The organism is Thauera sp. (assembly GCF_034003485.1).
Taxonomy (GTDB): Bacteria; Pseudomonadota; Gammaproteobacteria; order Burkholderiales; family Rhodocyclaceae; genus Thauera.
Genome location: NZ_JAVEYL010000004.1, coordinates 114,550 through 156,939 on the forward strand (window position 1 = coordinate 114,550; position 42,390 = coordinate 156,939).

At 68.8% G+C, this 42,390-nt stretch carries 35 protein-coding genes and 3 pseudogenes (1 of these 38 only partly in view); 17 read left to right on the forward strand and 21 right to left on the reverse strand.

The window, feature by feature from the left end; all coding sequences use genetic code 11:
• The 3 genes in view from RBT54_RS03440 to RBT54_RS03450 are tightly spaced (at most 15 nt apart) and all read right to left on the reverse strand, a layout consistent with a single transcriptional unit that may run on beyond the window.
• Positions 1 to 104: the 5' portion of a hypothetical protein gene (locus RBT54_RS03440; protein WP_320364126.1), read on the reverse strand. The gene continues 64 nt to the left of window position 1, outside the view; only the first 104 of its 168 coding nucleotides appear in the window; the start codon lies at positions 102 to 104; its stop codon lies off the left edge, out of view.
• A gap of 10 nt (positions 105 to 114) precedes the next feature.
• Positions 115 to 1,305: a YeeE/YedE family protein gene (locus RBT54_RS03445; protein WP_320364128.1), complete on the reverse strand. Its 1,191-nt coding sequence runs from the start codon at positions 1,303 to 1,305 to the stop codon at positions 115 to 117.
• A 15-nt stretch (positions 1,306 to 1,320) separates the two neighbouring features.
• Positions 1,321 to 2,340 carry a sulfurtransferase gene (locus RBT54_RS03450; protein ID WP_320364130.1) on the reverse strand — a complete coding sequence of 340 codons (1,020 nt, stop codon included), beginning with the start codon at positions 2,338 to 2,340 and terminating at the stop codon, positions 1,321 to 1,323.
• Between the two features lie 257 nt (positions 2,341 to 2,597).
• Between RBT54_RS03450 and RBT54_RS03455 the strand changes: the two genes are divergently transcribed.
• On the forward strand, positions 2,598 to 3,398 hold the full coding sequence (locus RBT54_RS03455) for a DUF3750 domain-containing protein (protein ID WP_320364196.1): 801 nt from the start codon (positions 2,598 to 2,600) through the stop codon (positions 3,396 to 3,398).
• Between the two features lie 45 nt (positions 3,399 to 3,443).
• On the opposite strand, the gene RBT54_RS03460 is transcribed toward RBT54_RS03455, so the two are convergent.
• The 4 genes from RBT54_RS03460 to RBT54_RS03475 form a co-directional block, all read right to left on the reverse strand.
• Complete coding sequence (locus RBT54_RS03460) at positions 3,444 to 4,421, reverse strand: aldo/keto reductase (protein WP_320364132.1); 978 nt, start codon at positions 4,419 to 4,421, stop codon at positions 3,444 to 3,446.
• Positions 4,422 to 4,491: 70 nt separating this feature from the next.
• On the reverse strand, positions 4,492 to 5,577 hold the full coding sequence (locus RBT54_RS03465; RefSeq protein WP_320364133.1) for a two-component system response regulator: 1,086 nt from the start codon (positions 5,575 to 5,577) through the stop codon (positions 4,492 to 4,494).
• Positions 5,578 to 5,603: 26 nt separating this feature from the next.
• Entirely contained in the window at positions 5,604 to 8,924 is a 3,321-nt protein-coding gene (locus RBT54_RS03470) for a response regulator (protein WP_320364134.1), read from the reverse strand.
• Positions 8,925 to 8,931: 7 nt separating this feature from the next.
• On the reverse strand, positions 8,932 to 11,076 hold the full coding sequence (locus tag RBT54_RS03475; protein WP_320364135.1) for a DctP family TRAP transporter solute-binding subunit: 2,145 nt from the start codon (positions 11,074 to 11,076) through the stop codon (positions 8,932 to 8,934).
• A gap of 236 nt (positions 11,077 to 11,312) precedes the next feature.
• On the opposite strand from RBT54_RS03475, the gene RBT54_RS03480 reads away from it, so the two are divergent.
• Complete coding sequence (locus RBT54_RS03480) at positions 11,313 to 11,945, forward strand: arylesterase (protein WP_320364137.1); 633 nt, start codon at positions 11,313 to 11,315, stop codon at positions 11,943 to 11,945.
• A gap of 51 nt (positions 11,946 to 11,996) precedes the next feature.
• Here RBT54_RS03480 and RBT54_RS03485 read toward each other — a convergent pair whose 3' ends face one another.
• From RBT54_RS03485 to putA, 7 genes are all read right to left on the reverse strand, one after another.
• Entirely contained in the window at positions 11,997 to 12,899 is a 903-nt protein-coding gene (locus RBT54_RS03485; RefSeq protein ID WP_320364139.1) for a DMT family transporter, read from the reverse strand.
• A gap of 166 nt (positions 12,900 to 13,065) precedes the next feature.
• Positions 13,066 to 13,779, reverse strand: coding sequence for an ABC transporter ATP-binding protein (locus RBT54_RS03490; protein WP_320364197.1), 714 nt, complete (start codon positions 13,777 to 13,779; stop codon positions 13,066 to 13,068).
• Positions 13,779 to 14,654 carry an ABC transporter ATP-binding protein gene (locus RBT54_RS03495; protein ID WP_413788419.1) on the reverse strand — a complete coding sequence of 292 codons (876 nt, stop codon included), beginning with the start codon at positions 14,652 to 14,654 and terminating at the stop codon, positions 13,779 to 13,781. Before RBT54_RS03495 ends, RBT54_RS03490 begins: the two co-directional genes overlap by 1 nt.
• Before the next feature lie 2 nt (positions 14,655 to 14,656).
• Positions 14,657 to 15,988, reverse strand: coding sequence for a high-affinity branched-chain amino acid ABC transporter permease LivM (livM, locus tag RBT54_RS03500; RefSeq protein WP_320364143.1), 1,332 nt, complete (start codon positions 15,986 to 15,988; stop codon positions 14,657 to 14,659).
• On the reverse strand, positions 15,988 to 16,902 hold the full coding sequence (locus RBT54_RS03505; protein ID WP_320364145.1) for an ABC transporter permease subunit: 915 nt from the start codon (positions 16,900 to 16,902) through the stop codon (positions 15,988 to 15,990). The genes livM and RBT54_RS03505 overlap by 1 nt, the downstream gene beginning before the upstream one ends.
• 214 nt (positions 16,903 to 17,116) lie before the next feature.
• The gene (locus tag RBT54_RS03510) at positions 17,117 to 18,211 is read right to left on the reverse strand and encodes a branched-chain amino acid ABC transporter substrate-binding protein (protein ID WP_320364147.1); all 1,095 of its coding nucleotides are present in this window, start codon (positions 18,209 to 18,211) and stop codon (positions 17,117 to 17,119) included.
• A 239-nt stretch (positions 18,212 to 18,450) separates the two neighbouring features.
• Positions 18,451 to 22,173 carry a trifunctional transcriptional regulator/proline dehydrogenase/L-glutamate gamma-semialdehyde dehydrogenase gene (gene putA / locus RBT54_RS03515; protein WP_320364149.1) on the reverse strand — a complete coding sequence of 1,241 codons (3,723 nt, stop codon included), beginning with the start codon at positions 22,171 to 22,173 and terminating at the stop codon, positions 18,451 to 18,453.
• 196 nt (positions 22,174 to 22,369) lie between these two features.
• Between putA and RBT54_RS03520 the strand changes: the two genes are divergently transcribed.
• From RBT54_RS03520 to RBT54_RS03555, 8 genes are all read left to right on the forward strand, one after another.
• Positions 22,370 to 22,834, forward strand: a complete 465-nt coding sequence (locus tag RBT54_RS03520; protein WP_320364151.1) for an Lrp/AsnC ligand binding domain-containing protein — start codon at positions 22,370 to 22,372, stop codon at positions 22,832 to 22,834.
• Between the two features lie 99 nt (positions 22,835 to 22,933).
• Positions 22,934 to 24,232, forward strand: coding sequence for a glutamate--cysteine ligase (gene gshA / locus RBT54_RS03525; protein WP_320364153.1), 1,299 nt, complete (start codon positions 22,934 to 22,936; stop codon positions 24,230 to 24,232).
• Complete coding sequence (gene gshB, locus RBT54_RS03530) at positions 24,229 to 25,185, forward strand: glutathione synthase (RefSeq protein ID WP_320364155.1); 957 nt, start codon at positions 24,229 to 24,231, stop codon at positions 25,183 to 25,185. Before gshA ends, gshB begins: the two co-directional genes overlap by 4 nt.
• Positions 25,176 to 26,210, forward strand: a complete 1,035-nt coding sequence (locus RBT54_RS03535) for an FAD:protein FMN transferase (RefSeq protein WP_320364157.1) — start codon at positions 25,176 to 25,178, stop codon at positions 26,208 to 26,210. The genes gshB and RBT54_RS03535 overlap by 10 nt, the downstream gene beginning before the upstream one ends.
• A gap of 25 nt (positions 26,211 to 26,235) precedes the next feature.
• Positions 26,236 to 26,976 carry a YhcB family protein gene (locus RBT54_RS03540; protein ID WP_320364159.1) on the forward strand — a complete coding sequence of 247 codons (741 nt, stop codon included), beginning with the start codon at positions 26,236 to 26,238 and terminating at the stop codon, positions 26,974 to 26,976.
• Positions 26,977 to 27,070: 94 nt separating this feature from the next.
• The gene (locus tag RBT54_RS03545; RefSeq protein ID WP_320364162.1) at positions 27,071 to 27,979 is read left to right on the forward strand and encodes a DUF6279 family lipoprotein; all 909 of its coding nucleotides are present in this window, start codon (positions 27,071 to 27,073) and stop codon (positions 27,977 to 27,979) included.
• A gap of 73 nt (positions 27,980 to 28,052) precedes the next feature.
• Positions 28,053 to 28,937 (forward strand): DMT family transporter, encoded by an 885-nt coding sequence (locus tag RBT54_RS03550; protein ID WP_320364164.1) that lies wholly within the window; start codon positions 28,053 to 28,055, stop codon positions 28,935 to 28,937.
• 99 nt (positions 28,938 to 29,036) lie between these two features.
• Positions 29,037 to 29,648, forward strand: coding sequence for a 2-hydroxychromene-2-carboxylate isomerase (locus tag RBT54_RS03555; protein ID WP_320364166.1), 612 nt, complete (start codon positions 29,037 to 29,039; stop codon positions 29,646 to 29,648).
• Positions 29,649 to 29,720: 72 nt separating this feature from the next.
• On the opposite strand, the gene RBT54_RS03560 is transcribed toward RBT54_RS03555, so the two are convergent.
• Positions 29,721 to 30,410 carry a hypothetical protein gene (locus RBT54_RS03560; protein ID WP_320364169.1) on the reverse strand — a complete coding sequence of 230 codons (690 nt, stop codon included), beginning with the start codon at positions 30,408 to 30,410 and terminating at the stop codon, positions 29,721 to 29,723.
• A gap of 100 nt (positions 30,411 to 30,510) precedes the next feature.
• Between RBT54_RS03560 and RBT54_RS03565 the strand changes: the two genes are divergently transcribed.
• The 5 genes from RBT54_RS03565 to RBT54_RS03585 all read left to right on the forward strand — a co-directional run bounded on the left by RBT54_RS03565 (position 30,511) and on the right by RBT54_RS03585 (position 35,131).
• Positions 30,511 to 32,451 carry an ATP-binding cassette domain-containing protein gene (locus RBT54_RS03565; RefSeq protein ID WP_320364171.1) on the forward strand — a complete coding sequence of 647 codons (1,941 nt, stop codon included), beginning with the start codon at positions 30,511 to 30,513 and terminating at the stop codon, positions 32,449 to 32,451.
• 130 nt (positions 32,452 to 32,581) lie between these two features.
• Positions 32,582 to 33,193 carry a bifunctional phosphoserine phosphatase/homoserine phosphotransferase ThrH gene (thrH, locus tag RBT54_RS03570; protein WP_320364173.1) on the forward strand — a complete coding sequence of 204 codons (612 nt, stop codon included), beginning with the start codon at positions 32,582 to 32,584 and terminating at the stop codon, positions 33,191 to 33,193.
• 102 nt (positions 33,194 to 33,295) lie between these two features.
• The gene (gene purU / locus RBT54_RS03575) at positions 33,296 to 34,171 is read left to right on the forward strand and encodes a formyltetrahydrofolate deformylase (RefSeq protein WP_320364176.1); all 876 of its coding nucleotides are present in this window, start codon (positions 33,296 to 33,298) and stop codon (positions 34,169 to 34,171) included.
• Between the two features lie 24 nt (positions 34,172 to 34,195).
• On the forward strand, positions 34,196 to 34,543 hold the full coding sequence (locus tag RBT54_RS03580; RefSeq protein ID WP_320364179.1) for a phosphoribosylaminoimidazole carboxylase: 348 nt from the start codon (positions 34,196 to 34,198) through the stop codon (positions 34,541 to 34,543).
• Between the two features lie 96 nt (positions 34,544 to 34,639).
• Positions 34,640 to 35,131, forward strand: a complete 492-nt coding sequence (locus tag RBT54_RS03585) for a thioesterase family protein (protein WP_320364180.1) — start codon at positions 34,640 to 34,642, stop codon at positions 35,129 to 35,131.
• Positions 35,132 to 35,218: 87 nt separating this feature from the next.
• On the opposite strand, the gene RBT54_RS03590 is transcribed toward RBT54_RS03585, so the two are convergent.
• The 3 genes from RBT54_RS03590 to RBT54_RS03600 are packed head-to-tail and all read right to left on the reverse strand — an operon-like array spanning position 35,219 to position 37,632.
• Complete coding sequence (locus RBT54_RS03590; RefSeq protein ID WP_320364182.1) at positions 35,219 to 36,541, reverse strand: ammonium transporter; 1,323 nt, start codon at positions 36,539 to 36,541, stop codon at positions 35,219 to 35,221.
• A 14-nt stretch (positions 36,542 to 36,555) separates the two neighbouring features.
• Positions 36,556 to 36,894 carry a P-II family nitrogen regulator gene (gene glnK, locus RBT54_RS03595; RefSeq protein WP_320364184.1) on the reverse strand — a complete coding sequence of 113 codons (339 nt, stop codon included), beginning with the start codon at positions 36,892 to 36,894 and terminating at the stop codon, positions 36,556 to 36,558.
• Between the two features lie 30 nt (positions 36,895 to 36,924).
• On the reverse strand, positions 36,925 to 37,632 hold the full coding sequence (locus RBT54_RS03600; RefSeq protein WP_320364185.1) for a TorF family putative porin: 708 nt from the start codon (positions 37,630 to 37,632) through the stop codon (positions 36,925 to 36,927).
• A gap of 263 nt (positions 37,633 to 37,895) precedes the next feature.
• Here RBT54_RS03600 and RBT54_RS03605 point away from each other — a divergent pair, with 263 nt between their 5' ends.
• Both RBT54_RS03605 and RBT54_RS03610 read left to right on the forward strand, forming a co-directional pair.
• Positions 37,896 to 38,147, forward strand: coding sequence for an accessory factor UbiK family protein (locus RBT54_RS03605; RefSeq protein WP_320364187.1), 252 nt, complete (start codon positions 37,896 to 37,898; stop codon positions 38,145 to 38,147).
• Between the two features lie 108 nt (positions 38,148 to 38,255).
• Positions 38,256 to 39,305, forward strand: a pseudogene (locus RBT54_RS03610) (YifB family Mg chelatase-like AAA ATPase); the annotation flags it as partial.
• An 86-nt stretch (positions 39,306 to 39,391) separates the two neighbouring features.
• Here RBT54_RS03610 and RBT54_RS03615 read toward each other — a convergent pair.
• The 3 genes and pseudogenes from RBT54_RS03615 to istA all read right to left on the reverse strand — a co-directional run.
• Positions 39,392 to 39,853 (reverse strand): annotated as a pseudogene (locus RBT54_RS03615) (IS3 family transposase); the annotation flags it as partial.
• A 62-nt stretch (positions 39,854 to 39,915) separates the two neighbouring features.
• Positions 39,916 to 40,703 (reverse strand): annotated as a pseudogene (gene istB, locus RBT54_RS18435) (IS21-like element helper ATPase IstB).
• Positions 40,703 to 41,923: an IS21 family transposase gene (gene istA, locus RBT54_RS03630; protein ID WP_320364199.1), complete on the reverse strand. Its 1,221-nt coding sequence runs from the start codon at positions 41,921 to 41,923 to the stop codon at positions 40,703 to 40,705. The pseudogene istB and the gene istA overlap by 1 nt, the downstream one beginning before the upstream one ends.
• Between the last annotated feature and the right edge of the window lie 467 nt (positions 41,924 to 42,390).

A 42,390-nucleotide genomic window follows, 5' to 3' on the forward strand; every position in this document is an offset into this window, starting at 1 on the left:
TCGACGCGCACGCTGCCGCTGCTGGCGGTGTCGAGGGCGAGCAGGGCCAGCGCTGCCAGCCAGAACAGCGCAAAGCCGACGCGGAAGACTTTCTTGTTGTCCATGTCGTCCTCCTTATGCGTCGACACGGCGACGGATGCGCACGCCGACGATCGAGCCGGCAAACGCGAGCGCGAACCACACCCAGCCGTGCACGCTGGCCGAGGCGATGCCGCCCAGATAGGCGCCGACGTTGCAGCCGAAGGCCATGCGCGCGCTGTAACCCATCACCAGGCCGGCGATCGCGGCGGCGAACAGGCGCTTGCCCGAGGGCAGGCTGAAATCGGCCGGTCCGTTCCAGCGCGAGGCGGCGATGGCACCGTAGATGAGGCCGATATTGGTCACCGAGGTGACGTCGGCGAGGATCGGGTCGACCAGGCGCTGCGCATGCGGCGCCACGCCCCAGAAGGCATCGCCCGACAGGTCCCAGCCGAGCGCGGCGACCGCCTTCGCACCCCACACGCCCATGCCGTAGACGATGCCCCAGGGCTGGCCGGCGACGACCAGGTGGAACAGGTAGAGCACCGCCAGCAGCAGGGCACCGAGCCACCAGCGCCGGGCAAAGCGCGTGCCTTTGACCGGTGCTGCAGTGGCGACGAAGCTCGCAGTGCCGGCGCGCACGAGCTGTTGCGCCAACGCCTGGGGCGAAGCCGGCGCGGCCGCGTCGATCGTGCCGCGCCCTGTCTTGCGCGCAGCGCGCCCGGCCAGCCAGGCGACCAGGCCGCAAGCGGCCACCGTGATGGCGAGCGCGGTCGGCCAGCCAAAGGCGAGCAGATCGACCGCCGGCAGGCCGCCGACCTCGATCCATGCCGGCTGGTGCGAGGCGCCGAGGAAGCTGCCGAAGGCGAAGGTTGGCAGCACCACGAAGGACAAGGGCGAGCCGGCGCCAGCCTTGTACAGTGTGCCCGAGCCGCAACCGTCGGCGAGCTGCATGGCGGCGCCGAACAGGAAGGCGCCGAGCACCAGGCTGATCGTCAGCGGCGCCACCGCGCCCACCAGTTCGCCACCACTACCGGCGATCAGCGGCAGCGTGAGCGCGGCCGCGAGCACCATCAGCAGCATCTGGGCCCACAGGCCCTGCGGGTCACGGCGCTCGATGAAGTCGCGCCAGCCGGTGGTGAAGCCGAAGCGCGCACCCTGCAGCACCGCGCCGAAGGCGATGCCCAGCAGCGCCAGCAGCCCCTGGCGCAGGCCGGCGGCGAGCGTGACCGCGAGCACGCCGGCGAGGCCGCCGGTGATGAGGAAGGTTCGGTTGAGCCAGCGCATCGTCCTGTTCCCGCCTTACTTGTCGAACGCGCGCTTGACGTCCTGCACCAGCGCGGTGACGCGCGAGGGCTGGTTCTGCATCGGGCGCTCGGCCTGGCTCCACTCCACCACCGACGCCGGGTAGAGCTTGACCGCCTTGTTGCCGGCGATCTCGGACATCACGAACCAGTTGGTCGCCGCCCAGTGGCCGGTGTTGCAGAACGACACCGCCGGCGCAGCGTCGGCGCCGGACAGCGCCACCAGCGCCTTGAGCTCGCTCGCGGGCTTGAGCGTGGTGCCATCCTTGGGGAAGAACTGTGCGTTGTCGAAGGACTTGGCCCCCGGCAGCGTGCCGTAGCGCGCGGCAGCGTCGGTGCGCGCCTCGCCGGAGAAGAACTTCGGCGGGCGGGCATCGACCAGCAGCGGCGTGCTGCTCGACTGCAGGGCGGCGGCGAGTTCCTCGCTGGTCACGATCTGCTCCTGGTCGTAGCGGTAGGCGAACTGGCTGGGCGCCACCTGCGGCACGGTGGTTTCGAGCGCGCCGCCGGCGCCCTTCCACGTCTTGGTGCCACCGTCGAGGATCGACAGGCGGGTGAGGCCGCCGACCTTCAGCGTCCAGTACACGCGCGCCGCAGCGCCGAAATCGGTGTGGTCGGTGCCGGCATGCACCACGATCACGTGGGTGTCGCGATCGATACCGGCCGCCTGCAGCACCTGGGTCAGCGCGGCCTCTGCAGGCAACTGGCCGGGGTTCTCCTTCGGGCCGCGGTACTTGCCGTAGGGCGTGCTCACCGCGCCGGGGATGTGGCCGGCGGCGTAGTCCTTGTCGGCGCGGATGTCGAGCACGCGTACGCCGGGCTGGCCGAGCACGGCCTTGAGTTCGGCGGCGTTCAACAGCGGCGCGGGTGCGGCAAGCGGCGCGGGCGCGGAGACGGCTTGTGCCGCCTGTGCGGCCTGATTGGCGATCGCGGGCGCGGACAGCGCCACCCCGCCGGTGGCGAGGGCAAGGGCGAGGGACAGCGGGGCGAGGGCGCGCAGGGTGGTTTGCTTCAGCATGGCGTATTCCTCCACAGGAATTTTCGGTTCGGGGGCGGTGAGCACGCACGCGCCTGAGGGGCACGGGTACCGCAATGGATGCGAAGGATACGAGAGGGACGTTATTCTCCGAAGGGCTTTCGGAGAAATTGCATAGAACAAGGAGTTATTAAGTGAATCCCCGAGCGCATCGCATTTCAGCCGCCGGCTGAACTTGCGCGCCCGGGCGGGCTCTGATTTCCATCGACAATTCTGCGGCGCACCAGCGCCCCGTGCCTGTGAAACCCGCTTCCCTTGCCGCCCTCGGCGTGAGTGCCGTGCTGCTGCTGTCCGTCGGCCTGAGCCTCGCCAACAACCCGCGACCGGTCGAGGCTGCGGGTGCGAGTGAAGTACGCACCTGGCGAACGGCTGCGCGCCATTCGGCGGGGCTCGCCCCCGATCCTGCGCGCCTGGCCGACACCGCGATCGTGCAGGTCTATGCCGCCGCCACCTTCGGCTGGCGCGGCTATTTCGCCGTGCATCCGTGGATCATCTTCAAGCGTGCCGGCGAGACGGCCTACACCCGCTACGACGTGATCGGCTGGGGGCGCGGCACGGTGGTGCGGCGCAACTACGCGCTGCCCGACGGGCTGTGGTTCGGCGCCACGCCGAGCGTACTTGTTGACCATCGCGGCGAGGGCGTCGAGGCCATGATCGACGACATCGAAGCCGCGATCGATCGCTACCCGCACGCCGAGGAATACCGCAGCTATCCCGGCCCCAACAGCAACACCTTCCTCGCTCACATCGGGCGCGAGGTGCCTGCGCTGCGCCTGGACCTGCCGGCGAACGCAATCGGCAAGGACTACCGCCCGGTCACGCGTCCGCTCGGCGTGTCGTCGTCGGGTTCGGGGCTGCAGTTCTCGTTGCTTGGCCTGCTGGGGCTGAGTGTGGGTGTGCAGGAGGGCATCGAGCTGAACCTGCTCGGACTCAACTTCGGCGTGGACTTCAACCGTCCGGCCCTGCGCCTGCCTGCGATCGGCCGCCTGGGGGCGAGCGACGCCGTCAACGCTGGCGAGCGGGCCGACGACGTGCATTGAGCGCCGGGCGGCGGGTGCTGTCGCGGTGAGGCGCGCCGCCTGCGATCAGCTCGCGTCGACGGAATGGCGCGCCCAGAAAGTGGGTTCGGGGATCTCGCCGGTGCCGGCGAGTGCGTTGTCGGCCATGTGCTCGGGGCGGCTGGTGCCGGGGATGGCGCAGGTGACCGCCGGGTGCGAGAGCACGAACTTCAGCAGCACCTGTGCCCAGCTCGTGGCGCCGATCTCGGCGGCCCACGGCGGGAGCGGGCGCGCGCGCAGGCGGCGCAGCAGGCCGCCGCCGCCGAAGGGGCGGTTGATGATCACCGCCATGCCGCGCTCGGCCGCCAGCGGCAGGATGCGGCGCTCGGCCTCGCGCTCGTCCGCCGAGTAGTTGATCTGCACGAAGTCCAGCGCCTCGGCGCGCATGACGGCCTCGAGCGCGTCGTAGGCGCCGGCGGTGTAGTGGGTCACGCCGAGGTAGCGCACCCGCCCGGCGGCCTTCCAGTCGCGCAGGGTGGCGAGGTGGGTCTGCCAGTCGACCAGGTTGTGGATCTGCATCAGATCGAGGCGCTCGACCTGCAGGCGGCGCAGGGATTCCTCCATCTGGCGAATACCTTCGGCACGCCCGCGCGTCCACACCTTGGTGGCGAGGAAGGCCTTGCCGTGGCTGCCGGCGGCGGCGAGCAGTTCGCCGGTCACCGCCTCGGCGCGGCCGTACATCGGCGAGCTGTCGATCACCGAGCCACCGGCGTCGAACAAGGCCTGCAGCACGCCGGGCAGGCGCTGGTGCTCGGCGCTGTCGCGGGCGACGTCGAAGCCGATGTAGGTGCCGCAGCCGATCACCGGCAGGGGTTCGCCGGTGGCGGGGATGGGCCGGGTGAGCAAAGCTGCGGACGGCGCCGATCCGACGCGCGCGGCAGCAGTCGGCGTGCCGAGGGCGAATCCTGCCATCGTGGCAGCCGTTAGGCGCAGGAAGCGGGCGCGGCTCATGGGCGGATTGCAGGGCAGGGGGAAGGGCGCAGGGTGCTTGGGGTCGGGACGCATGGGAACCTCCTGACCACTCCGACGTGAAATGCGCGGCCAACGTTCCCCAGGCGGGTCGCCGAGGGGGCGCTCAGGCCGGGGTCAGGAGGTGATCCGAATAGGTGCGGGCGATCGCCTGGAACTGGTCGGCGAGCTCGGCGAAGGCGTCGACGATGACGGGGTCGAAGTGCGCGCCACGTTCCGCGATGATGAGGCTGGCGGCCTCGGCGTGGGTCAGGGCGTCCTTGTACACCCGCATGCAGATGAGTGCGTCGTACACATCGGCCAGCGCCATCAGCCTGCCGGCGAGCGGAATGTCCTCGCCCGCGAGTCCACCCGGATAGCCGCGGCCATCCCAGCGTTCGTGGTGGCCGAGGATCAGCTCGCGCGCCAGGCGCAGGAAGTGGCTGCTGCCGAGAGGGCCCTTGGCGACGTCGAGGGCGTTGGCGCCGTACTCGACGTGGCGCTTCATGTGCTCGAACTCTTCCGCGGTGAGCTTGCCGGGTTTGAGCAGGATGCGGTCCGGGATCGCGACCTTGCCGATGTCGTGCAGGGGGGCGCAGCGGAACAGCAGCTCGACGGTCCGGGGGTCGAGCTGGGCGCGGTAGGGGCCGTGCTCGCCGAGGTGGGTGGCGAGCGCCAGCATGTAGTGCTGGGTGCGCTTGATGTGGCCGCCGGTCTCGCTGTCGCGGTACTCGGCGAGCGAGGCTAGGGCCTCGATGGTGACCTGCTGGGTCAGGGCGAGCTCGGCGGTGCGTTCCTGCACCAGGTCCTCGAGCCCCTGTTCGTAGCGCTTTAGCCGCAGGTGGTTGTTTACCCGCGCCCTCACCACCAGCGGCTCGAAGGGCTTGCGGATGTAGTCGACCGCGCCGAGCTCGAGGCCGGTGGTCTCATGGCCGGTCTGGTCGAGCGCGGTGATGAACACCACCGGGATGTGCTCGGTTGCGGGTTCGCTCTTGAGCCGGCGGCAAACCTCGTAGCCATCCATGCCCGGCATCATGATGTCGAGCAGGATGATGTCGGGCTGCGGCAGGTTGCGCGCGATCTCGAGGCCCTTTGCGCCGTTGATCGCGGCCTGCACGGCATAGTCCGCGCGCAGCAGCTGGCGCAGGATCTCGATGTTCTCGGGGGTGTCGTCGATGATGAGGACGCGCTGTCGGGTGTCTGGCGTGGCCATGTGTCCGTGAACCGGAAGGGGGTTGATCAGGCGGGCCCGCCCGCGTCGATCCGGAGTGTCTCGGCGAGGTCCTGCAGGTCGCCGAGCGCCTGGCCGAAGTCGTAGCCGTTGATCGCTTGCTCCAGTCGTGCGATTTTGTCCGCAGGGAGCGCGCCGTGCAATGACTCCCGCACGCTGGCGAACAGTTCGATGGCCTCGGTGTCGCTGTCCTGGAGGAGGGTGCGCAGGCTGGCGAGCGCCTCGGCCAGCGCGCCGGCATCGATCGGGGAAGTGGGGTGCGGGCTCGCCGGCGCGGGTGCGGGCCCCTCTGCGAGTCCATCCGCGAGCCCGTCGAGGACCGGCGCCAGGGCCGTGGTCACGGCACCGAGCGCGACCTCGAGCTCGGCATCCGGGGCGGACGCGCGGCAGGCTGCCTCGAGCTGCCCCGCCGCCTCGGACAGGAGCAGGGCGCCGATGCTCGCGGCCACGCTCTTGAGGGTGTGGGCGAGGCGGGTCGCGGTGTCGTGCTCGCCCGCCTGGCGGGCGCGGGTGAAGCGCTCGGCGAAGCCGGTCTGGCCATGCGCGAACAGGCGCAGCAGCTTGAGGTAGGTGTGTGGCTTGCCGTCGCAGCCGTGCAGGCCACGCTGCAGGTCGATGCCGGGCAGGCTGGCGGGCAGGGCCGCCGCTGCCGGCGCGGGCAGCGCGGTTTCCGCGTCCGGGGGGGCGGCCGGTGCAGCGCTGGGCTGCGCGCCCACGCGCGGCTTGATCCAGTGCGCCAGGGTCTGGAACATGCGGGCGACGTCGAGCGGCTTGCCGATCTGGTCGTCGAGCCCGGCGGCGAGGGCCTTCTCGCGATCGCCGGCCATCACGTTCGCCGTCATCGCGATCACCGGCAGTGCGTGCCAGCGCGGGTCGAGGCGGATCGCACGGGTGGCGGCGTAGCCGTCCATGACCGGCATCTGCAGGTCCATCAGCACGCCGTCGAAGCGCTCGCGCTCGAGCCAGTCCAGGGCCTCGCGGCCGTTGCCGGCCACCCGCAGGCTGATGCCCGCGTTGTGGAGGAGGTCGCGGGCGAGCTCCTGGTTGAGCTCGTTGTCCTCGACCAGCAGCAGGTGGGCGCCGCGCAGCTGGTCGCTGACCGTGCGGCTTTCCTCGGCACGCAACGCGCGCCGGCTGCGCGCCGGGCGGTCGTGGCCGAGGGCGCGCAGGATCGCGTCGAGCAGCGAGGACGGCGTCACCGGCTTGGCGATGGCGGCGAACACGGCCGCATCGGGCGGCAGCTCGCCGGGATCGCGCGCGGTCACCACGATGACCCTGGGCCGGCGCGCTGCCGGCAGGCGGCGGGCGAGCTCACGTGCGCAGCTCAGGCCGTCCATGTCGGGCATCATCCAGTCCATCAGCACGAGATCGTAGGCCTCGCCGGCGCGCTCGGCACGCTCGAGCTCGGCCAGCGCCTCCGCGCCGCTGGCCACGCAGCGGCAGGCAAGCTGAAGGGCATCGAGCATGCACTCGAAGACCTTGCGCGCGCTCTCGTTGTCGTCGACCACCAGGATGCGCAGTGCGGTCAGCGCCGGCTCCGCCAACGCGGTCAGGCCGCGGGCGCCGGGCTGGTCGCAGCAGCGCGCGGGCAGGGTGAAGTGGAAGGCGCTGCCCACGCCCGGCGTGCTCTCGGCCCAGATCTTGCCGCCCATCATCTCGACCAGGTGGCGCGAGATCGCCAGGCCGAGCCCGGTGCCGCCGTAGCGCCGGGTGGTCGAGCTGTCGGCCTGGCTGAACTGCTGGAACAGGCGTGCCATCTGCTCGGCGGAGATGCCGATGCCGGTGTCGCGCACGGTGAATTGCAGGGTGACGCGGTCGGCCTCGCGGTCGATCTCGCGCACCGCGACCACGACCTCGCCGCGCGCGGTGAACTTCACCGCGTTGTAGCCCAGGTTGGTCAGCACCTGCCCGACGCGCAGCGGGTCGCCGATGAGGTGGCGCGGCAGCGCGGGCGGCAGGTCGAAGAGCAGCTCGAGCCGCTTCTCCTCTGCCTTGAGCCCGACCACGTTGCTGAAGTCGTCGAGGACGTCGTGGAGGTCGAACTCGACCGCGTCGAGCGCCAGCTTGCGCGCCTCGATCTTCGAGAAGTCGAGGATGTCGTTGATGAGCGCGAGCAGGGCCTCGGCGGAGCGGTGCACCTTCACCAGGTAGTTGCGCTGGCGCTCGCCGAGCTCGGTGCCCAGGGTCAGGTGCACCATGCCGATGATGACGTTGAGCGGGGTGCGGATCTCATGGCTCATGTTGGCGAGGAAGTCGGACTTCGCCCGGTTCGCCTCCTCCGCCTCATGGCGCGCGGCCGACAGCTCGGCGGTGCGCTGCGCCACGCGCTGCTCGAGCTCGCCCTGCATCTGGCGCAGCTCGGTGGTGCGGCGGGCGAAGGCGGCGGCGAGGTCCTCGAGCTCGTCGCCGGTGCCCAGCGGGCGTGCGAGGGCGGCGTCGTCCTCGTCGATGACGCGGCGGTACAGGGTCAGCAAGGGCGTGGCGATGGTGTTGCCGATCCAGGCGCTGAGGAAGACCGCCACCACGGTCAGCGCCAGGCCGACGAGCAGGAAGCTGAACAAGGCCTCCCACACCGGGTCACGATAGACGGTCTCGGGCAGGCCGATCTCGAGCTGCAGACCGAGGGCGGCGAGCAGCGGCTCGGAGGCACCCGGGGCGAGGCGCTGGGTGATGTAGGCCTCGCCGGCCTTGAAGTTGTGGGCGAAAAGGGGCTCGCCGTCCTTGAAGAAGCGCAGGTAGGCCTGGGGGTGGTGCAGCGGGTTGCGCGCGGTGATGGCGTCGAGGTCGAAGGCGACGACGACCGCGCCCTGGGTGGTGTTGTAGAAGCTGATCGGCGCCCCGACCACCAGATGCCGTTCGGGCTGGCGGATGAAGAGGGTGCGCTGGCCCATCGCCAGCGCGCCGCGCAGTGCCTGCGAGGCGTTGTAGTCGATGCTGCCAGCCTCGGTGTGGAACACCGGCCGGCCATCGAAGTCGACCAGGGCGAAGCGCACCACGTCGCGTTCGGCGGCGAAGTTCTCGGCGAGCTTGGGGAGGTAGGACTGCCGCCCCTGCTCGTCGACCAGGCCGTTGATCACCAGCTCGTTTACCGCCAGGCGCTCGGTGTTCTCCACCAGGGCGGTGATGCGCTGCTCGAGCAGGGCCTGGTTGGCGCGGCCGACCTCGAGCAGCGAGGCCTGCATCAACCGGCTCAGGTAGTTGTCCATCTGCACCGCCACCAGCACGGTGATCAGCACCATCACCGCGGCAACGAAGGCCGAGACCTGCAGGGTGAGCCTGCGCTTCAGGCTGCGGCGGCGGATGGGCGGCGGGGTGCGGGTCGCGGGCATGGGAGCGTCAGCGCGGCTGCAGGATCAGGGCGCCGTGCTCATCGAAGCGTGCGATGCGGTAGTCGCTCGCGTCGAGGGCGTCATGGCGTTCGGCGGTGAAGGCCGGCGCGTAGCGCCTGACCGCGCCCTCGACCGGCGGCAGCGCCTGCAGGGCGGCACGCACAGCCTGACGCTCGCTCGTGCCCGCCTGGCGCAAGGCGGTAGCGAGCAGGTGCACGAGGTCGTAGGCCTGGGCCACGCCCTGCGGGGCGATGATTTGACCCAGCTCGCCGAAGTCGTAGCGCTGCACGTAGCGCTGGGCCAGCGCCCTGGCCTGCGGGCGCGGGTTGTCGATCAGGCTCACGGTCTGGAACACGTCGAGCTCGAGCTTGCCGAGCACGTCGCGGTTGGCGGCCCACAGGTCGCTGCCGGTGATCCCCCAGTGCGCCACGATCGGCAGTGGCTGCTGCTGCGTCGCCATCTCGCGCACGATTTGCTGGCCCTCGAGGGGGCTGGCGACCATCACCAGCACGTCGGCGCCCTTGGCCCTGATGCGCGCCAGCTCGCTGCGGAAATCGCTCGCGCCGCGATTCAACACGGCCTCGTCCGCCACCTGCAGCCCGGCCAGCGCGAAGTGCCGGCCGAGCTCGCGCTGCATGCCCCGTCCCCACTCCGAGTTCTCGACCAGCAGGGCGGGCTGGCCGAAGCGCTTGCCCACGTGCTCGACGAGGAAGGGGGCGACCAGGGCGTCGTTGGCGGAGGCACGGAAGATGTGATTGGGTCGGAAGCCATGCTCCACCACCGCGGCCGAGGCGCTCCACGGCGCGAGCAGCGGCAGGCCGAGGCGATGCAGGCTTTCCTGTTCGGCGATGATCACATGCGAGTGCATGCCGCCGAGCACCGCGACCACGTCGGAATTGGCGGCGAAGGTCTCGATGTTGGCGATGCCCAGGCTGGCCTGGCCCTTGTGGTCGCGGGCGATGAGCTTGAGGGGCTTGCCGAGGACGCCGCCGCCGGCGTTGATTTCCTCGATCGCGAGCTGGGCGCCGCGCTTGATGGCGAGGGCGGCGAGGCGTCCGTCGTTGGAGAGGTCGGCGTCCACGCCGATCAGGAGCTGGCTGCCGGGTGCGCCGTACTTGCGCTCGAGCAGTTCGTCGGAGCGCGATAGCAGGTCGGGGCCGATCACGGCCTCGAAGTGCCCCGGGATGTGGGCGGTCGCGGCGGCGAAGCGGCGGCGCTCGTCCTCGCTCAGGACGTGCACCTTGACGCCGGCGGCACGGATGGTCGCGAGCAGCTCCGTCTCGCGGCGCAGGGTTTCCGCGCGCTCCCAAGGGGTGAGGGCGCGCGCGGTGTCGATCAGCAGGCTGCGCTGCTCCGCGCTCAAGGTCTCGAAGACGCGGCTGCTGATCACGAACACGTAGCCGAGATAGCCGTGGTTGCTCAGCGTCAGGTGCGGCTGTACCTCGTGGATGCCCATGCTGACGATGGCGATCAGCGGGTTCTCCTGCGTATCGACCACACCGTCGGCGAGCGCCTGCCGGGTGGCGTGGAAGTCGATCGGGATGGAGTGGGCGCCGAAGGCGCGGAACTGCTCCATCAACATCCGGCTCTTCATGATGCGCGCCCGGGTGCCGGCGAAGTCCTCCGGGGTGCGCAGCGGCCGATCGCCGGTGAACTGCTTGAAGCCGTTCTCCCAGAAGGTGACGCCGATGAGGTCGATGCTGCGCAGCTTGTCGAGCAGCATCTGCCCCGGCTCGCCGTCGAGCATCTCGTAGAGGTCCTCGCGCGTCGGGAAGTAGAACGGCAGGTCGGCGTACTGCATGGCGGGGACCGACACGCTGAGCTTGGCGGTGGGGATCAGCAGCAGGTCGAGGCTGCCCTGGCGCGTCATCTCCAGCATCTGGTCGTCGTTGCCCAGCGCCTGGCCGGGATGGACCTCGATCCGGAGCGCGCCACCGCTCCGGCTGCCGACCTCGGCGGCGAAGCGCGCGGCGGCCTCGAACAGGGCACCATCGGGGATGTTGTGGCCGAAGCGCAGGGTGCGCACCGTCTGCTGCGCAGGCTCGAGGGCAGGCGCCGGTGCGGAGGGGGCGTTATCCAGCAGCGAGACCAACAGGCCCAGTGCGATCAGCAGGAGGGCACCGATCACGATGAAGACGGGGTTCCTGCACATGGCGCGGTTCCGGAAGCGATGAAAGGCACCGTGCGATCGCCGCGATCGCCTCAGCGCGTAAGGGCATTTAGCATCGGCCCCGCCTCGCCGGCAATGACATAGCGCACACAAAGGCGATTTTGTGCGGCATGGCGCGCCGGCCCGGCATCGGGCGCCCGGGCATGGACGACGTTTCCGTCCCGGGCCATCGGGGTTTCCCGCCGGCATCAGCGAACAAGCGAAATCAGGAACGAAACATGAAACGAAGGGTTTTTCTCGGCGGCGTGCTGGCGGCGGCGCTGTTTGCCGCCTGTGGCCGTGATCTGCCGCGCCTGCCTGCGCTGGCGCCCGAGGCGGTCGTGCTCGCCTTCGGCGACAGCGTGACCTACGGCACCGGCGCCGCAGAGGGCGAGGACTGGCCGACGCAGCTCGCAGCGCTGACGGGGTGGGTCATCGTCAATGCCGGCATCCCGGGCGACACGGCCCAGGCGGGACCGGCCAGGTTGCCGGCCCTGCTCGAGGAGTACAGCCCCGACCTGGTGGTGGTCGAGATCGGCGGCAACGACTTCCTGCGCCGTCGCGCGCGGGCCGAGGTCAAGGAAGACCTGCGCAGGATCGTGCGCATGGTCCGCGACAGTGGGGCGCAGGTGGTGCTGGTGGGCGTGCCCGAGCTGTCGCTGTTGAGCGTCGTGGCGGGCAGGCCCTCCGATGCGCCGATCTATGCCGAACTCGCCGAGGAGGAGGGCGTGCCGCTGGTGCCGGACGTGTTCTCCGACATCCTCGGCCGGCCGGAGTTGTGCGCCGACCGGATCCATCCGAACGCGGCGGGGTACGAGCGCATGGCGGCCGGCATCCATGCGCGCCTGCGCGAGCTGGGCCTGGCACGCTGAGCGCGTGCAGTCTGCATCGGCCAGGGTGGGGACGCTGGGGCAGCCCAGCTGTCAGCTTCTCTCGCCCTTCGCCGCCAGGTAGATCCCCACCAGCAGCAGGCTGAAGCCCACGAACTGCAGCGGCGCGAAGCCCTCGCCGAAGATGATGAAGGCCATCAGCGCGCTGCCCACCGGCTCGCCGAGCGTGACCACCGCGACGAAGGTGGCCGACACGTAGCGCAGCGACCAGTTGTAGGCGGTGTGGCCGAGCAGTTGCGGGCCGAGCGCCATGGCGAGCAGTACCAGCCAGGCGGTGTTCGACAGGGTGAAGAGTTCGACCCCACCTGCGCCGCTGGCCGCGAACAGGAACAGCGCCGCGGCGCCGTAGGCGAGCCAGATGTAGGCCGGCAGCCCCAGCCCGGCGCGCAGCCGGCGGCCGATGAGCAGGTAGGCCGAGAAGCACCAGCTTCCAATCAGGGCCAGCAGGTTGCCCAGCATCGGGTTGCTGCCGGCGCTGGCGGTCTGGCTGTCGCTCCAGAAGATGAACAGGCTGCCGGCGAAGGACAGCGCGATGCCGCCGATCATCATGCGTGTCGGCGTCTCGCGGAAGATGAGGAAGGAGGCGAGCCCGATCCACAGCGGGTTGGTGGTGACGAGCGCGGTGCTGGAGGCGACCGAGGTGTATTCGAGCGAGCTGATCCAGGTCGCGAAGTGCAGCGCAAGGAAGAAGCCCGCCGCCAGCGTCATCCCGATCTGCTGGCGGGTGAGGCGGGCGAGTTCGTGGCGCGATTGCAGGATGGCGATCGGGGTGATGATGAGTGCAGCGAAGCCGAGCCGCCAGGTGGCGACGGCGAGCGAGCTGACGCCTTCGGCCTGGGCGAAGCGGGCAAAGATGGCGCCGAAGGAGATCGCGGTGAGGCCGATGCCGAGGACGACGAAGGGGAGCCAACGGGCGGGTTGAGGGGTGTGGGGCATCGAGTGGGGGGCGTTGCTGGAGTTGTTTCAAGTGCGGAATCGGGGGGTGCGGCTTCGATCGGGCGTGGGGCGGGGCGGGTGGCGCCGCCTGCATTCGCGACCTGCGGCTGCCCTCGGCGAAAGGCCTTGGGCAGGGGGTGTTTTGATGGCTGTGTCTTGTTGGTGCTCAGGCGTGGCCGCCCTCCAGATACGCCGCCCGCACCTCCGGGCTCGCCAGCAACTCCGCGCCCGTCCCGGCGAGCGTGATCTCGCCGTGCTGCAGCACGTAGCCGCGGTCGGCGACGCGCAGGGCCTGGTTGGCGTTCTGCTCCACCAGCAGGATCGTCATGCCGTGGTCGCGGTTGAGCTCCTTGACGATCTGGAAGATCTTGCGGATGTAGATCGGCGCCAGGCCGAGCGAAGGCTCGTCGAGCAGCAGCAGCTTGGGGCGGCTCATCAGCGCGCGGCCGATCGCCAGCATCTGCTGTTCGCCGCCCGAGAGGGTGCCGGCGCGCTGCGACTGGCGCTCCTCGAGGATCGGGAACATCGCGAACACGCGCGCGATGTCGGCGGCGTAGTTGGCCGGGTCGGCGTGGGCGGTGCCCATCTGCAGGTTCTCGATCACCGTCATGCGCGGGAAGATGCGCCGGCCTTCGGGCACCAGGGCGATGCCGCGGCGGGCGATCTCGTGCGTGTGCACGCGGGTGATGTCCTCGCCGTCGAAGACGATGCGCCCGGCGCTGGCCTTGGGACTGCCGAACAGGCTCATCATCAGCGTCGATTTGCCGGCGCCGTTGGCGCCGATCAGGGTGACGATCTCGCCGACCTGGACCTCGACGTCGATGCCGCGCAGCGCATGGATGTGGCCGTAATGGGCGTGCACGCCCTCCATTGTGAGCATCATGCCGGCTGACTCCCCGTGCTTGCCTCAACCATGCCTTCTTCCGCCAGTTTGGCGGCGATGGCCGCCTCGGCTTCTTCCTCGTCCTCGCCCAGGTAGGCCTTGATCACCTGCGGGTCGTGCTTGACCTGGTCCGGCGTGCCTTCGGCGATCTTGCGCCCGTAGCTGATCACGCCGATATGGTCGGATACGTTCATCACCACGCTCATGTCGTGCTCGATGAGCAGGATCGCGATCCCCATCTCGCCGCACAGGTAGAGCAGCAACTCGTTGAGCTCGGCCGATTCGCGCGGGTTGAGGCCGGCGGCGGGCTCGTCCAGGCACAGCAGCACCGGGTCGACGCACAGCGCGCGTGCGATCTCGATGCGGCGCTGGATGCCGTAGGGCAGGTCGCCTGCTGCGTGGTCGGCGAGGTGGGTGAGCTTGAGGCGCTCGAGCCACATCGCCGCGCGCTCGACGGCCTCGCGTTCGGCCTGGCGGTAGCCGGGCAGCTTGAAGAGGCCTGCGATCGAGAACTTCGAGGCGCGCTGCAGCACGTTGTGCTGGGCGACGATGAGGTTCTCCAGCACCGTCATCTTGGGAAACAGGCGGATGTTCTGGAAGGTGCGCACGACCTGGGCGTCGCGCGCGACGCGGTGGCTGGGCAGGGCCTCCAGGCGCATCTCCCCGCGCGTGGGGTGGGCCAGGCGCAGGGTGCCGGTGGTCGGCTTGTAGAAGCCGGTGAGGCAGTTGAACAGCGTGGTCTTGCCGGCGCCGTTGGGTCCGATGATGCCGGTGATCCTGCCGGCCGGCACTTCCAGCGACAGGTCGTCGATCGCGGTGAGACCGCCGAAGCGCATGGTCAGGTTGCGCACCGAAAGCAGGGTGGCGGGCATGTTCATCGCGCGGCCTCCTGCGTGGCGGTGGCCTTGCCGAGCGCGTTCAGGCGGACCGTCGGTTCGCGATGCGAGAGCAGGCCGCCCGGGCGCCATACCATGATCAGCACCATCGCCAGGCCGAACAGCAGCATGCGGTACTCGGCGAAGTTGCGCCCGAACTCGGGGATCAGCACCAGCAAGGTGGCCGCCAGTACCACGCCCATCTGCGAGCCCATGCCGCCGAGCACGACGATGGCGAGGATGATCGCCGACTCGGTGAAGGTGAAGCTCTCGGGCGAGATGAAGCCCTGGCGCGCGGCGAAGAACACCCCGGCGAAGCCGCCCAGCATGGCGCCGATGGCGAAGGCCGAGAGCTTGATGTTGGTGGTGTTCATGCCCATCGCCTTGCACGCGATCTCGTCTTCGCGCAGCGCCTCCCAGGCGCGGCCCACCGGCAGCTTGCGCAGGCGCGACACGAAGGCGTGGGTGAGCAACGCCAGCACCAGGATCAGGTAGTAGAGGAAGATCAGCCGGTGCATCGGCGAGAACTCCAGCCCGAAGAAGCCGGAGAAGGTCTGGCTGCCTTCCGGTGCGCTGCGGGTGAATTCCAGGCCGAAGAAGCTCGGGCGCGGGATCGAGCTGATGCCGTTGGGGCCGTTGGAAAATTCCGTCCAGTTCACCAGGACGATGCGGATGATCTCGCCGAAGCCGAGCGTGACGATGGCGAGGTAGTCGCCGCGCAGGCGCAGGATCGGGTAGCCGAGCAGGATGCCGAAGGTGGCGGCCATCGCGCCCGAGACCGGCAGCGCCTCCCAGAAGCTCCAGCCGAACTGGGTCGACAGCAGGGCGTAGGAATAGGCGCCGACTGCGTAGAAGGCGACGTAGCCGAGGTCGAGCAGGCCGGCCAGTCCCACGACCACGTTCAGGCCCCAGCCCAGCATCACGTAGATCAGCACCGTGGTGGCGGTGTCGACCACGTAGCGGTTGTCGGAGAACACGATCGGCAGCGCGATCGAGGCGCCGAGCGCGACCCAGCCGAGCACGTTCACCACGCGCTGCGCGCCGTGGGCGCGGTCGGCGGCGGTGGCGGTGCTGGCGCGGTCGCGGTCCTGCTTGCGCTGGCGTGCCTGGTCGATCGCCCAGCGCAGCAGCAGGCGCCCGGCGAACACCGCGGCCACCGCCGCGGCGAGCAGGCCGAAGCGGGTTTCAACGCCCAGCCGCCCGCCCACGTCCACCGTGGTCAGGCCGACCAGCGGAATGCCCAGGATGAGGCCGACGAAGGCCACCCAGCCGGCGTCGCGCAGGCGTTCAGAAGGCGTCATCGCGTGACGCGCAAAGACGACGGCGCTCATCAGACCTTCTCCACTTCAGGCCGGCCCAGGAGGCCCGAGGGGCGCAGCATCAGCACCAGGCACAGGATGCCGAAGGTGGCGACGTCCTTGTATTCCGCCCACAGGTAGGCGGCCCAGAAGGATTCGATGAGGCCGATCAGCAGGCCGCCCAGCATCGCCCCCGGCAGCGAGCCGATGCCGCCCAGCACCGCGGCGGTGAAGGCCTTGATGCCGGCGAGAAAGCCGATGAAGAAGTCGACCACGCCGTAATACACCGTGACCATCACCCCGGCCACCGCGGCGAGCGCCGCGCCGAGCATGAAGGTGAAGGAGATCGTGCGGTCCACATTGACGCCGAGCAGCGAGGCCATGGTGCGGTCCTGCTCGCAGGCGCGCTGCTGGCGACCGAAGGGGGTCTGCGTGATCATCCAGGTGAAGGCGCTCATCAGGATCACCGTGGTGACGATGATCAGCATCTGGCTCCAGCCGATCTGCACGGTGAAGCCCGGCGCGTCCCACAGCACGATGCCGCCCTCGAGCACGGGCGGGATGGGCTTGACGCGCGCGCCCTGGGTGAGCTGCACGCTGTTCTGCAGGAAGATCGACATGCCGATCGCGGAAATGAGCGGCGCCAGCCGGGTCGAGCCGCGCAGCGGGCGGTAGGCGGTGCGCTCGACCGCCCAGCCGTAGGCCGAGGTGAAGAAGATCGACACGATCAGCACGAAGGTCAGCGCGAGCGGGATCGAGGTCACGTCGGCGGCGGCGAGGATCGTGAACGCGGTGACCGCGATGAACGCGCTCACCATGAAAATGTCGCCGTGGGCGAAGTTGATCATGCCGATGATGCCGTACACCATCGTGTAGCCGATGGCGATGAGGCCGTACATGGCGCCGAGCGTGAGCCCGTTGATCAGTTGTTGAAGGGCGTAGGCCACGATGTCTCCTGCGGTGGCGTCGCTGGGCGACTGGCAGTGTTGTTTTGGGCGGGAGCGAAAACGAGCGAATGAGGAAGCGGGTGAGAGCAGCCACCGTGGGAGCGGGCTTGCCCGCGAAAGCGGAGCTTGAAGGCCGGATTCGCGGGCAAGCCCGCTCCCACGGTGCGGCGCCCCAGCCTTTCAGGGCTGCTTTGGGCGGCGCGGGGGCGGAGGCTTATTGCGCGTAGTCGTACTGCCCGCCCTGCCAGCGATAGACCACGAAGCCCGGCGCCTTCTGGTCGCCCTTGGCATTGAACGACAGCTCGCCGATCACGGTCTTGAAGGTGCCCGCGCGCATCGCCTTCTCGAGGTCGGCGTACTTGGTGCTCTTGGCCGTGGTGGCGGCCTGCTCGAACAGCTGCATGGCGGCGTAGGCGTACAGCACGTAGCCTTCCGGTTCGACCTTGGCGGCGCGGAACTTCTCGACCACCGGCGCGGCGTCCGGGTTCTTGCGCGGGTCGGGCGAGAACGTGAACATCACGTTGTCGGCGGCGGGGCCGGCGGCGGTGACGAGCTCGGAGTTGGTCATCGTGTCGCCGCCCATCACCGTGAGCTGCAGGCCGGCGGCCTGGGCCTGGCGCAGGATGAGCGCGACTTCGGTGTGGTAGCCGCCGTAGGCCATGACCTCGACGCCAGCCTGCTTGAGCTTGGTGACGATGCCCGAGTAGTCCTTCTCGCCAGCGGTGATCGACTCGCGCAGTGCGGGCTTGGCGCCCCTGGCGTCCATCGCCTTTGCGATCTCGTCGGCCAGGCCCTTGCCGTAAGCGCTCTTGTCGTCGACCACGGCGACCTTCTTGCCCGCGAACTTCTCGGCGATGTAGTTGCCCGCCACCAGGCCCTGCTGGTCGTCACGGCCCATGATGCGGAAGACGTTGTTGAGACCGCGCTCGGTGACCTGCGGGTTGGTCGACACGGTGGCCATCAGGATGTCGGATTCGACGTAGACGTCGGAAGCCGGGATCGTCGAGCTCGAGCACCAGTGGCCGTGCATGAACACGATGCCCTTGTTGACCATGGTGTTGGCGACTGAAACAGCCTGCTTCGGGTCGCAGGCGTCGTCGCCCACTTCGAGCTTGAGCTTCTCGCCGAGCACCCCGCCACGCGCGTTGATGTCGGCGATGGCCATCTCGGCGCCCTTGCGGATCTGGTCCCCGGCCGATGCGTACTGGCCGGTCATCGGGCCGGCGATGGCGACGGAAAGGTCGGCCAGGGCGGCGTTGGAGAAACCACCGAGTGCGAGGACGGCGGTGGCGAGCAGGGTTTTTTTCATGAAACGTCTCCTTCGTGGCTGTGGTCTTGTGCCTTGTGCAGGGCAAAAGGGGCAAGCGGCGCCATACGGGGCCGTTTGCGCCCGGCTAAGGTAAGCGAATTTTTCCGTCTTGCCATCCGTGATGCCCCTAGCTGCCGGGACATCGGTTGCGCCTTTTCAGTGGTGGCGCGGTTCATTCGAGCTGCGATGCGGTGGTCGAGGGGTTTTTGTGGGAGGGGCCTGCCCGCGAATGTGGCCAGTCAGGCGCCCATCGCCATCAGGCTGGCGTTGCCACCCGCTGCCGCGGTGTTGATCGACAGGGTGCGCTCATGCACGAGGCGGCTGAGGTCGTAGTCGGGGCAGGGTTGCAGCAACTGCAGGACCGGGCCGCTGCGTGCGGCGACGCGTACGCGCAGCGCGTCGGCCTCGGCGTCGCTGCCGTCGAAGAGCACCGCACCGAGCGCCTTGTCGAGCCAGGCTGAATCCACCGCGACGCGGGCACGCAGCGCTTCGGGGAGCGCGGCCTGGACCTTGATGGCGGCCGGGCTGTCGGCGAGCACCAGGCGGTTGCCGCTGGCGAGCGCGGCCATCACCTGATGCAGCACGCCGGCGGCGCTGTCCGCGACGCCAGCGATGGTGCCGCGCGCGGTGAAGCGCAGGCTGTCGTCCTCGCCGGTGGGGCCGGGCAGGGCCAGGCGCAGGCCGCCGAGGCGGCGCGCGCGGCAGGCGTCGGCGCGGTCGCGCAGCACGGCGATCTCGTCGCCTTCGACCAGGCTGCGCCCGGCGCCGTCGAGCCATGCCAGAAAGGCGTCGAGCGCGGCGTCGGCGGCGCGCGTCTCGTCGCTCTCGGCCACCGCCACCGCGCCGTCCGCCAGCATCGGCCCGGGCGTGCGCGCCAGCAGGCGGTGCAGGTAGAGCGGCCCGCCCGCCTTGGGGCCGGTGCCGGACAGGCCCTCGCCACCGAAGGGCTGCACGCCCACCGCCGCCCCGATGATGTTGCGGTTCACATACAGGTTGCCGACGTGGGCGCGCGCGGCGACGCGCTCGACGGTCTCGTCGATGCGGGTGTGCACGCCCATGGTGAGGCCGTAGCCGCTGGCGTTGATGGCGTTGATCAGGCCGTCCAATTCGGATGCGCGGTAGCGCAGCACGTGCAGGATGGGGCCGAACTGTTCGCGACCGAGCGCCGACAAGGCGCCGATCTCGATGATCGTCGGCGCGACGAAGGTGCCATGGACGCACTCGGCGGGCAGCGCCAGGCGGGTGACGCGCGCGCCCTTCGCCTGCATCGCGGCGACATGGGCCTCGAGGCCGTCGCGGGCATCAGAATCGATCACCGGGCCAATGTCGACCCGCACGTCCGCCGGGTTGCCCAGGCGCAGTTCGGTGAGCGCGCCCTGCAGCATGTGCAGCACGCCATCGGCGATGTCCTCTTGCAGGCACAGCACGCGCAGCGCCGAGCAGCGCTGGCCGGCGGAGTCGAAGGCGGAGGCGAGCACGTCGGTGACCACCTGCTCGGGCAGCGCGGTGGAGTCCACGATCATCGCGTTCTGGCCGCCGGTCTCGGCGATCAGCGGCACGTTGCCGCCGCGCGCGGCGAGCGTGCGGTTGATCAGCGCGGCGACCTCGGTCGAGCCGGTGAACATCACCCCGCGCACGCGTGCATCCGCCACCAGGGTGGCGCCGACGGTTTCGCCGCGGCCGGGCAACAGTTGCAGCGCCGCGGGCGGGATGCCGGCCGCGTGCAGCAGGCGCACCGCGAATGCGGCGATCAGCGGGGTCTGCTCGGCGGGCTTGGCGAGCACCGGGTTGCCGGCGGCGAGCGCGGCGGCGACCTGGCCGGTGAAGATCGCGAGCGGGAAGTTCCACGGGCTGATGCACAGCACCGGGCCGAGCGCCACATGGCTGGCGGGATCGAACCCGCGCGCCTGCTGGGCGTAGTAGCGCAGGAAGTCGACCGCCTCGCGCAGCTCGGCGACCGCGTTCGCCCACGACTTGCCGGCCTCGCGCACGGCGAGCGCGAGCAGGGTGTCGGCTTCGCGCTCGAACAGCGCGGCGGCGTGGATGAGCACGTCGCTGCGCGTGCCGGCCGGGGTCGCGGCCCAGTCGGGTGCGGCGGCGCTGGCGGCGGCAAGGGCGCGCTCGATGTCGGCGGTGCTGGCGTCGGCGACGCCGCCGACGATCTCGCTGCGGTTGGCGGGGTTGCTGACCGGAATCACGACGGCGGGGACGCTGGTGCTGCCGGCCACGATCGGCCCGGCGGCGAAAGGGGTCACGGCCGAAGCGACGAGGGCGGCGGCGATGCGAGCGCGCACCGCCTCGCTCGCGAGGTCATGGCCTGACGAATTGGTGCGCAGCCCGCCGAACAGCTCAGCAGGCAGCGCGATCTTCGGATGCGGCGCGCCGGCGAGCGGGGCGGCCTGCTCGACCGGGTCGGCGATCAGCTCCTCGACCGGCACGCGCTCGTCGACGATGCGGTTCACGAAGCTGGTGTTGGCGCCGTTTTCCAGCAGGCGGCGCACCAGGTAGGCGAGCAGGGTCTCGTGGCTGCCCACCGGGGCGTAGATGCGCACCATGCGGTGGCGGCCGGGCTTACCGACGATCTGGTCGTAGAGCGGCTCGCCCATGCCGTGCAGGCACTGGAACTCGTAGTCGCCCGGTTGCCAGGCGCGGCCGTCGGCGGCGGCGAGGTGGAAGATCGCCGCCAGCGAATGCGCGTTGTGGGTGGCGAACTGCGGGTAGATGAGGTCGCGCGCGGCGAGCAGCTTTCTGGCGCAGGCGAGGTAGGCCACATCCGTGTACACCTTGCGCGTATACACCGGATAACCGGCGAGGCCGTCGATCTGCGCGCGCTTGATCTCGGCGTCCCAGTAGGCGCCCTTGACCAGGCGCACCATCATGCGCTGGCCGCTGCGCCGCGCGAGGTCGATGACGAAATCGAGCACGCAGGGCGCGCGCTTCTGGTAGGCCTGCACGACGAAGCCCAGCCCGCTCCAGCCGGCGAGCGCGTCGTCGGTGGCGAGCGCCTCGAGCAGGTCGAGCGAGATGTCGAGGCGGTCGGCCTCCTCGGCGTCGATGTTGAGGCCGATGTCGTGGCGCCTTGCCTGCAGGCACAGGGTCCTCAGTTTCGGCAGCAGCTCGGCCAGCACGCGTTCGCGCTGCGACCAGGTGTAGCGCGGGTGCAATGCGGAGAGCTTCACCGAGATGCCGTTGCCGTCGACCACGCCGCGGCTCTTCGCGGCCACGCCGATGGCCTCGATCGCGCCCTCGTAGTCGCCGAAGTAGCGCTCGGCGTCGGCTGCGGTCATCGCCGCCTCGCCGAGCATGTCGAAGGAGTAGCGGTAGCCCTTCTTCTCGTGTTCGCGACCGCGCTCGAGCGCCTCGTCGATGTCGCGGCCGGTGACGAACTGCTCGCCCAGCATGCGCATCGCCAGATCCATGCCCTTGCGGATCAGCGGCTCGCCGCCGCGCGCCACCAGGCGGGTGAGCGCCGAGGACAGACCTTCGGCGCTGCTGGTCGACACCAGCCGGCCGGTGATCAAGAGGCCCCAGGTGGCGGCGTTGACGAACAAGGATGGGCTGTGGCCGATGTGCGCGCGCCAGTCGCCGTCGGCGAGCTTGTCGCGGATCAGGCGGTCGGCGGTGGCCGTGTCGGGCACGCGCAGCAAGGCTTCGGCCAGGCACATCAGCGCCACGCCTTCCTGGCTGGAGAGCGAGAACTCCTTCATCAGTGCATCCACGCCCGAGGAGCGCGCGCGCGTGGCGCGCAGGCCGCTGACGAGGTCGTGGGCGAGGGTGCGCACGGGTTCGCGCAGGGCGTCGGGCAGGCGAGCAGCGTCGATGAGGGCGGGCACGCAGATGGGCTCGGGTGTGCGCCAGACGGCGTCGATCGCGTGGCGCAGGTCGCTGCGCGGTGCCGGGGGCAGGGCTGCGGTAGCCGGCGTGCCAGTCGAGCGGGCGCTGGAGGGGATGTTCGGGGTCACGGCCGGGCACTCCTGGGCTGGCGGTGCACGCCTGTCGGGCGGGCGGTCTGGAGCGGTTACGGGGGCGGAGGGCGGTCCGCCGCAATGGCCGAATTCTTTGCTAAAAACCGTAGTTAATGGCTCCAAAGTTTTAGTTTATATAGCCATAATTCCTGTATTTCAGCCATCCGGCAGCCCAAACGACTGCTGCACTGCAATGGATCGCATCGATCAGAAGATTCTCCAGGCCCTCCAGGCCGACGCCCGTCTGTCCATCGTCGAGCTCTCGCGCCGCGTCGGCCTCACCAAGACGCCCTGCGCCGAACGTGTGCGCCGGCTGGAAAAGACCGGCGTGATCCGCGGCTACCATGCCGCGCTCGACCCCGATGCGGTTGGCGCCGGCCACATCGTCGTCGTGCAGGTGCTGCTCACCAGCACCACCGAGCAGGATCTGCGCCGCTTCAACGATGCGGTGCGACGCATTCCCGAGATCGAGTCCTGCCACATGATCGCGGGCGATTTCGACTACCTGCTCAAGGTGCGCACGCGCGACATCAACGAATACCGCCGCGTGATGGGCGAGGCGATCTCCGGTCTGCCGTGCGTGAAGCAGACCCACACCTACGTGGTGATGGAAGTGGTCAAGGACGAGCGCAGCCTGCCGGTGCGTCCGCCCGCCTGAGGCATTGGCGCGCAGGCGGTGCGCAGCCCCCTTGGTGTAACATTCCGGCCAAAGCTTTCGCCCCTGCCAGTCCGGCAGCGGGCCCTCCCGAGAGACACCATGGTCCCGCACCTCACTACTGCACTCACCGGCCCCCTGCTCGAACTCGAGCGCCAGTTCCTGGACAATTCCTGCGACATCGAAAAGTGGTTCCGCACCCAGTGGCAGGACCACATGCCGCCCTTTTACGGCTCGACCGACCTGCGCAATTCGGGCTTCAAGCTCGCGCCGGTCGACCTGAACCTGTTCCCCGGCGGCTTCAACAACCTCAACGACGCCTTCATGCCGCTGTGCGTGCAGGCGGCGCAAGCGGCGATCGAGCGCATCTGCCCGGACGCCAGCAAGCTCTTGCTGATCCCCGAGAACCACACCCGCAACCAGTTCTACCTGCAGAACGTCGCCAAGCTGGTGTCGATCCTGCGCCTGACCGGCCTGGACGTGCGCATCGGCAGCCTGTTGCCCGACATCGTCGAGCCGACCGTGCTGGAGCTGGCCAACGGCGCCACGCTGACGCTAGAGCCCTTGCGCCGCAGCGGCAGCCGCGTCGGCCTGGACAGCTTCGACCCGTGCGCGGTGCTGCTCAACAACGACCTGTCCGCGGGCATCCCGCCGGTGCTCAAGGGCCTGGACGAGCAGTGGCTGATTCCGCCGCTGCACGCCGGCTGGCATTCGCGCCGCAAGTCCAAGCACGCCGAGTGCTACGACCGTGTCGCGAAGGCCTTCGCCGAGGAGATCGGCATCGACCCCTGGCGCATCAACCCCGAGTTCGGCGTGTGCGGCCAGATCAACTTCCAGGAACGCACCGGCGAGGAATGCCTGGCCGGCCAGGTCGATTCGCTGCTCACCCGCATCCGCGCGAAGTACAAGGAATATGGCGTCACCGACCAGCCTTTCGTGGTGGTCAAGGCCGACGCCGGCACCTACGGCATGGGCGTGATGACGGTGAAGGACGCCTCCGAGGTCGTCGGGCTCAATCGCCGCCAGCGCAACAAGATGGCGGTGGTCAAGGAAGGCCTGCAGGTGCAGGAAGTGATCATCCAGGAAGGCGTGCACACCTTCGAGACGGTGGAGGACGGTGTCGCCGAGCCGGTGGTCTACATGATGGACCACTATGTGGTGGGCGGTTTCTACCGCGTGCACACCGAGCGCGGCCGCGACGAGAACCTCAACGCGCCCGGCATGCACTTCAAGCCGCTCGCCTTCGACACCAGCGGCACCATGCCCGACGCCGCCCAGGGGCCGGACGCGCCGCCGAATCGCTTCTATGCGTATGGCGTGGTGGCGCGGCTCGCGCTGCTGGCGGCCTCGGTCGAGATCGAGGAGACCGAGCCCGTCGAAGCCGTCGGAGAGGCGGCGTGAGTCGCCGGCTGCGTCTAGCCTTCATCCTCGATCCGCTCGACGACCTGAAGGCGTACAAGGATTCCAGCATCGCGATGATGCGTTCCGCCGCGGCGCGCGGCCACGAGGTGTGGGCCGTGCAGCGCAGCGCGTTGACCTGGCGCGACGGCGCCGTCGCCGCCCGCGCCTTGCCGATCCACCTGCTGGCCGGCGACGCACCGTGGTACGCCGCGGCCGGGCCCGCGCAGTCGCAGTCCCTGGCCGACTTCGACGCCGTGCTGATGCGCCAGGACCCGCCCTTCGACTTCGAATACGTCACCGCCACCTGGCTGCTCGAAGACGCCGCGCAGGCCGGCGCGCGGGTGTTCAACAATCCGCGCGCGATCCGCGACCATTCCGAGAAGCTCGCGATCACCGAATTCCCGCAGTTCATGGCGACCTCGCTGGTGGCGCGCGATGCGGTGGACCTCAACGCCTTCATCGACGAGCTCGGCGACGTCATCCTCAAGCCCCTCGACGGCATGGGCGGAAGCCAGATCTTCCGGGTGCGCAAGGACGACCCCAACCGCAACGTCATCATCGAGACGCTGACGCACGAGGGGCAGCGCACGATCATGGCGCAGCGCTACCTGGCGCAGATCGCCGAGGGCGACAAGCGCGTGCTGATCATCGGTGGCGAGGTCGTGCCCTTCGCGCTCGCGCGCATCCCGCAGGCCGGCGAGACGCGCGGCAACCTCGCCGCCGGCGGGCGTGGCGTGGCGATGGCGTTGACCGAACGCGAACGCGAAATCGCCGAGTATCTGGCGCCCATCCTGTGGGAACGCGGGCTGCTGATCGTGGGGCTGGATGTCATCGGCGGCCATCTCACCGAGATCAACGTGACCAGCCCCACCTGCATGGTCGAGATCGCCGCGCAACAAGGGTTCGATGTGGCCGGGCTGGTCATCGACAAGCTGGAGCAGGTGTGCGGCTAGCCCTGCTGTTGTTGGCGCTGGTGCTGCTGGCCGGCTGTTCGCGCGCGGAGGTTTTCCACCACGAGGCCTATGTCTTCGGCACCCGGGTCGACGTGGCCGTATATGGCGACAGCCAGGCCGAGGCCGATGTGGCCGCTGGCGCGGTGCTGCGCGAGTTCGACCGCCTGCATCGCGCCTATCACGCCTGGGAGCCGTCCGAGCTCACCGCGCTCAACGCGGCCATCGCGCGGGGCGAGGCCGCCACCGTGTCGGACGAACTGGCGGCGATGCTGAAGGACGCCCAGTACATCGCCGCCACCGGCGACCAGCTCTTCAACCCCGCGCTCGGCGCGCTGATCGCGCTCTGGGGCTTTCATACCGACAACTTCGTGCCGCAGCGCCCCGACCCGGCAAAGCTGCAGGCCCTGCTCGACGCTGCGCCGTCGATGGCCGACCTCGTCATCGACGGCAACACGGTCAGCAGCCGCAACCCGGCGGTGCAGCTCGACCTCGGCGGCTACGCCAAGGGCTATGCGCTCGACCGCGCCGCGACCATCCTGCGCGAGAACGGCGTGGCCAACGCGCTGATCAACATCGGCGGCAACGTCATGGCGCTCGGGAAGAAGGGCGACCAGCCGTGGCGGATCGGCATCCAGCACCCGCGCACACCGGCGCCACTGGCCACCCTGCCGCTCTACGACGGTGAGGCTGTGGGCACCTCGGGCGACTACCAGCGCTATTTCGAACTGGAGGGGGAGCGCTACGCGCACCTGCTCGATCCGCGCACCGGCCAGCCGGCGCGTGGCACGCAGTCGCTGACCATCCTGATCACGCCGCGCGCCGGCGTTGGCGCGGGCGCCGGCACGCTGTCCGATGCGCCGAGCAAGCCGGCGTATCTCGCGGGAGAGCAATGGCGCGAACATACTCGCCGTTTCGGCATCGAACATGTGTTGCGCGTCGCGGCCGACGGTCGCGTCGAGGTCACCCGTGCGCTGCGCGCGCGGCTGCAGTTCCCGGCACCGCTCGAGGTGACGGTCGTCGATTGAATAAAAAGGGAGGGGAATCATGGACATGACACCGCAAACCGCCTGGCTGATCGCCATTTCCGCCGTCGTGATCGTGGGCGTGGTGGCGTTCTTCATCGGGCGCAGCAGCGCCGGCACCAAGGACCGCATCAACGAGCTCGAGGCCGAGCTGAGCAGCAAGAAAGCCGAGGTCGAGGGGTATCGCAAGGAAGTCGAGCAGCACTTCGACAAGACGGCGACGCTGTTCGTGTCGATGGCGGGCTCGTACAAGGAGATGTTCGAGCACCTGTCCTCGGGCTACGAAAAGCTGTCCACCGGCTCGGCGCGCGAACTGTTCCAGCAGCGTGTGGATGCGCTCTTGCTCGGTGCTGCGCGCAGTGCGGGCAGTGCGGACCAAACGGGCACGCTGCTGGGCGGCGCGGCAGCCGCAGGCGTGGCGAGCGCTGCAGCTGCCGTGCCTGCAGTTGCCGGGGCGGCGACCGAGCCTGGCGCCGACGCAGCAGGGACTGAATCGGCCGAGCTGGCTCAGACGAGCGCGCAGGCGACCGAGGAGCGTGCGGAACCTGAATCGAGGCCCGAGCCCAACCTCGAGGCCGGACCACAGGGGGCTGCACCTGCAGTCCAGGCTGACGCCGAGATGGGCGTCGCCGCCGGGACGCGCGAACTCGACCCGTCGGCCACGGACGAGTCCGACGAGCGTGCGCGCAAGGCAGAAGGCATCGCCTTCGACCCGATCGTCGACGAGGCGCCGGCGCGTAGCGAAGCGCCCCGTAGCGAACTGCGCTGAATCCGCTGGCGGGCGGGGCCGCACCGTTTCGCATGACGCGAGGCGGCGGCCCCGTCGTCGCGAACTTCCCGCTGGCTGTCGCATCCTAACGGGCATGCGCCTGCCGCTTCTCTCCTTCCTTGGTTTCTCGCCCCGGGTGGCGCTCGTGTTGCTATGCGCCGCTCTCGCGGCGGGTGGCTGCAGCCTGCGTCTCGCCTATTCCCAGCTCGACTGGCTCGTGCCCTGGTATCTGCGTGACTACGTGACCCTGGACGCCGGGCAGCGCAGCGCGCTGGATGCCCGTCTCGCCGTCCGGCTCGACTGGCATTGCCGCGCCCACGTTCCCGAATATGCCGTCAGCTTGCGTGAGGCCCAGGCCCTGCTGCGGCGCGACACGGTCGATGCTGCTGAGCTTGCGCCTTTCCTTGCGCGCGGCGAGGCCTGGTGGGCCGAGGTGCTGGCCGCGCTCGAGCCCGATGCGCGGGTAATGTTGGCCGGCCTGGCGAACGAACAGATCGACGAGTTGCGCCAAGCCTTCGCACGCGGTGCGCAGGAGGCGCGCGCGGAGTTTCTTGGCGGCAACGATGCCGCGCAGGAAGCGGCCCGCATCAAGCGCATGGAAAAGCGCCTGCAGCGCTGGTTCGGCCGCATGACGCCGGCTCAGCGCGAGCGCATCGCCGCGTGGAGCGCCGAACTCAGCCCGACGACCGCAGCCTGGCTCGAGCAGCGCATGCGCTGGCAGGGGGCGCTGCTCGATGCGCTGCAGGTGCGCACCGACGATGCCGCCTTTGCAGCGCGCATCGCCCCCCTGTTTGCCCCGCAGCAGGCACGCTGGCCAGCGGCTTACCGTGAAGGCGTTGCCCGTAACCGGGCGCTGACGCTGGCTTTGCTGGCCGATGTATTCAACATGGCGCCCGAGCACCAGCGCCAGCGCCTCAATCGCGAGCTCGATGGGCTGGCCGCGCAGTTCGAGTCGCTGGCCTGTGCCGCGCCGGCTCGCGTTTCCGCGGCGCTCGGCCGATAATCCGCGCCATCCTCCGATCATTCACCGCCGATCGCATCTTCATTTTCGGCCGTGAGCCGCCGCGCGACATTCCATGCACAAGACCGAGCTCGACCGCCTCGCCATCGGCCTGATGGTGTTGTTCTGCACCATCTGGGGCCTGCAACAGGTGGCCATCAAGCTTGCCAGCGCCGGGATCTCGCCGGTCTGGCAGGCGGGGCTGCGCTCGATCGGGGCCACGGTGATCGTCTTCCTTTGGGCCTGGCTGCGCGGTGTCCGCCTGTGGGCGCGTGACGGTACGCTGTGGCCGGGCCTGCTGGCCGGCTTGCTGTTCGCCGCCGAATTCGCGCTGATCTTCCTCGGGCTGGAATACACCACGGCCTCGCGGGGGGTGATCTTTCTCTACACCGCGCCCTTCTTCGTCGCCCTAGGCGCGCGCTGGCTGCTGCCCCTGGAGCAGATACGCCGGGCACAGTGGGCAGGCATGGCGCTGGCCTTTGCCGGCATCCTGGTGCTGTTCGGTGAGCATCTGTTCTCGTCGGCCGACAGGGCATGGATCGGCGACCTGATGATCGTGTTCGCGGCGATGTTCTGGGCCGCGACCACGCTGACCGTCAAGGCAAGTGCGCTGGCGCGGGTGTCGGCGGAGAAGACGCTGCTCTATCAGCTCGCGGTGTCTGCCCTGGCCTTGCCGCTGTTGTCGATCGTGCTCGGCGAGCCCGGCGTGTTCGCGCCGACCGCGGCGGTGTGGGCGAGCCTGTTCTTCCAGATCTTCATCGTCGCCGGGGCGTCCTACCTGGGCTGGTTCTGGCTGATTCGGCAGTATCCCGCGACACGGCTGTCGTCCTTCTCCTTCCTCACCCCGGTGATGGGCGTACTCGCGGGCGGCGTGCTGCTCGGCGAGCCGCTGACGCCCGCCGTGTTCGCCGCGCTGGCTCTGGTCGGGGCCGGCATCTGGGTGGCGAACCGGCCGTCCTGAGTTCGCTCGCCGGCGGGGCGCGCGTTGGGTGCATGCGGCGCGGGAGCCGTCGGCTTCGCCTATAGTGACAAGGCCCATCCCTGCCGAGGAACGTCCCCCATGTCCCGTCCCGTCGTCGAGTTCTGGTTCGAGTTCGCCAGCACCTATTCCTATCTGTCGGTGATGCGCATCGAGCGCGCGGCCGAAGCGGCCGGCGTGGATGTCGCGTGGAAGCCCTTCCTGCTCGGTCCGGTGTTCCTGGCGCTGGGCTGGAACGACTCGCCGTTCAACATCTACCCGCCCAAGGGGCGCTACATGTGGCGCGACCTCGAGCGCCTGGCCGCGAAGGAGGGGCTGCCCTTCCGGCGGCCGAGCCGTTTCCCGCGCAACGGCCTGCTCGCCGCGCGGGTGGCGCTGATCGGCGTGGAGGATGGCTGGGTGGCGCCGTTCGCGCGCGCGGTGATGACGGCCAACTTCGCCGAGGACCGTGAGATCGCCGAGCCGGCGGTGATCGAGGACATTCTTTCTGCGCTCGGCTTGCCGGTTGCCGAAGTCATGGCGCGCGCGCAGTCCGATGCCAACAAGCTCGCGCTGCGCTGCCAGACCGAACACGCGGCCGAACTCGGCCTGTTCGGCGCGCCGAGCTTCCGGGTGGGCGAGGAGCTGTTCTGGGGCAACGACCGCCTGACCGATGCGCTCGACTGGGCCACGCAGCCCGCCGGCAGCGCCTGAGGCAGCGCACAGCCGCGGCGCAGTGGCTGGGGCGGATGCCCCGGTTGCGCCCTGCGTGCGTCGCGATATGTCCTACTGCTTTTTCTTCGCCTGCTCTTCTTCGTATTTGCGGATGCGCTCGTCGTAGCGTGCGCGATCTTCCGCGGCTTGTTGCGCGCGGTTTGCGGCGTCCTCTTCGGCCCGGCGGCGGTCGGCGGCGCGCTGCGCATCGTTGGCGGCGCGACTGCGTGCAGCCTCCGCCTCGGCGGCGCGGGTGTCGGCCTCGCGCTGGGCGCGGATGCGCTCGGCCTCGTGCGAGGGCGCGATACGGGCGTCGGGGGGCGGGGCGGATACGGCGGCTGCGGGCGTGGCCGGGAGCGCGGTGGGCGTGGCCGGCGTCAGCGGGCGCTCGGCCTTGGCGCCGGCTTCGGCTGCCACGCGCTGGCGCTCGGCGAGGGTGAGGCGGCGAGATTCGGCTTCCAGCTCGCGGGCGCGCTTGACCGTCTCCAGGCGCTTTTTCTTGGCCTGGTCGATGCAGCGGTTGACGAAGAATTTGTCGTAGCAGCCGGGTACGGTGGCCTCGTAGGTGGCCTCGGCTTCGGCGCGCAGGGCCTTGCCGTCGGCTTCGAGCGCCTCGGCGCGCTCGCGCTCTGCCGCGCGGGCGGCTTCGTCCTCGGCCTGCGCATGGGCCGGCAGTGCGACGCATGCGAGCACGGCAGCGAACAGGCCGGACACGAGGGAGCGGCGGGCGAGGGCAGAAAACAGGGGGCGGATACGGATCATGCGTGGCGGTTTCCGGGGGGCGGGTTCGGAGTTCGTTTCGGCTGGCGCGTAGAATAGCGCCTTTAATTCAAACCGCGGCCGTCCGGCCGTGTATCCGTTCGTGATCAGTCTTCGCAATTTGCGCCTCGCGCGCGGCGCCAAGGTCCTCATCGAGGCCGCCACGCTGCAGATCCACCCCGGCTGGAAAGTCGGCCTCACCGGTGCCAACGGCAGCGGCAAGTCCAGCCTGTTCGCCATGCTGCGCGACCAGCTCCATCCCGACCAGGGCGACCTCGCCATGCCGCCGGGCTGGGTGATCGCCCACGTCGCCCAGGAGACCCCCGGCTTGTCACAGCCGGCGATCGACTACGTGCTCGACGGCGACGCCGAGCTGCGCCGCATCGAGGCCGAGCTGGCGGCGGCCGATGCGGCGCACGACGAGCACATCGGCGCGCATATCGGTGAGCTCCACGCCCGCCTGCACGAGATCGGTGGCTACGCAGCGCGGGCCCGTGCGGCAGCGCTGCTCGACGGCCTGGGTTTCCTGCAGGCGGACGTCGAGCGCCCGGTGTCGGACTTCTCCGGCGGCTGGCGCATGCGCCTGAACCTGGCGCAGGCGCTGATGTGCAGATCGGACCTGCTGCTGCTCGACGAGCCCACCAACCACCTCGACCTCGACGCGGTGATCTGGCTCGAGGCCTGGCTGCGCGACTACCGCGGCACGCTGCTGCTGATCTCGCACGACCGCGAGTTCCTCGACGCCTGCGTCACCCACATCGCCCACATCGAGCAGCAGAAGCTCAACCTCTACACCGGCGGCTATTCCGACTTCGAGCGCCAGCGCGGCGAGCGTCTGATCCAGCAGCAATCGATGTTCGAGAGGCAGCAGCGCGACATCGCGCACATGGAAGACTACATCCGCCGCTTTCGCGCCAAGGCTACCAAGGCGCGCCAGGCGCAAAGCCGGATCAAGGCGCTCGAGCGCATGGAGCGCATCGCCGCGGCCCACGTCGACACGCCCTTCAGTTTTGCCTTCCGCGACGCGCCGCCGGCGCCCGATCCGCTGCTGCAGATCGAGGACGGCGCGGTGGGCTATGGCGACAAGACCGTGCTGGAACGGATCACGCTGACCCTGCGCCCGGGCGAGCGTGTCGGCCTGCTCGGGCGCAACGGTGCAGGCAAATCGACGCTGATCAAGCTGCTCGCGCATGAACTCAAGCTCGCCGGCGGCCGCCGCCTGGAAGGCAAGGGCCTGGCCACCGGCTACTTCGCCCAGCATCAGCTCGAGACCCTGCGCCCGGACGAGTCCGCGCTGCAGCACATGGTGCGGCTGGACCCGCAGACCCGCGAGCAGGAGCTGCGCGACTACCTCGGCGGCTTCGACTTCCGCGGCGACGGCGTGGGCGGCAGCTCGACCCCGGCGACCACCCCGTGCGGGCCGTTCTCGGGTGGAGAGAAGTCGCGCCTGGCGCTGGCCTTGTTGATCTGGCAACGGCCCAACCTGCTGCTGCTCGACGAGCCCACCAACCACCTCGACCTCGAGATGCGCCACGCGCTCACCATGGCGCTGCAGGACTACGAGGGCGCGATGGTGCTGGTGTCGCACGACCGCGCGCTGCTGCGCGCCACCTGCGACCGCTTCGTGCTGGTCGACAACGGCCGCATCCAGCCCTTCGGCGGTGACCTCGACGACTACCGCGACTGGCTCGCCACGCGTCGCGCCGAAGTCGCCGCCGCCGCAGCCTGCCCCGACCAGGCCGCCGACAAGGCCACGCGCAAGGCCGACCGCGCCCAGGCCGCCGCCGACCGCCAGGCGCGCCTGGTCGCGCGCCGGCCGCTGGTGAAGGAGCTCGAGCAGATCGACAAGCGCCTGGCGACGTGGAACAAGGAGAAGGCCGAGCTCGTTGAGAAGCTCGCCGATCCGGCGCTGTACTCCGGCCCCCAGGCGGGCGAGGTGCCGGCGCTCAACAAGCGCCAGGCCGAGCTGGCCGAGCGCATCGAGGAGGCCGAGCTGCGCTGGCTCGAACTGCACGAGGCGCTGGAGGCGATTCCGGCGGAGTGAGGCGTGAGGCCGGCAAAGTGAGGCCGACGCCCGGCAAGCGGGCGTGTGTTCGCGTGGGGGTCGAACCCTGCACCCTGGCCGCACACTGCTAGAATCGCGGTTTTCCCGAATCTGCCCGCAGGAGGGTGTGGTGCGTATCGTCTGTCTCGACCTCGAAGGTGTGCTGGTCCCCGAAATCTGGATCGAATTCGCCGAACGTACCGGCATCCCCGAGCTGCGCCGCACCACCCGCGACGAGCCCAACTACGACACCCTGATGAAGTACCGCCTGGACATCCTGGCGCAGAAGAAGCTCGGCCTGCCCGACATCCAGGACGTGATCGCCAGCATGGGCCCGATGGAAGGCGCGCGCGCCTTTCTCGACGCGCTGCGCGACACCTACCAGGTGGTGATCCTGTCCGACACCTTCTACGAGTTCGCCAAGCCGCTGATGAAGCAGCTCGGCCTGCCCACGCTGTTCTGCCACAGCCTCGAGGCCAACGCCGAAGGCATCCTGGTGAACTACCACCTGCGCATGCCCGACCAGAAGCGCGAGGCGGTCAGGCGCTTCAAGGAGCTCAACTTCAAGGTCGTGGCCGCGGGCGATTCCTACAACGACACCGCGATGCTCGGCGAAGCCCACGGCGGCATCCTGTTCCATCCGCCCGAGAACGTGGTGCGCGAGTTCCCGCAGTACCCGGTGGTGCGCGACTACGCCAACCTGCGCGCCGAGATCGACAAGGCGTTCGCCAAGGTCGCCTGACCCAGGCGAGCGCCGCGCGGCGAGGGTACGCCCGGGCTTGCCATACTCGCCGCCCCCCGAGGGGGCTCAGCCTCTCCAACTTACCTCGGCAATTAACCGTCCATGCATCGCGAACGCTTCTTCACGCTCTCCGCCTCCTGCCCCGACCGCGTCGGCATCGTCGCCAAGGTGTCGGGCTTCATCGCCGAGCACAAGGGCTGGATCCTCGAGACCTCGCTGCACGCCGAGCCGCCGCTCGAGGCGGGCGAGGTCGGCCGCTACTTCATGCGCATCGAGATCCGCGCGGACTCGCTGCCCTTCCACCTCGCCGAGTTTCGTGAAAAATTCCGCCCGCTCGCCGAAGAGCTGGAAATGGACTGGAAGATCAGCGACTCCGCGGTCAAGAAGCGCGTGGTGGTGCTGGTGAGCAAGCAGGAGCACTGCCTCTACGACCTGCTCGCGCGCTGGCAGTCGAAGGAGCTCGACATCGAGATCGCGTGCGTGGTGTCCAACCACGACACCTTCCGCGGCTTCGTCGAGTGGCACGGCATCCCCTTCCACCACGTGCCGGTGACCGCCGACAACAAGGCCAGCGCCTACGCCGAAGTGCGGCGCATCTTCGAGGAGGTGCGTGGCGACACGATGGTGCTCGCGCGCTACATGCAGATCCTGTCGCCCGAGCTGTGCGCCGCCTACCCGGGTCGCATCATCAACATCCACCACAGCTTCCTGCCCAGCTTCGTCGGCGCCAAGCCCTATCACCAGGCCTACGCCAAGGGCGTCAAGCTGATCGGCGCCACCTGCCATTTCGTGACCGCCGACCTCGACCAGGGGCCGATCATCGAGCAGGACGTGATCCGCATCGATCACTCCGACGCGGTCGAGGACATGGTCCGCTACGGCAAGGACATCGAGAAGACCGTGCTCGCCCGCGGCCTGCGCTACCACCTGGAAGATCGGGTGCTGGTGCATGGGAACAAGACGGTGGTGTTTCGCTGAGCAGGCAGTGCAGGTGCCGGTTCGATGACCAAGCCTTCAGTGCGGCCCGCGCGAGGCAATCTCTTCACGGAGCTCCCTGCTGCCGCGGACGGGGAGGTTTTCGAAACCCTGTTCGCCAACCCTACCTGCCGCGTCGAGCGCATCGTCTCCTTCGGCCACGTCAGTCCGCCGGGCTTCTGGTACGAACAGGAAGAGGACGAATGGGTGGTGCTGCTGGTCGGTTCCGCCGTGCTCGCCTTCGCCGACGGGTGCGTGCTGGATCTTCGCGCCGGCGGCTGGGTGAGCCTGCCGGCGCGCTGCCGGCATCGTGTCGAATCCGTGTCTCAGGATGCGGTGTGGCTGGCGGTGCATTGCCGCGCTGACAAGGCGTGAGCGCCCGAGACACCCGGGCGCAGCATTCATCAATGCTTGCGGTGACGACCGCGTCGGTTCGAGGCGCGTCTTCCGCTTTGAAGCCAAGGAACGAGCATGCCCTCAAATTCCCGTCCGCCGGCGACGCCGGTGCAGTTCGAGCCTGAATTCGTCGCCGGCGTGCGCGAGCTCTTCGAGCACAGGATTCCCTTCAACGCATTGCTCGGCCTGAAGGTCGAGGACATCGGCGGTGAGCGCGTGCACGGGCGCATCGACATGCGCCCGGAGCTCGTCGGCCATTTCGTGCATAGCCGCATCCACGGCGGCGTCATTTCGGCCTGCCTGGATGCCATGGGAGGCCTGGCGGTGATGGCCGCGATCGGGGCCCGCCACCTCGACGAGCCGCCGTTCCAGCGTCTGCACCGCTTTTCGCGGCTCGGCACCATCGACCTGCGCATCGACTACCTGCGTCCTGGCATCGGCGAGCGCTTCCTGATGGAGGCGGAAGTGCTGCGTCTGGGCTCGCGGGTAGCGTCGACGCGGATGAGTTTTCTCGACGCCGAGGGCAAGCTGCTTGCCACCGGGGCAGCGGCCTACATCGTTTCCTGAGCCGCCGCGGCAGTTCACGAAAAACGGCGCCCCGAAGGGCGCCGTGCAAGGTCGGGGTCCGAGGAGGGGGACCCCGGCGAGGGACGATCAGAAGCGGTAGGCGGTTTCGCCGTGTGCCGTGGTATCGAGGCCTTCGCGTTCCTCTTCTTCCGGCACGCGCAGTCCGACGAGCAGGTCCGCAACCTTGAACGCGATGAAGGCGACCACACCCGACCACACCACGGTCACGATCACGCTCCAGGTCTGGATCCACACCTGCGAGGCGATCGAGAAGTCCTCGGCACCGGTGCCGCCCAGGCCAGGGGCCGCGAACACGCCGGTCAGGATGGCGCCGACGATGCCGCCCACGCCATGCACGCCGAACACATCGAGCGCGTCGTCCGCGCCGAGCATGTGCTTGAGGCCATTCACGCCCCACAGGCAGATGAAGCCCGACAGCGTACCGATCACGATCGCGCCCATCGGTCCCACCGAGCCGCAGGCCGGGGTGATCGCCACCAGGCCGGCGACCGCACCTGAAGCCGCGCCCAGCATCGAGGGCTTGCCCTTGATCAGCGCCTCACCCAGCGACCAGGCCAGCACGGCTGCAGCGGTGGCGAGCAGGGTGTTGATGAAGGCGAGTGCAGCACCGGAGGTGGCTTCGAGGTTGGAACCGGCGTTGAAGCCGAACCAGCCCACCCACAGCAGCGAGGCACCGACCATGGTCAGGGTCAGGTTGTGCGGCGCCAGCGATTCACGGCCGTAACCGATGCGCTTGCCCACCATGTACGCACCCACCAGGCCGGCAACGCCCGCGTTGATGTGCACCACCGTGCCGCCGGCAAAGTCGAGTGCGCCGTCTTCGAGCAGGTAGCCGCCCGGGCCCCACACCATGTGGCAGATCGGCAGGTAGCACAGGGTGAACCAGATCACCGAGAAGATCAGCACCGCGGAGAACTTCATGCGCTCGGCGAAGGCGCCGACGATGAGCGCCCCGGTGATGCCGGCGAAGGTGGCCTGGAAGGCGATGAAGGCGAACTCGGGCAGTTTCGCGGTCTCGGTGAAGGTGTCGGCGAGCGAGTCGATCGTCACCCCGGACAGGAAGACCTTGTCGAGCGAGCCGATGAAGGGGCTGGCCTCGGTGAAGGTCAGGCTGTAGCCGTAGATTGCGAACAGCAGCGCGTTGAGCGAGAACACGGTCATGACCTGCATCAGCACCGACAGCATGTTCTTGGCGCGCACCATGCCGCCGTAGAACAGAGCCAGGCCGGGCAGGGCCATCATCAGCACGAGCAGGGTTGCGGTCATGATCCAGGCCACGTCGCCCTTGTTGACCTCGACCGCCACGGCGGCTGCTTCCTGGGCGAAGGCGCCGCCCGATGCGCCGGCGAGCAGGGCTGCGGCCGGCAGGAGTGCAAAGCGGTTTTTCATTTTTCTGTTCTCCCTTACAGCGCGTCCGTGCCGGTCTCGCCGGTGCGGATGCGGATGGCCTGTTCCAGATCGAAGACGAAGATCTTGCCGTCGCCGATCTTTCCGGTTGCTGCGGCTTTCTCGATGGCCTCGATCGCCTGGTCGAGGATGTCGTCGGACACGGCGGCCTCGACCTTCACCTTGGGCAGGAAGTCGACGACGTACTCGGCGCCGCGGTAAAGCTCGGTGTGGCCCTTCTGGCGGCCGAAACCCTTGACCTCGGTGACGGTGATGCCCTGCACGCCGATGGCCGAGAGCGCCTCACGCACTTCGTCGAGCTTGAAGGGCTTGATGATGGCTGCGATGAATTTCATGGTTTTCTCCGGTTCCGTGAGAGGCGTGGGTCAGAAGCTCTTGCTGACCGACAGGATCACGCGCTCGTCGGCGAGGTCGCTGTTGTTCACGTCGGTGTCGACGTAATGCAGGCCGAAGTTGAAGCCGCCGTATTCCTTGGAGAAGCCGAGCTTCCAGTCGGTGTAATCGTCCTGGCCCTTGATGTCGTTGTATCCGACGTGGGCGGCCAGGGTGACGCCGTAGCCGATGTCCACAGCGGCGCCGAGGTCGTAGTACTGGCTGCCGTCCGACTTGTCGTAGCCGAAGAGGTCGGTGAAGGCGTACGAGTACTTGAAGGACAGGAATTCCCACGACAGCCCCAGGTAGCCTTCGAGCGTGTTCGGGCTGTTGTAGGGCTTCGGGTAGCTGCCCGGGTAGTAGTACTGGAGCAGGCCGACGTCGTAACCGATGGCGCCGACGCTGCCCTTGTAGCCGCCGTAGATGTCGAGCTCGAGGCTGTTGCTGACGTCCGAATTGCCGTCGGACAGCCAGGACACGTTCGAGCCCCACACACCGGCGTAGAGGCCGCTTTCGTGGGCGTAGTCGAAACCGCCCTGCAGCGCCGGGCGCTCGTCGGTCTGGCTGAAGCCGCGGTAGGCGTAGTCGGAGACGAGGCCGATGTTGGCGGTGAAGGGGCTGTCCTCGGCATGGACGCTGCCGGCGAAGGGCAGGGTGGCGAGAAGCGCAGCAAGCGTGGCGGTGATCGAGGTCTTGTTCATGATCTGCTCCTTGGAAAGGGTGTCGGAATGCCTGACGAGCATCCCTAAGCAGATCGTGTGCCAGCTTTTCAAAAGCCTTGTACAGAAAGGCTTGCGACCGCTTTGAAAGGCCTGTTTGCTGCGCCGCGCAATCAGATCGTGCACGAAATTGGGGTTCTGCGCACCGTTGTGGTGCATTGCCTGCCCCGTGGGCGGGCGATTCTGGTGCGTCCGCCTGCGCATGCTAGACTTTGCGCCGTTTTCACCCCTATCTGCAGGCAATCATGAGCACTCCCCGCTTCCTCGACGAAATCGGCGCCAAGCTTTCGGAACTCGCGGCCAACAGCCCGGTACGTGACTTTGAAAAGAACGCCAAGGCCATGCTCGGCGGCGCCTTCAGCAAGCTCGATCTGGTCACGCGCGACGAGTTCGAGGTCCAGCGCGAGGTGCTCGCCCACGCCCGCCAGAAGCTCGTCGAGCTCGAGGCGCGGGTCGCCGAACTCGAAGCCCGCCTCGCGCCGGGCGACAAGGCCTGAGTTTCTCGCACGCATCGCTGCCGCCGGTGGTGATGCGAGCAGAATATTTGCCTTTGTCATGAGCGGCGTCTCCGCTAGACTGGCGCCCCGTCCGGTCTGGAGATACCCATGTCGATCGCGCTCGTGCGCGCCCGTGCGCTCGAAGGGCTGGCTGCGCCCGAGGTCACGGTCGAAGTCCATCTGGCCAACGGGCTGCCGGCCTTCAGCCTGGTCGGCCTGCCCGACACCGAGGTGCGCGAGGCGCGCGATCGGGTGCGGGCGGCGATCCAGTCGTCCCAGTTCGAATTTCCCCAGCGCCGCATCACCGTCAACCTCGCCCCGGCGGACCTGCCCAAGGAGGGCGGACGCTTCGATCTCGCGATCGCGGTCGGCATCCTGGCGGCGTCCGATCAGGTGGCGATGGAGCGCATCGATGCGCTCGAGTTCTGCGGCGAGCTGTCGCTCACCGGCGATCTGCGCTCGGTGCGCGGCGTGCTGGCCGCTGCCCTGGCAGCCGGGCGGGGCGGGCGCGGCCTGGTGTTGCCCGCAGGCAATGCCGCCGAGGCTGCGCTCGCCCGACGCGCAAACGTGCTGCCCGCCGCCAGCCTGCTCGCGGTGTGCGCGCACCTCAACGGCCACACCGCGCTCGAGCCGGTGGCCGACGCCGTCCCGTTGCCGCTTGCGGGCGCGAGTGTTCCCGACCTCGCCGATGTGCGCGGCCAGTTGCAGGCGCGCCGGGCGCTGGAGGTGGCGGCAGGCGGAGCACATTCACTGCTGCTGTTCGGCCCGCCCGGCACCGGCAAGTCGATGCTGGCGCAGCGCCTGCCCGGCGTGCTGCCGCCGATGAGTGAGGAGGAGGCGATCGAGGCTGCGGCGGTGGCGTCGATCGAGGGCGAGTTCGATGTGCGTACCTGGGGACGGCGGCCGTTTCGCTCGCCGCACCATTCGGCCTCGGCGGCCGCGCTGGTCGGCGGCGGTGCGGTGCCGCGCCCGGGCGAGATCTCGCTGGCGCATCGCGGCGTGCTGTTCCTCGACGAGCTGCCCGAGTTCGATCGCCGCGTGCTCGAGTCGCTGCGCGAGCCGCTCGAGACCGGCACCATCACGGTGTCGCGTGCGCGCCGGCGGGCGGAGTTTCCGGCCCGTTTCCAGCTCTTGTCGGTAAAGTACAAAAAAGCTTGCCCAAAGAAACTTGGCTGTTACCGTGAATTTATGTGTAGAGAAATCTATGTATGCCTACTTACGGCTACTGAAGCGCCTCGGGTTTCCTAGACGGTCCCGTTCTTCAAGAAAGACCGCCGCTCGAACTCTACCGGCGAGAGCTGGTTGGTGAAACCGTGGCGTCGTCGTGGGTTGTAGAAGAGCTCGATGTAATCGAACACATCCGAGCGAGCCTGCGCGCGATCCGTGTAAATCGTTCGCTTTATCCGCTCGCGCTTGAGCAGTTGAAAGAAGCTTTCCGCGACCGCGTTGTCGTAGCAATTGCCGCGCCGGCTCATGCTCGGCACCAGCCGGTGCGCCTTCAGGAAGTCTTGCCAGTCGTGGCTGCTGAACTGGCTACCCTGATCCGAATACACCAACACCTCCTCGGTCGGTTTGCGCCGCCACACCGCCATCAGCAAAGCGTTCAACGTCAATTCCTTGGTCATTCGCTCGCCCATCGACCAACCGACGACCTGGCGGGAGAACAGATCGAGCACCGCGCACAGGTGCAGCCACCCCTCGTGGGTGTCAAGCGACACGAAGATTTGATGCGCCCCCTGACGACATCTGGAATTGACCCCTGGGTTAATCAATTCTCCGACGTGATCGGGGTGGGGGCAGCGGCCTTCTGCAGAAGGCCGCTGCGGCGCTTGTCGCGTAGCCGGTAACTGTCGCCCCTGATCGTGATGACCTGGCTGTGATGCAGCAGCCGATCGAGGATGGCGGTGGCGGCGACGGCGTCGCCGAACACCTGCCCCCACTCGCCAACCGGCCGGTTGCTGGTGATCAGCATGCTGGCCCGCTCGTAGCGCCGCGATACCAGTTGGAAGAACAGGTGTGCGGCGGCCGGCTCGAGCGGCAGGTACCCGAGCTCATCGATGATCAGCAGCTTGGGCTTCGAGAGCTGCACCAGCTTCTCCTCGAGCCGCCCGTCGGCGTGCGCCTTCGTGAGCCCGGCCATCAGCGCCGCCGCCGAGGTGAAGAGCACCGTATAGCCGCGATCCACCGCCTCGCGCCCGAGTGCGACCGCCAGGTGGTCTTGCCCACGCCGGGCGGACCGAGCAGCAGCAGGGCCTGGCCATGGCCGATCCAGCGGCCGGTGGACAGATCCCGGATCTGCCCCGGATCGATCGAGGGCTGGGCGTCGAAGTCGAAGCCTTCCAGCGTGCGCACGCACGGGAAGCGGGCGAGCTTCATCCCCATCTGGATGCGCCGACTGTCACGCCGGGCGACCTCGCGTTCGGCCAGGAACAGCAGCGCTTCGCGCAGCGTCATCTGCGCCCGGCTGGCTTCGTCGAGCAGGCTGTCGAGCTGGTCGCGGATCGCAGTGAGCCGCAGCCGGGTGAGCAGGTCGTCGAGTCGGTCGGTATCGATCATCACCAGCCTCCGCCGACGAGTGCGTCGTACTCGGCCAGCGGGCGCAGCAACGCATCGGTGGGCGGCGGCGCCTCGATCTCGGCCGGCGGCGGCGATCCACCCAGCAGATGGCTGCGCTCGATGCTGCGCTCCCGACTGCCGGAGAGTTCCGCATGGCGGGCCACCTCCTCGCCGGCGTACTCGACCACCACCGTGTCGGCGCTGACGACGACCGTCACCGTCTCGCCGATCAGCCGCCATGGCACGCTGTAGGCGTTGGTGTCGAGCTCGATGCAGCCCTCGGCATTGACCCGGCGCACGAGCTCGCGCACCTGCAGGAAGGGGGCGATCCCGGCAACCGGACGCAGGTGTTCACGCTCCAGGTCGAAGCGCTCAGCGGGCGTGACACCCGTCGTGCCGTGGATGCGCACGTCGGCGACCTCGCGCTGCCAGCGCGCCAGATGCGCCTCCATCGCGGCCCAGCTGTCGAAGGCATGGCCAGCGATGGCGTTCTTCTTGACGTAACCCACGCCATTCTCGGTCTTGCCCTTGGTGCGGGCGCGAAACGGCGCGCATGCCTGGGCAGCGATGTCCCAGTGCCGGCAGAACGCCTCGAAGCGGCTGTTGAGCCGAACCTGGCGCGTCTGTGTGTCGTGCTTGTCGACCAGTGCCTTGGCGTTGTCGATGAGCAGCGTCTGCGGTCGTCCGCCGAAATGGACAAACGCTGCCTCGATGCCGGCGAACCACGCGCTCTGGCGCTCGTGCCGGAACGCGCACGCGAACCCCCGGCGCGAATAGCCCAGCGTCGCCACGAACAGGAACACCCGCACCGAGTCGCCGCCGATCAGCACGCGCGTCTGGCCGAAGTCGATCTGCATCTGCTCGCCCGGCGCGGTCTCGAAGCGGATCGTCGCACGGCGGCTCGCTTCAAGCTCCTGACGGAACCCTCGGTACGCGCGCTCGACCGTGCGCAGGCTCGTGTCGATTCCGAGTTCCTTGCTCAACTGCTGGCGCACTACATCGCAGTTGCCCCGGTGCTGCAGGAAACGCTCCCGCAGCCATCCTTCATGACCGCCCAGCACGCTGTCGCGCTGCGGCTGCCGGTACGGCACCGGCCCGCCCGCGCTCAGATACCGCCGCACCGTGTTGCGCGCGATGCCCAACGTCCTGGCAATCCGCTTCGCGCCCCACCCTGACTGCCCCAACCTAACGATCGTCGTGACCGCCTCCGGCTCCAACATCTCCCGCACTCCGCAAACCAGACGGCGTACAGGATTCACCTCGATGTGTTTCGTTTCCAACGATGGCCTCCTTGCGAACGAGGGGGTCAGTTCCTCGTGTCGCTAGGGGGCAATTTACGGTGTCGCCTGACACCATTTCCGAATCGAAGAAAGGAGGCATCCCATTTAGAGATGTCCGCCAAAGCGTAAAACCCATAGTGGCGCGAAGTTGCTCTTGAAATTATTTATACCTTTCCGTGGCGAATGAAAACTTTTCAAGAGTATGAATTTAAGTCTTTGAAAACAATAAAGAACTTGACCTGATGAGGGTGGTTGTATAGGGTGGAAGAGGAGGGTTTAAAGTAAGCGCTCCACGAACCCCATCCTTACGTAGCCCTGGGTGAGCCCGCATGCTTCGGCTTCCGTTTTCCGGGGAGCACGAGCATGTCGGAGCGCAGCACGTTTTGGTTGTCGCACCTGTCGGCGAT

Coding starts and splice junctions, on each gene's coding strand:
- RBT54_RS03555 (WP_320364166.1), top strand. CDS start 29,037: ATGTCCCGTCCCGTCGTCGAGTTCTGGTTCGAGTTCGCCAGCACCTAT.
- RBT54_RS03460 (WP_320364132.1), bottom strand. CDS start 4,421: ATGCGTCCCGACCCCAAGCACCCTGCGCCCTTCCCCCTGCCCTGCAAT.
- RBT54_RS03465 (WP_320364133.1), bottom strand. CDS start 5,577: ATGGCCACGCCAGACACCCGACAGCGCGTCCTCATCATCGACGACACC.
- purU (WP_320364176.1), top strand. CDS start 33,296: ATGCATCGCGAACGCTTCTTCACGCTCTCCGCCTCCTGCCCCGACCGC.
- RBT54_RS03510 (WP_320364147.1), bottom strand. CDS start 18,211: ATGAAAAAAACCCTGCTCGCCACCGCCGTCCTCGCACTCGGTGGTTTC.
- RBT54_RS03490 (WP_320364197.1), bottom strand. CDS start 13,779: ATGCTCACAATGGAGGGCGTGCACGCCCATTACGGCCACATCCATGCG.
- RBT54_RS03475 (WP_320364135.1), bottom strand. CDS start 11,076: ATGTGCAGGAACCCCGTCTTCATCGTGATCGGTGCCCTCCTGCTGATC.
- RBT54_RS03520 (WP_320364151.1), top strand. CDS start 22,370: ATGGATCGCATCGATCAGAAGATTCTCCAGGCCCTCCAGGCCGACGCC.
- RBT54_RS03445 (WP_320364128.1), bottom strand. CDS start 1,305: ATGCGCTGGCTCAACCGAACCTTCCTCATCACCGGCGGCCTCGCCGGC.
- RBT54_RS03540 (WP_320364159.1), top strand. CDS start 26,236: ATGACACCGCAAACCGCCTGGCTGATCGCCATTTCCGCCGTCGTGATC.
- glnK (WP_320364184.1), bottom strand. CDS start 36,894: ATGAAATTCATCGCAGCCATCATCAAGCCCTTCAAGCTCGACGAAGTG.
- gshA (WP_320364153.1), top strand. CDS start 22,934: ATGGTCCCGCACCTCACTACTGCACTCACCGGCCCCCTGCTCGAACTC.
- livM (WP_320364143.1), bottom strand. CDS start 15,988: ATGAGCGCCGTCGTCTTTGCGCGTCACGCGATGACGCCTTCTGAACGC.
- RBT54_RS03600 (WP_320364185.1), bottom strand. CDS start 37,632: ATGAACAAGACCTCGATCACCGCCACGCTTGCTGCGCTTCTCGCCACC.
- RBT54_RS03485 (WP_320364139.1), bottom strand. CDS start 12,899: ATGCCCCACACCCCTCAACCCGCCCGTTGGCTCCCCTTCGTCGTCCTC.
- RBT54_RS03580 (WP_320364179.1), top strand. CDS start 34,196: ATGACCAAGCCTTCAGTGCGGCCCGCGCGAGGCAATCTCTTCACGGAG.
- RBT54_RS03585 (WP_320364180.1), top strand. CDS start 34,640: ATGCCCTCAAATTCCCGTCCGCCGGCGACGCCGGTGCAGTTCGAGCCT.
- istA (WP_320364199.1), bottom strand. CDS start 41,923: ATGTTGGAGCCGGAGGCGGTCACGACGATCGTTAGGTTGGGGCAGTCA.
- RBT54_RS03590 (WP_320364182.1), bottom strand. CDS start 36,541: ATGAAAAACCGCTTTGCACTCCTGCCGGCCGCAGCCCTGCTCGCCGGC.
- RBT54_RS03495 (WP_413788419.1), bottom strand. CDS start 14,654: ATGCCCGCCACCCTGCTTTCGGTGCGCAACCTGACCATGCGCTTCGGC.
- RBT54_RS03480 (WP_320364137.1), top strand. CDS start 11,313: ATGAAACGAAGGGTTTTTCTCGGCGGCGTGCTGGCGGCGGCGCTGTTT.
- RBT54_RS03550 (WP_320364164.1), top strand. CDS start 28,053: ATGCACAAGACCGAGCTCGACCGCCTCGCCATCGGCCTGATGGTGTTG.
- RBT54_RS03450 (WP_320364130.1), bottom strand. CDS start 2,340: ATGCTGAAGCAAACCACCCTGCGCGCCCTCGCCCCGCTGTCCCTCGCC.
- RBT54_RS03605 (WP_320364187.1), top strand. CDS start 37,896: ATGAGCACTCCCCGCTTCCTCGACGAAATCGGCGCCAAGCTTTCGGAA.
- RBT54_RS03560 (WP_320364169.1), bottom strand. CDS start 30,410: ATGATCCGTATCCGCCCCCTGTTTTCTGCCCTCGCCCGCCGCTCCCTC.
- RBT54_RS03545 (WP_320364162.1), top strand. CDS start 27,071: ATGCGCCTGCCGCTTCTCTCCTTCCTTGGTTTCTCGCCCCGGGTGGCG.
- RBT54_RS03470 (WP_320364134.1), bottom strand. CDS start 8,924: ATGCCCGCGACCCGCACCCCGCCGCCCATCCGCCGCCGCAGCCTGAAG.